The organism is Pseudomonas sp. A25(2017) (assembly GCF_002001065.1).
Taxonomy (GTDB): domain Bacteria; phylum Pseudomonadota; class Gammaproteobacteria; order Pseudomonadales; family Pseudomonadaceae; genus Aquipseudomonas; species Aquipseudomonas kilonensis.
In genome coordinates this window covers 1-57,671 of sequence record NZ_MUOA01000059.1, presented here as the reverse complement: position 1 = coordinate 57,671, position 57,671 = coordinate 1, and the positions used below count along the sequence as shown (strand labels likewise).

The window sequence follows — 57,671 nt, the reverse complement described above, 5'->3', positions numbered from 1 at the left end:
GCGAGGTCGGTTGGCCCCCTGTCGCCAAGGGGCCGGCTGCATCAGTTATGGATGGAAATGAACGGGTCCCACGAGCAGCAGGCGACAATGCTGCAATTGCGGTCGACGATCAGGAAGTTGAAGTGATAGGTCACGCGGCCACAAGCCAGGGTTTCCGAAGACCAATAGTGGTTATCGACCTTTTGGCAGCTGGGTACGGATGGGTTACTGGTGTTGGGTACGGCGACGCAAGCGGTAGCCTTGCGCGGCGAGGGTGGGGAGATCAATTCGTTGCCCGCGTTGCCGATGAACTTGTAGAAGATCACCGCCGTTTCGAAGCTCTGTGACAGGCTGGTTTCACGCCAGCGGATCAGATCGCCGACTTGGGCCTTCAAGTCGAGTTCACCACCGGCCTGGCCACTCACCACGTTGTCCTGGTTCGTCACCATGTAGACATGTTTGAAGTCGATCAGCGTTGGCGAGTTGGGGTTTTTGCTAATGTTCGGGTAGTTTTTCAGGATGGTTTCAGTATCGATTGAAACCAGCACATCCGTGACTCGAGACATTATGAAGCTCCTTGATAGTGGGCCTTTCGGCTCGTGCCAAAAGACAATTACGTTTCACCGCGTCGCGGCCTGCGTGTGCACTATTGGAAGGAATTTTTTTGTCACGGATACGAGCTGGCCTGGCTCCATGCCGACTGGCTGACGATTCAGGTTCCTTCCTGCAGGTCGCGATTCTGACTATAGGTCGGATCAGAAAGCTGTCAAAAAACAAAATCACATTAACGAAAGATGAGGTTGGCGTCCGCAGATCCGCGCGCCAGAGGCGCGGAACGAGAAAACCCAGAAACAACAAAGCCCGCACGGAGCCGAATACGTGAAAGCACAGGTGCGGGCCAAGGTTGAGCATCCGTTTCGCGTGATCAAGCGTCAGTTCGGCTATACGAAAGTGCGCTTTCGTGGCTTGTCGAAAAACATCGCTCAGCAGACGACGACGTTGTTCGCGTTGTCGAACCTGTGGACGGTGCGAAACCGGTTGATGGGTATGAGCGAGGTGCACCTGTAATGCGGACTAATCACCCCTGGAACAGCACGATTAGAGGAAAGATCCATGAGTTAAGGGCATGAAAGGTCTGTTTTTCGACCGACTCACGATTTTTTGAACCTCAAGTAGCGAAAACATGAAAAATCGGTGGGTACTTCAGACGTTCCTTAGGTCAATTTGCTTTTGGGAGAAACGCCTTCCGTACAGTTCGCGTTTTAACATGGTAAAAATACAATAAGCATGGAAAAAGGGTACATCCGATCAAAGCAGTGGCTATCATGAACAGACCAAGATGATGCAGATCACTACCAACCAAAGTTACTACGTAAATAGCCAGTGACCCGCAGGCTAATTGCAGTGCTCCCATCAGACCGGATGCTGCTCCGGCGCTTTTCGGAAAGTTTGTAATGCCGCCAGCATAGGATAAAGGCAACAAAAAACCATTACCTAATGTCATAATCGCCATATTGACTAAGACAGGTACCGGTGAGGTCATGTTATACAAACCACACAGAAATAAACTGCTAGCGCCAATGGTGAATAGAACATAGCCAACTGCTATTAAATGATTGATGGAGTATTTTTGGATTAGATTGCGCGAGATAAGGTTTCCGATAATATAAGCAATTGCAACGCTGATGTAACAATAACTGATTACGGCCGGCGTCATCCCCATCGCGCTAAAAATAACTGGCGATGCGGCCAAGTAGCCAAAGTAAGCGGCATAGGCAACACCTAAATTTACCGTGTAGGCTAAAAACAAAGTATTGATCAGCAACCCCGGATAATTTTTTATGGTTGCCAACAGCGCATGGTGCCGCTGGTCTTTAGGGAAAGTTTCAGGGATTTTCGTAGCGACTAAAATCAGCGTGGCAATTCCGAGCGCAGCAGTAAATAGAAATGGCGCCCGCCAGGAAAAATGCAGAGTCAAATAACCACCAATAATTGGTGACAGCGCTGGCGAGGCGCCAACGATGGGCATAATCGTAGCAAAGACACGGCCAGCGGTTTTTTTGTCAAAGATGTCGGCGACAATCGCGCGGCCAATCACCACACCAGCACCAGCACCTAGAGCTTGCAACAGGCGGCCGATCGCGAATACCGTAACATTCTGCGCAGTCGCACAGGTAATTGACGCCGCCGTAAATAAAAACAGGCCACCAAGTACCAACGAACGACGACCATAAGTATCAGACAACGGGCCATAAATAACCTGCGCCACAGCTAAGCCGATCAAATAAACTCCAAAAGTTCGCTGTATCGCAGAAATGGGTGAGTCTAATGCAATCGCAGCAACTCCCATGCCAGGTAGATTGATATCGGATGCAATCAAGCCGCTAGCACTAAGTAATACTAGCGCTGTGAGTAAAATGCCATAAGGGATCTGAGTAGTGTGTTGACTCATCGCATTACCTCCGCATTAAGTAAAAAGGAGTAATCAGTATTGTGGCTAGTAGCAGAAAGTTAGTTTTTTTCAAAGATGCCTCGCTACAGCGACACGATGTGTCACGCAACTAGTGCACACGCGTGTCGCTTAGACCTAATTCAACATAGTGATTGGATTGGTCCGCGTTATCTCGATAAACCGCTCTGTCGTTAAGCCAAATTCGGTAAACCATTGTTGGCTTTGAAGTAACCAATCTGCAATATCAGGCTGACTGGTTTGCCCCAAATCAGAACTATATACAACGCGCGGCACACGAGTCGCTACTTGTTGAAAATCTTCTTTGCTCTGATAGCCGAGTAGATAAGTAAGAGCTGTCTGCTCTACGTACACCATACTTGACTGGGCCAGATCAAACAGCTCGCTGGCACTTAGCCCGGTTAACGGGTTGGCCGGCTGGTTTAACATCAAACGCGGGACCTGAAACTTCTCCGCCGCATCAATCAACAACAATACCTCTTCACGATTGGCATGGCCGGTAGAGACGACGATGGGATAATCGCGCGCCATACGCAATATATCGCATGTTTGCGACGTCAAATGCCCGTTCCCATCCGATACCTGCAGCGGCTTAATAGGACGATTTTGTAAAATCGGATGACTCAAATTTCGCGTCAGACGACTTTGATGGAAACGACCAGTAACGGTCGGCAAATGCACAATCAAACGTCCTGCTCCCTCCCCATGCTGACAGAGTCCCCGCTCGACGTTGCGCCAATCGATGCCGCCCGCTATTTCATTAAGCACGATGGAGCCAGACACTGGCAAACCGGCACAACGTGCCTCCCACGCTTGTGCGGCACTACAACCCAAATGGTTTTTTAATACCACCCACCCATTTTCGGCTTGATAACGTCGGCCTGCCTCTAATACCGAATGGCGCCGCACATATGAATCTGGTCCCGCATGATAGTGCACATCGATAAACGATACTTGTCGCATATCAAGCGCCGGAATCGGCGCACTCATGCTTTAACCTTTTCGTAGGAGTGACTAGCATCCGAAGAATTTTCTGCGATCCACGGCTGATCGTAGCGAAAGCGCTTGCGCGCTTCGACTAAAGGCATGCCGCCACGAATCGCTTCACGAATCTGTTTCTCAGTGCGCTCCACATTTTCCGCACGTGTCAGTACATCCAATAATCGATCTGCTGGAATAACCAGAACCCCATTGTCATCCCCTATTAACCAATCACCATTTCTCACGGTGACGTCACCCACTTTAACGTCTTGCTTTAATGCTGTGACATGCACTCGGTTTTTACCTGAAACCATATTCACGGCAGTGCTAAAAAGAGGATAAGACATCAGACCGATTTCGCTTATATCACGTGCCGCGCCGTACACGACGCTGCCTGCAATGCCCTTGAGTTGAGCCATTTCCGTCAGAATACCGCCCCAGTTCGTACAATCGCTACGTCCTTGGTTATCCACTAAAATCACATGCTCAGCAGGGACCTCATCAATATAGTTCCCGGCATTGTGAAAGGTGCTTCCATCATGGTCTAGGTTCTGGTATTGAACCGTAAAAACAGGACCCGCTAATATTAAACCCGGCACACGGGTCGTTATTCCACCTAGTGCACCATATAAGCCAAAGCTATCCATCGCATCACTAACTGCCGGAGTGTCGAGCTTTAAAAAACGCAGTCTTAATTCGTTGATGTTCATATTAGTCAGGATCTCATTTGTAAGTGATTAAATTGGCGCGCAACATAGCCCACGCAATAAATTCGCAAAAATAATTAATGATTTCTGGACCGCGCTTGGGAATAGTTAGTGAAAATTCCCGCTCTTCCCCCAAATAGTGAACGTGGCAGCGCAACTCCAGTGTGCCTTTGTAAGGTGGGTGCGTATCGCCCACCAACCAAGCATGCATAGTGGCCGATTTAGTATCACTTAATTGAAGGTGTGGTAACGATTTGGCAAAGGCTCCTTGCGTCATTTCGTCACGCAAATTCAATACTGGAGTAATATTTTCCCGGACAATCTCCAGGGCGGTACGCCCATCAGTACTGATGACATGTGGCGCAAGCAATATCTCTATCTTTTCTACTAATACAGCTTCTTGCTGACAGTCGCAATCAAGTGCGAGTCGCACATCAACATACGGATAACGCCAAAGATAGCTTGCATTAGCCTCTGGAGTCTGCGCGATGAGCTGATCAACTGCGTCGGCGATATCCGACTCAATTACACCCAACAACCGCCATTGGTAGACTTTCTGGTGCTGGATATGGGGCTGTTGCGCCAGAAGTGCGTCGAGCATAGGCAGGCACTCATTTGGAGGGCCGGGTAATACATGAATTATTTTCCCTTGCCACTGCAAGCTAAAACCGCTCGCAGTGCCATGCTCATTAGGCAGTATCACTGCATCTCGCGGAAATAAAGCTTGTTTTCGATTACTTGGATGTACCTTCAATCCAAAATTCTGCAAGCGGTTTTGTATTGCCTGCCAGCTGGCACTATCGAATTCCAGCGGACGCTCGGTGGCGATGGCAATCGCCTCACGTGTTAAATCATCGGACGTCGGCCCCAGCCCCCCACTGATGATCAACGTATCCGACTGGCCAAAGCAGATCCCTAAAGCGTTGTTGATTGCTGCTAACTGATCACCACATGCTATTTGTAAGCCCACTTGATAACCATGGAAATGCAGCTTTTTTGAAAATTCCGCCATATTGCTATTAATAAACTCGCCACGTAATAGCTCATCGCCGATACAAAGAATACTTGCACGATGAATAGCGAGGGGCCGGGCAATCTCGGCTAAAATTGCTTGAGCCATTTCTTGAGTACCCGCATTGCCGCCCAGATCGTATGTGACTGTCTTGCCGCGCTGGATGGTATTCTTTACTGCCTCTTCAATTCTGGCCGCCGGCTCATGAAAGCCAAGGTGGCGCAAGGTTAATCCTATTGTCATAAACATCGCAGCCGGGTTGGCGCGGCCTTTGCCCGCCATTTTGGGTGCGCTGCCATGTACGGGTTCAAAATAGCAGATTTGGTTTCCGATATTGGCGCTTGGGGCAAGGCCCAACCCTCCCATTACGCCTCCCGCCAAATCAGACAAAATGTCACCGAACATATTTTCGGCAACGATCACGCCAAATGCTTGCGGACGACGCTCCAGCCACAAAGCGACTGCATCTACATTATGAATATCGGCTTCGATTTCGGGATAGTCGGCAGCAATAGCATAAAAGATATCTGCTATAAATTGCCCACTTTCGCGCAATACATTAGGTTTGTCTGCTAACGTTACTCGAGCATGCTTGTGCTCAACAGCATAAGAAAAAGCGTAACGAAATAATCTTTCCATACCAAACTTGGTTTGCAGGCGCACACTAAATGCCGCATTCTCCGGTCCACTTTTTTCCAAGTTGGGATGTTTCAGCATTTCTTCCAGTATTATGGGCACGCCGTGTTTATCGAGGCCTGAATACATGCCTTCGGTATTCTCACGGATCACACAACAACGAAACGGCTTCCGATTGCCTAGCATATGTTGTACCGGTCGCACGTTTGCGAACAGATCCAGGCGTTGACGCATTTGAATTACAGGAGAAACATATTTTTGATTTTTGCCTTGCAGTGCGGGTGCAAGTTCGGCTTCGGCTTCTTTTTTTCCTTTGCTCGTGATGGCGCCTAATAAAACAGCGTCACTTTCGGCGATTTGTTTCCACGTTGTTTCGGGTACCGGGTCCCCGTCACGCTTCCAGCACTCCCAGCCAATTTCGCCAAACTGAAGTTCAATTGGCAGATTAAGTAGCTTTAATACCGGTAATGCGGCATCGCATACTTCGCGGCCGATACCATCCCCTGGCAACACAAGTAATTTTTTCATTTGATTGTTTTTAATATCCTGACAGGCTGCCCGCTTGATAAATCAAGCCGGCAACTAAAATGCATACTTATTCAGAAGGCGACCGGCCGTTACTTTTCTTAATCAAGAAAATCTGAAATCAATCTAAGCGCTATCTCCGGAGCTTCAATTACCGGCCGCATGCCGCAACCAGAAATTCCACTGCTGATTTGTCGTCGGTTATCACTACTCACTACAATACTATCAGTATTGACAAGGCGTGATGCCGCACCATAAATCTGTAGCATATGACCAGCATAATTATTAACGTGGCTTCGTGCGTCGGCCTTCATTAATTGCGAAAAACCTATTCGCAAACGTTGACCAATACCGCTTTCTTCCACCTTGGTGGGCGGTAACGGCTGATACTTATCATTACGTTCCGGTTTGACGTAATATTCTAGCAAGTCCAACGCTGCCGTCTCACCTTGCATATCCAAACATGTCAGAATGCTTGCTAAATTGCTTTGTAATTCAGCGCTGCATCGTGTCGGTGCTGATAAGCCCAGAACACGTGGACAAGTTTTCAAAAAACCCGACAACAAAGAATTTACCAACGCTCCGCCATAAGCCTGACCAACAGCCAGATCAATCTGCGGATAATTGGCACGCAGATACGCATCCCAATTTTCGGAGGTCGCATGCAATGTACTGCTTTCCTGGGCAAGGGATAAGCTGTCATAGACGTGCACCTGATAACCGCGCGCAACCAAAAGATCCAATAAAGGCATACAGAACGCGCCTTCATCCCACTCGGCCAAAACGGGTGAAAACACAACAGCGATGAAATCTGATTGGGGGCCAAAGACGGATTTTGTTAAGTCGGGACGACTAGGCAAGTGCATTTGCAAAAACCTCACCAATATTGTTAGCGCTGGCGGTAATGCGCGCTTTATCGTCAATAGATAAATCAAACATGCCAAGTATGAGGTCATCCAGGGGTTGAACCGGACGCGCGCGAGCTTCGATGCCCTCCAAGATTTCGACCTGTTCCAACAGTGATCTACAATTATATTTATCTGCCTGATATGCCAAGCGAAGATAAATAAGCCACGATTCCAATTTCAGATTTCCGGCGCCCTTACCCATGCCACGTAATGAAGCATCGATGAAGGTCGCACCGGCATCAATCGCCGCAATGCTGTTAGCTGTGGCAAGACCAAGATTGTCATGCGCATGAAATCCTAATTCTAAACCGCTGGTTTCGCGGATTAGGCGTACCAGATTCCCCACCCTGGATGGAGTCAGGCTGCCGTTAGAATCAGCCAAATACAGTACATCCGCACCTGCCTCACGAGCTAACGAGGCATGAGCCACTAATTGTTGAAGAGGCTGTTGGCTGAGACGAGTCAAATTTAAGCAGACCGTCATTCCTTGTGCTTTTGCTTCCTTGATATAATCACTTGTTAATTCAGCTCGCTGAATGTCCATGCAAAAGCGGAGCATATTGACACCCAGACGACGTAGATGACCAATATCATTTCTTTCTATATTTTTAGGATGTGCCATTACACATAGGCAAGGCTCCGACACGCTGTCGCGCAAAGCGCTGATATAAGAGTTCTCTGAAAGCCCAGTAATACCGATATCGGCTATGGCTTTAAAAGCTCCGTTCCTATATCCAATCTCAACCCAATCGACTCCACTTTTAACCATTTGTTGAATGTGTTGCTGCGCATATTCAAGCGTGAAGTTGAAGTCATTCCGATAGCCGCCATCGCGCAACGTAACATCCAGGTTTTGTATTTCAGATTTCATATATATCCATATATACTTTCAAGACTCATGCAGCGCTAAGAGTTGGAAATAACTATGCCATTAGTGGAAAATAAAAATTCAAGCGCAGCATCGCTCGCTTGAAATTAAGATTTATTTCAAGGTTGTATAAGTGTTCTATTGTCGCGAGTGTGCAGTCATAAACTATGACTTATTCATTTCGCATCCGGCAACTTTAAATTAGCTTAAATCTTGGTTGTGTTTTCGCACACAATCTGCCGATCCGTCGAACCCGTTGAGTTCCCACTACAGGTATCTCGCTTCGACCTACCCCTCAAATCGAGGGGTGATCGAGTTGCACATACTTTAACGCCCACGCATCAGGACAACTGTGCTTACTCCAGCCTTGTTGCGAATAGCCGTCGCGCGCGTATAAGGGGAGGACTTGTACCATTCCTCCGCAATGTCCAAGGACGGAAACTCAATAATCGCAGCTCTATCCGAGGACGGAGCGCCCTCAATTTGGCGCATATCATTTCGACTAACCGCAGATATCACGCGGCCTTGATATGGTTTTAGAGATGGAACGACTAAGGATGCGTACTCCGCATACGCATCTGGATTGCTTACCTGAATAAAGAACACCGCATATCCAGGCTTGTTGGGGCTGGCCATTTCGGGTTGCGTCTGTCCCGACGCAATGCTAGCTGCGAGAGATGTCAAAGTGACAAACGCTAGAATTCCGCTGGCGATCAGACGACGGGGACTCGACTTAGTCATTTTCATACTGACGTTCCTTTTCTGCTCAGTTGCAATCAACAATCAGCATTGCAGAAAACGGTGATACAATCTAAGACTGATATGGACACATTTAAGACCATACGAGCATCACATGGATTTTAAGTTACTTCGCGCCTTTGTCGTTGTTGCTGAGACCGAAAATATCGGTCAGGCGGCTGAACGATTGCACATCTCACAGTCACCGCTTAGTCGTCAGATTATGCAACTTGAAGCGCAACTTGGCCTCACCCTATTCGAACGATCACGCCAACGGGTCAGGCTGACGGGCGAAGGTCGATTATTTCTTCTTGATGCACAAAATCTGTTGTCGCAAGCAGAGCGCGTCAAAGCTCACGCCCGTCGTCTCGCTCAGGGAGAGTCCGGTACTCTTGCAGTCGGCTACGTCGAGGCCATCATGCACGCTGAAGTTTTGCCTCAAGCCCTCCGGCACCTAAGGGCGCAACGACCAACGTCTAACGTCACGCTTCATGCACTATCTTCCGCCGCACAGGTCGAGGCCTTATACCGCCGTGCGATTGATGTAGGAATGCTTTATTCGCCACCCCATGATCCGGATATTCAGGTAGTAGAAATCATGAGTGAGCCCGTGGTCCTTGCATTGGCGTTGGATCATCCATTGGCAGGTCAGCCCGATATTCGAGCTGATGATCTCGACAGTCTGCACTGGATCGCTCTAGCAGAAGCTCGGAATCCCGATGCCCGACGGCGCTTTATTGAAAACTGCCGATCATCCGGCTTTGTACCGGACATCCAAATGGAGGCAGATGACCTACTAACCGCGCTCCGTCTTGTTGGCGCAGGGCTTGGAGTGACACTCGTTCAATCCAGCCTACGCGATGCGCTTCCAGGGCGACTTACTTTTCGTGATCTCCCTTGGTTCCCCTCGGCGGTCAAGGTATACGCAATGTGGCGTAAAGACGATCCGAGGCCACTCGTTGGAGCCTTCAAAAAGGCCCTTTCTCCATAGAGCGGGGGCTTGGGTGCCGCCACCGAATTGACTCAGTTGCCGGGACGTCACTGACCCGGTCTGTTCCTCGCGAATCATTGCCTTTATTGGATTTGTGCATACTGGGAGTTGGGTCAGTCTTGCGTCAGCAGGTGGGTCAATTCGGCATCGGCGTCAACAATGCGTGCCCAGGCTTGAGCATCGGATTTGGTTTCGAACGTTTTGCGCTGGGCTGGATAGCCCTTGCGGCGGATTTGCGCTTCCCACTGATACTCGCCACGATTCCTGATTGTTGCCATTTCGACCATTCCCGCCACGTTCAAGTGTGGCAAATTTGTGGCAAAAACGACTTTCAGGACTAGGACAGGTTTCTGTCAGGAGCGCTATCCCCTTGTAATACAAGGGAAAGAAGATGGTGCACCAGGCGGGATTCGAACCCACGACCCCTGCCTTCGGAGGGCAGTACTCTATCCAGCTGAGCTACTGGTGCAGTGCGGGCGCCATGATACTCATATGCGTGGCAGGCGTCCATGCTACTGAATCGCCTGCGTTTTCAGGCGGCTCGACGGCTCTTGGCTACGCTGATCAGAAAAAGCGGGCAAATTCGGCTTTTTCGTTCTTTTTTTCGAACAGCCTATTGTCCTTCACCCCTATCGGCCCTAGGATTCGTTTGAGATTTCAAACGCTCTTGTCTGGGTGCTGAACCGCACGTCTGTGCTTTTGTGCGTTATTTCTGTGCTTCAGCCCGGTGAATGATTTCCCTGACGGCAGCCCCCGAGGCGCCTTTCTACAAATCTAATTCGCTCCGCGCGTGCGCGGTGCTGTTAAGGAAAGCCGACATGCAGCTTAAAGACACCCAGTTGTTCCGCCAGCAAGCCTTCATCGATGGCGCTTGGGTTGATGCGGACAATGGTCAGACAATCAAGGTCACCAACCCGGCGACGGGCGAAGTGCTGGGCACTGTGCCGAAGATGGGCGCCGCCGAAACCCGTCGCGCGATTGAAGCCGCCGACAAGGCGCTGCCGGCCTGGCGTGCGCTGACGGCCAAGGAGCGCGCCAACAAGCTGCGCCGCTGGTACGAATTGCTGATCGAGAACCAGGACGACCTCGGTCGCCTGATGACCCTGGAACAAGGCAAGCCGCTGGCCGAAGCCAAGGGCGAAATCGTCTACGCCGCCTCGTTCATCGAATGGTTCGCCGAAGAAGCCAAGCGCATCTACGGTGACGTGATTCCCGGCCACCAGCCCGACAAGCGCCTGATCGTGATCAAGCAGCCGATCGGCGTGACCGCGGCCATTACCCCGTGGAATTTCCCGGCCGCCATGATCACCCGCAAGGCCGGCCCAGCGCTGGCAGCCGGTTGCACCATGGTCATCAAGCCAGCTTCGCAAACCCCGTTCTCGGCCCTGGCCCTGGTGGAACTGGCGCACCGTGCCGGCATTCCGCAAGGCGTGTTGAGCGTCGTTACCGGCAGCGCCGGCGACATCGGTGGCGAGCTGACCAGCAACCCGATTGTGCGTAAGCTGTCCTTCACCGGCTCGACCGAGATCGGTCGCCAGTTGATGGCCGAATGTGCCAAGGACATCAAGAAAGTCTCCTTGGAACTGGGCGGTAACGCGCCGTTCATCGTGTTCGACGACGCGGACCTGGATAAGGCCGTCGAAGGCGCGATCATTTCCAAATACCGCAACAACGGCCAGACCTGCGTCTGCGCCAACCGTCTGTACATCCAGGATTCGGTGTACGACGCGTTCGCCGAAAAACTCAAGGCAGCGGTCGCCAAGCTCAAGATCGGCAACGGTCTGGACGATGGCACCACCACCGGTCCGTTGATCGACGGCAAAGCGGTCGCCAAGGTGCAGGAACATATCGCTGATGCCGTCAGCAAAGGCGCGACCGTGCTGTCGGGCGGCAAGGCGATGGAAGGCAACTTCTTCGAGCCGACCATCCTGACCAACGTACCGAACAACGCCGCCGTGGCGAAGGAAGAAACCTTCGGCCCACTGGCACCGCTGTTCCGTTTCAAAGACGAAGCCGAAGTGATCGCGATGTCCAACGACACCGAGTTCGGCCTGGCCTCGTACTTCTATGCCCGCGACCTGGGCCGTGTGTTCCGTGTGGCCGAAGCCCTGGAATACGGCATGGTCGGCGTCAACACCGGGTTGATTTCCAACGAAGTCGCGCCATTCGGCGGCATCAAGGCCTCGGGCCTGGGCCGTGAAGGCTCCAAGTACGGCATCGAGGATTACCTGGAAATCAAATACCTCTGCCTGGGTATCTGATCTGCTGCAAGCGCAAAGGGCACGAGAGCGCTGTCCCTTTGCGCGTTTCACCCGTTCTGTTTCTTGTGGCCGGAACGCTGCGGCAGTCGATCATCGCATGCTGTCGCAGTTGCCTCCCCGCCATGTATTCCTTGAGCCACGCCGACCGATGAGCGGCGAATGAGGACATTTTAATGAGCAAGACCAACGCAGACCTGATGGCCCGCCGTACCGCCGCTGTTCCACGCGGTGTTGGCCAGATTCACCCGATCTTTGCCGAATCGGCGAAGAACGCCACGGTAACCGACGTTGAAGGTCGTGAATTTATCGACTTCGCCGGCGGCATCGCCGTGCTGAACACCGGTCACGTGCACCCGAAAATCATCGCCGCCGTGACTGCACAGTTGAACAAGCTGACCCACACCTGCTTCCAGGTCCTGGCCTACGAGCCGTACGTGGAACTGTGCGAAAAAATCAACGCCAAGGTGCCGGGTGATTTCGCCAAGAAAACCCTGCTGGTGACCACCGGTTCGGAAGCGGTGGAAAACGCCGTGAAAATCGCCCGCGCCGCCACGGGCCGTGCCGGTGTGATCGCTTTCACCGGCGCCTACCACGGTCGTACCATGATGACCCTGGGCCTGACCGGTAAAGTCGTGCCGTACTCGGCCGGCATGGGCTTGATGCCAGGCGGCATCTTCCGTGCGCTGTACCCGAACGAACTGCACGGCGTGAGCATCGACGACTCCATCGCCAGCATCGAGCGTATCTTCAAGAACGACGCCGAGCCGCGTGACATCGCGGCAATCATCATCGAGCCGGTGCAGGGCGAGGGTGGTTTCTACGTAGCGCCCAAGGAATTCATGAAGCGCCTGCGCGCTTTGTGCGACCAGCACGGCATTCTGCTGATCGCTGACGAAGTGCAGACCGGTGCCGGCCGTACCGGCACCTTCTTCGCCATGGAGCAGATGGGCGTTGCCGCCGACCTGACCACCTTTGCCAAGTCCATCGCGGGTGGCTTCCCGTTGGCCGGTGTCTGCGGCAAGGCCGAATACATGGATGCCATCGCGCCGGGTGGCCTGGGCGGCACCTACGCCGGTAGCCCGATCGCCTGTGCGGCGGCGCTGGCGGTGATGGAAGTGTTCGAAGAAGAACACCTGCTGGACCGCTGCAAGGCTGTGGGCGAGCGTCTGGTGACCGGCCTCAAGGCGATCCAGAAGAAGTACCCGGTCATCGGTGAAGTGCGTGCCCTGGGCGCGATGATCGCCGTGGAGCTGTTCGAAAACGGCGACTCCCACAAGCCGAACGCCGCAGCGGTAGCCCAAGTCGTGGCCAAGGCGCGCGACAAGGGTCTGATCCTGCTGTCCTGCGGCACCTACGGCAACGTACTGCGGGTGCTGGTGCCGCTGACCGCGCCGGACGAGCAACTGGACAAAGGCCTGGCGATCATCGAAGAGTGCTTCTCCGAACTCTGAGTGACGGTTGTGCGCTGATCCACAAAAACCCGCCTTCTGGCGGGTTTTTTCATATAGGCGAAGCTGCCTGGTGGATTTTGAGCTGTCTGGAACGACCACCAACGTCTAAGGTGCAAGTATGGCAAGGGAGCATGCTGCATGACTGCTGTGGATTTACCCGCTGTACCCCGTGTGTTGATCGCCGAGGCCGATCCGGCTTCTCGCGAGCTGCTTGAGCAGGTGTTGTCGGGTGTGCGCTGCGATGCTCGGGTGGACACTTGTGACGACGGCAAAGAGGCTTTGGATTTGCTGGCGAAGCATCCCTACGACCTGGTGATCGCCGATTGGGAGCTGCCGGGGGTTGATGGCCTGGCGATTCTGCGTGGCCTTCGCCAGCAGCATCGCACGCCGCCGTTGCCGTTCATCCTGATGAGTCGGCGCAACGACAGTGCCAGCGTGCGCGAGGTCCTGCCGCTGGCGCCGACCGCGTATCTGACCAAGCCCTTGAACCGGGAAAGCCTGACCCAGCGTTTGCAGGGGTTGTTAGTGGGCGGCGGTGAAGAAACCTCCAACGATGCGCCGGTTCCGGGGCCGGCGTTGACCTTGCTCACCTTCCTGGAACGTCGGCGTGACCTGTCCGAGGGCGCGCCCTTGATGACCGATGTGCAAGTGGCGGTCAAGCGCAGCCTCAACCCCGGCGGCCTGGACTTGAAACTGCTCGAAGAAGAGATCCGTACCGACCCGCAGATCACCGCGGTGCTGATCGCGGCGGCCAACAGCGCTGCCCAGCATCAGGGCGGTAGCCCGGTGCAGACCGTGGCCCAGGCGCTGCACCAGCTTGGTTCCGGACCAAGCATGAACCTGATCCTCGCCCTGACCCTCAAACGCTGCGCCCGGCTCAGCGTTCCGTGCCTGGCGGATTATGCCGAACGTTACTGGGAACTGTCGCTGCACACCGCCGAATACGCCCGGACGATGGCGCGGTTGCTGGACTTGGAGCAGGAGCGTTGTTATTGCGCCGGGTTGTTGCATCGCCTGGGCGACCTGGCGTTGCTGCGCTGCCTGGAAGAGTGGAAACAGGCCGGTGGTGAGCTGGACGAACCGGAGGAAGTCGGCGACTCGCTGGACACGTTCGGCGCCAGTTTCGGCTCAGCGTTACGTGCCCGCTGGCGTCTGCCGTTGGAGCTGCGGGAGTTGATCGCGGCGGTCTATAGCCTGGGGGGCGGGGTGTATTCCCGTGAAGCCTTGGTGATGAACATGGCGGCGCAGATGGCGCACCTGCCCGCCCATGAGGGCCTTGAAGAACTGGCCCGTAGCCGTACGGCGCGGTTGCTGAAGATCGGCTTGCCGGAGTTGACGCGATTGCGCCGTAAGTAGCACCGGCACCTAACCCCTGTGGGAGCGGGCTTTGTGGGAGCAAAGCTTGCTCGCGATGCAGGCAACTCGGGTTCAAGTGGACACCGAGGCGCTGCTATCGCAGGCAAGCCTTGCTCCCACAGTTGATCAGTGGCGGGACAACTCAATCAAGCCGCGATGATACGGTTCTTTCCCTTGCGCTTGGCTTCGTACATGGCCGCGTCGGCGCGGGCGAACAGGCTGTCGAGGGACTGGTCTTCGGGGGTAATGGTGGTCAGGCCCTGGCTCACGGTGATGCCGAAGTTCTGCTCGCCGCAGCGAAAATTCAAGCGCTGGATCTCCCGTTGCAACCGCTCGGCCACTTGCAGCGCCATGTCCGGGGGACAGCCGGGGAACACCGCGGCGAACTCTTCGCCGCCGATCCGCCCGAACAGGTCGCCGCGCCGGAGCACGGACCGCCCGCTTTCGGCGATTCTCTGCAACACGGTATCGCCTTCCTGATGGCCGTAGGTGTCGTTGATCACCTTGAAGTCATCGATGTCCAGCAACAGGAACGCCATGGGCGTCCCTTGCAGCCGTGCCTGCTCGAATTCACGGTGGGCGCATTCGAAAAAGTGCCGGCGATTGCTGCTCTGGGTCAGCACATCGGTGGTCGCCAATCGCTGCAGTTCACTTTCCAACAGCTTCTTTTCGGTGATGTCCTCGGCGATGCCAACCACGATCACCGGTTGCCCTGGCTCGGCCTGGCGGTTGATGAAGCATTTGTCGCTCAGCCAGCGGATCTGGCCGTTGCCGGCGATGATGCGGTATTCACGGTCTTCGACGGCGCCTTTGACCAAAACCTCGGCCAGGCTGCGCTCGGCGTACTCCAGGTCGTCGGGGTAGATTGCGTCGCGCCATTCGTTGAGGTCAGCCAGGACCAGGCCGGCGGGGCGGCCGAAGATCCGCTCGTAGGCGGGGCTGACATACAGCACCTGCCGGGTTTCCCAGTTGAACGCCCACAGCACGGCATTGACGCTGACCAGCAACGAGCTGAACAACTGCTCACGCTCGCTCAGGCGCGCCACCTCACCCTGGGCATGCATCAGCGCCATGAGCGTCTGGGCTGCCTCGGGCCAATGAGGTAGGGAGTAATCCTGTAGGTTCTTGTCGACCATCGGCACAAATCTCAAAGAGCATGCACTGCTGTTGGTTCGCACGCGCTTTCTCCAAAACCCGCCTGGATGGCGAAGTGCTCTTTGAGATAGGGGATTTGGGACGAAGTTCCTTTTCAGGCGACGAAGGGCGGGGGATTTAGCCAGTTGAATTATGGGGGCTGGACCTGTGGCGAGGGAGCTTGCTCCCTCGCCACAGTGGTTTTGTCAGGCCGTGGCAGGCCGTAGCGAGTAGGTCTTGAGCTGGTCGGCAAACTCGCGCAGGGACTGGATGCCGCTGGCCTCGGCTTCGCTGACCCATTCCTTGATGGCGGCGAGCATGTCGTGGCCGTTGCTGCTGGTCTTGACCCAGATCTGCTGCAAGGCCAGGCGTTTCTCGTAGATCACCTTCAGCGCCTGGCTGTGTTCGAGCATGTTCTGGATGCGCACATGGTGACGGTCGTCCAGCAGGCTGGTTTCCCGCGACAGCAGGCGTTTGGCCCGGTGGAACTGGTGACGCACCGAGTGATCGACCTTTTCCAGTTCCTGCTTGACCAGTGGCGCGATGACCAGCCGGCGGTACTGCGCCATGATCTGGAAACGGTTGTTGAGGATCGCCATGGCCGTGTCCATGTCCAGGTGGCCCTTGCCTTCGACCCGGTGGGCGATCGGCGCAACCCGCTGGACCTTGGCCAGGCGCAGGAAACTGAACACCCGGATCCAGGCCCAGCCCAGGTCGAACTCCCATTTGCGTACCGACAGCTTGGCCGAGTTGGGGTAGGTGTGGTGATTGTTGTGCAGCTCTTCGCCGCCGATCAGGATGCCCCAGGGCACCAGGTTGGTCGCCGCGTCGCGGCATTCGAAGTTGCGGTAGCCCACGGCATGGCCCAGGCCATTGACCACGCCGGCGGCCCACACGGGAATCCACATCATCTGGATGGCCCAGATGGTGATGCCGATGGTGCCGAACAACAGCAGGTCGATGATGCCCATGATCGCCACACCCAGCAGCGGGAAGCGGCTGTAGAGGTTGCGCTCGATCCAGTCGTCGGGGCAGTTCTTGCCGTAGATGCGCAGGGTTTCCGGGTTTTCCGCCTCGGCACGATACAGCTCGGCGCCTTTGCGCAGCACGGTGGACAAGCCTTTTATGACCGGGCTGTGAGGGTCGTCCTCGGTTTCGCATTTGGCGTGGTGCTTGCGGTGGATGGCGGTCCACTCGCGGGTGTTCTGCGCCGTGGTCAGCCACAGCCAGAAACGGAAGAAATGCTTGAGACCGGCGTTGAGCTCCAGGGAGCGATGCGCCGAATAACGGTGCAGGTAGACCGTGACGCCAATGATCGTGACGTGGGTCATCAGCAGGGTGACTGCCACCAGTGACCAGGCCGACAAGCCAAGAAAACCTTCGTACCACATAGGCTGTAGGACCCTCGATAAAGATAAAAACCACCGTAGCATTATCACCAGCCCCACAGATAAAACCAGTCGGCCTTTCAGATAAGAGTGGCTGAATGTTTCTTCCTCTATAATCCCCACCTCTCTGTAGGGACATGGATGGCCAAATGCCTGCCCATCAACGCAGTGCCATGCGCGTAGCGCTGCTTTACCTTGTATTGTCAGTCGTCTGGCTGCAGCTGATTGGTTATTTATTGAGCAGTTTCTTCGATCAATTCGCCGACAGACAACGCTGGCTGCTGATCAACGGCTATGCCTGGGTCCTGCTCAGCGCCGGGTTGATCTTCCTGGCGCGGGCGCGGATCTCGCGATTTTTCGCCAAGGGCGAGCACGGCGCCGATCGAGAGCGCCTGCGCCAGGCTGCCGCCGTCTTCGATTGCACCCGCGAAGGGGTGTTGGTGACTGACCGCAACGGCCTGATCGTGCACGTGAACCGGGCCTTCATGGCGATCACCGGTTATGTGCGGGATGAAGTGCTGGGCCAGCGCCCCACCCTGTTCAAGTCCGGTCGCCATGGGCCGGATTTCTATCGCGACATGTTTACCTCCCTGGACAGCCTGGGGGAGTGGAGCGGCGAGATCTGGAATCGACGTAAAAGCGGTGAGATCTACCCGCAATGGCAGACGATCCGCGTCATTCACGACGACAGCGGCGAAGTCAGCCATTATGTCGCGGTGTTTTCCGACATCAGCGCCATCAAGGATTCCGAGCACGAACTGGCCTACCTGGCCCATCACGACCCGCTGACAGGCTTGCCCAACCGCCTGCTGTTTTCCGATCGCACCGAGCAGGCCCTGGCGTCGGCGCAGTTGCACAAGCGTGGCTGTGCCCTGTTGCTGCTGGACCTGGATCACTTCAAGAACATCAATGACAGCCTGGGTCACAACGTGGGCGATGAATTGCTCAAAGGCGTGGCCGAGCGGTTCCGCGGGCTTTTTGCGCCGGGCGTGACCCTGGCCCGGCTCGGGGGCGACGAATTTGCGGTGCTGGTGGAAAACTGCTCGCAGCCAGGCCAGACAGCGGCGCTGGCCCGGCGCATCCTCGATGCCTTGAAAGAGCCCCTGCGGTTCGATGACCACGCATTGTTCATCAATGCCAGCATCGGCATCAGCCTGTTTCCCGGCGATGCCCTGAGCGCCGGGCAGCTGCTGCGCAATGCCGATTCGGCGTTGTTCAAGGCCAAGAGCGCCGGACGCGACGGCTACGCCTTGTACACCGAAGAACTCACGGCCCACGCCCAGCAGCGGGTCGAGATTGCCTTCGAACTGCGGCGCGCGCTGCAGCAACAGGAGTTGCGCGTTCACTACCAGCCGGTCCACGAGCTGGCGACCAGTCGTCTGATCGGTGTCGAGGCGCTGGTGCGATGGGAGCATCCCACGCGTGGATTGGTGTCGCCGGCCGAGTTCATTCCCATCGCTGAGCGTACCGGTCTGATTGCCCAGGTCGATGCCTGGGTCATGGACCAGGCCTGCCGGCAGATGTGCCAGTGGCAGCAGGCCGGCGTGGCGCTGTCGTTTGTCGCCGTCAACGTATCGAGTCGGTTGTTTGCCCGTCGCGAGTTGTATGACCAGGTCGCCCAGGTGTTGCATGACACGGGCCTGGATCCGGGTTGCCTGGAACTGGAAGTGACGGAAAGCGCGGTGATGGAAGACCCGGAGGTGGCGCTGGAGCAGATGCATCGCCTGCGGGAGCTGGGCGTGCGCCTGGCCATCGACGATTTTGGCACGGGGTATTCGTCGCTGCTGCGGCTCAAGCGTTTGCCGGTGCAGAAGCTCAAGATTGATCAGGGTTTTGTCGCGGGGTTGCCGTGGGATGAGGATGATGCGGCGATCGTCCGGGTGATCATCGCCCTGGCCCATAGCATGGGGATGCAGGTGCACGCCGAGGGCATCGAGCAGCGTGAGCAGGCGGTATTTTTGCTTGGACAGGCGTGTGAGTTGGGGCAGGGTTACTGGTTTGGCCGGCCCGTGGCGGCGGCGCAGTTGGATTGGGGGCGGGCGCCGGTTATTGCTTGATCGTCAGGGGGATTGATGTTGGTCGAGTGCATATCCGTTGCTGCGGTAACGGCCGCTTAGGGTTCCGCCCTGACGGCGGCTCACTTTTGAGAAGCGCAAAAGTAAGCAAAACGCTTCTGCCCCACCACTCGGCACCTCGCCTAGGCTCGGTGTGCCCTCACTCCGGCATTGCTCCGTGGGCCCGCCGCGAAGGGCCATCCATGGCCCAGCGCGGCTATCCCGGCATCCATGCCGGGATGCCCACTACGCAATGCCTGCGTTCGGCCATCGTGGTTAACGGGGCGCCCGAGATCAACGTCCACCGCGAGGCGGCCTAACAGCCGGCCTGGCTCTTGCGGTCGTACACCCCTCAGATCTGTTTGAGCAGGGCCTGTGGGAGCAAAGCTTGCTCGCGAGGCGGCCTGACAGCCGACCTGGCTCTCCCGGTCGTACATCCGTCAGATCTGTTTGAGCAGGGCCTGTGGGAGCAAAGCTTGCTCGCGAGGCGGCCTGACAGCCGACCTGGTTCTCCCGGTCGTATACCCGTCAGATCTGTTTGAGCAGGAGCTGTGGGAGCAAAGCTTGCTCGCGAGGCGGCCTGATAGCCGACCTATCTCTCCAGCCGTACCCCAATCCAACTGTGGGAGCGAGCCTGCTCGCGAAGGCGTCGGTTCAGCTTGCATCATTGTTGCCTGACACTGCGCTATCGCGAGCAAGCTCGCTCCCACAGTTGTTTTGGGTTGACTGTGGTATCCGCGACAACCCAATTCCCCCTGTGGGAGCGAGCTTGCTCGCGATGGCGCCGGTTCAGCCTGCATCAATGCAAAGCGCTACCCCTTGGCCCCAGACGCCGCCATCTCCTTGGTTTCCAAATGATCCAACGCCCGCTCGACCAACAACTGCACCCCATCGGCCATGCGACTGATCGCCAGGGCGACGCAGCGGCGTGAATCGTCCACGTCGTCAGCCAGGTCGGCGGCGATGGTGCTGATGGAGAGCAGGTCTTCGGAGGCGTTGGCGAGCAGGGTTTCGGTGTCGATGTGGGGGGAAACGATGAAGAGTTGGTTTTTGTCAGGTTCGGGCGGTGAGGCGGGCTTGGGCTTGAGGTAGTAGTCGAGGGCGCGGGTAGCGGCGTCATCGAGCTTTTTTTCTTCCTGCGCTTGGACGCGGGATTTGTGGCCGCTTTGTGGCGGATTCGGTGAATGCTTGACCATATTTTATGTACCAGAGTTGGGGTCGACATCCTTTCGCTTGCATTCGAAGAGGTGGCAACTGTACGTAGGTGTGCAAGACCGGTCCGGTACCGCCGGCAGGCCCGAAGGCCTCCCACGCACAATTGCCATAACGGACGCGAGCATAAAAAAATGCTCGGTCAATAGCCATAAGCAATTGCGTACCAGTCCGGACTTGCACGTCCGTATCACCGTTTTTTGCGATGACGAACCAAGGTTAGCGGTGCAAAACCAGGGTGCCTAGTTCATGCACACCCCTACGTCTTGAAGGAAATCTCCGAGGATTTGGCAGGTAAAAAGCCCCCAATCACCCCTGCCGTAGGACGTCGGCTACTTTATGTAATTTTGGTTATATAAAAATTCTTAAATAGTCTTTTTAAGAATATCCGCCTTTATCTAGTATTGCTCCCACGCCGCAAGCAGTGCCGCCCACTGCCAGGCATTCATTCAAAGGAGCAGCAGCATGAGCGCATCTCTACGTAGCGTTGACGGCCAGGACGAAGCAACCATCTTGCGCGAGATCCAGAGCGCGTTGCGCGATCTACGCTTTGGGGCAGTGGAGATCACCGTGCACAACGCGCAGGTGGTCCAGATCGAGCGCAAGGAAAAATTCCGGCTGCAACAACCCAGTCATAAGTCGTCTTGAAAAAACAAAAGATCGCAGCCTTCGGCAGCTCCTACGGGGGCTGAGTGTAGGAGCTGCCGAAGGCTGCGATCTTTTCTACCCGTCACTCGATATTCAGAAGCCATAAGAAACCAGAATTCCAGGAGCTTTCACCATGTCGTCCATTCGTCGTTATGCCCTGGCCGCGCTGGCCAGTGCTGTTTTTGCCGGTTCCGCCGTCGCCAAGGATTACGAGCTGCTTAACGTGTCCTACGACCCGACGCGTGAGCTTTATCAGGATTACAACGCCGAATTCGCCAGTTTCTGGAAGAAAGCGCACCCGGACGACAGCGTGAAGATCCAGCAGTCCCACGGTGGTTCGGGCAAGCAAGGTCGGGCGGTGATCGATGGTCTGCGGGCCGACGTGGTGACCCTGGCCCTGGCCGGCGACATCGATGAAATCGCCAAGCTGGGCAAGTCGCTGCCAGCGGACTGGCAAACACGCCTGCCGGAAGCCAGCACGCCCTACACGTCCACCATCGTGTTCCTGGTGCGCAAGGGCAACCCCAAGGGCATCAAGGATTGGGGCGACCTGATCAAGAATGACGTGTCGGTCATCACCCCGAACCCGAAGACTTCCGGCGGTGCGCGCTGGAATTTCCTCGCCGCCTGGGCCTACGGCCTGAAGGCCAACGGGGGTGATGAAGCCAAGGCCAAGGAATACGTGCAGGCGCTGTTCAAGCACGTGCCGATCCTCGACACCGGCGCCCGTGGCTCGACGATTACCTTCGTCAACAACGGTCAGGGTGACGTGTTGCTGGCCTGGGAAAACGAAGCCTTCCTGGCGCTGAAAGAGGACGGTGGCGCGGACAAGTTCGACATTGTCGTGCCGTCGTTGTCGATCCTCGCCGAACCGCCCGTGGCGGTGGTGGACAAGAACGCCGAGAAGAAGGGCAACCTGGAGATTGCCGAAGCCTACCTCAAGCACCTGTACAGCCCGGCCGGCCAGGAAATCGCCGCGAAAAACTACTATCGCCCGCGTGACAAGGACGTGGCCGCCAAGTACGCCCGGCAATTTCCGAAGGTGGAGCTGGTGACCATCGACAAGGACTTCGGCGGCTGGAAAAGCGCCCAACCGAAATTCTTCAACGATGGCGGCGTGTTCGACCAGATCTATCAGGCGCAGTAAGCTGAAACAAAGCTAAAGCCAGACACCGAATTTGTGGTGAGGGGATTTTGTGGGAGCAAGGCTTGCCCGCGATGGATGCGATGCGGTCCTTCAGAAACCGAGTCGCCTCTATCGCGGGCAAGCCTTGCTCCCACCCAGTCTTGCTTCCATGTTTAGTGTTTTTAACCAAGGACCTCTATGTCGCGTCGCATATCCCCCGTCATACCCGGCTTCGGGCTGACGCTGGGCTACACCCTGGTGTACCTCAGTCTGATTGTGCTCATACCCCTGGCGGCGATGTTCGTGCATGCCGCTCAACTCACCTGGGAACAGTTCTGGGCGATCATTTCGGCGCCGCGGGTGCTGGCGGCTTTGAAACTCAGTTTCGGCACCGCGCTGTACGCCGCGATCATCAACGGCGTGATCGGTACGCTGTTGGCCTGGGTGCTGGTGCGCTACACCTTTCCCGGCCGCAAGATCATCGACGCGATGATCGACCTGCCGTTCGCCCTGCCCACCGCCGTGGCCGGTATTGCCCTGACGGCCTTGTATGCGCCGACCGGCCTGGTCGGCCAGTTCGCCACCGACCTGGGCTTCAAGATCGCTTATACGCCGCTGGGCATCACCCTGGCGCTGACCTTCGTGACGCTGCCGTTCGTGGTGCGCACGGTGCAGCCGGTGCTGGCCGATATTCCCCGTGAAGTCGAAGAAGCCGCCGCTTGCCTCGGCGCCAAGCCATGGCAGGTGTTCCGCCACATCCTGGTGCCGGCGTTGTTGCCGGCCTGGTTGACCGGCTTCGCCCTGGCGTTTGCCCGTGGCGTGGGCGAGTACGGTTCGGTGATTTTCATCGCCGGCAACATGCCGATGAAAACCGAGATCCTGCCGCTGCTGATCATGGTCAAGCTCGACCAATACGACTACACCGGCGCCACCTCCATCGGCGTGCTGATGCTGGTGGTTTCCTTCGTCCTGTTGCTGCTGATCAACCTGTTGCAGCGGCGCATCGAAACCCCATAAGGAGGCGCGAACATGTCCCAATCGTCTATTTCCGCGGCCTCCACCAACGCCGCCCGCCGCGGCAGTGCGACGTCGCGGCGCGTGTTGATCGGTCTTGGTTGGCTGATTTTTGCGCTGTTTCTGCTGTTGCCGCTGTTCATCGTGGTATCCCAGGGCCTGAAGCTCGGGCTGGGGGCGTTCTTCACGGCGATCTTTGAACCCGACGCACTGTCGGCGTTGAAACTCACGGTGGTTGCGGTGCTGATCTCGGTGCCGCTGAACCTGGTGTTCGGCGTCAGTGCCGCGTGGTGCGTGAGCAAATATTCATTCCGTGGCAAGAGCATGCTGGTGACGCTGATCGACCTGCCGTTCTCGGTGTCGCCGGTGATCGCCGGTCTTGTCTACGTGCTGATGTTCGGCGCCCAGGGCCTGTTCGGGCCGTGGCTGTCGGATCACGACATCCAGATCGTGTTCGCGCTGCCGGGCATCGTCCTGGCGACCATCTTCGTCACCGTACCGTTCGTGGCCCGTGAGCTGATCCCGCTGATGCAGGAACAAGGCACCCAGGAAGAAGAGGCCGCGCGCCTGCTGGGCGCCAATGGCTGGCAGATGTTCTGGCATGTCACTGTGCCGAACATCAAGTGGGGCCTGATCTATGGCGTGGTGCTGTGTACCGCCCGGGCCATGGGTGAGTTCGGCGCGGTGTCGGTGGTGTCCGGGCACATTCGCGGGGTGACCAACACCCTGCCGCTGCACGTCGAGATCCTCTACAACGAATACAACCACGTGGCCGCGTTCGCTGTGGCGAGCCTGTTGCTGATCCTGGCGCTCTTCATCCTGCTGCTCAAGCAGTGGAGCGAAAACCGAATCAACCGCCTGCGCGCCAGCGCCGCGGAGGAATAAGTCATGTCGATCGAAGTCCGTAACGTCAGCAAGAATTTCAACGCGTTCAGGGCCCTGGACGAGATCAGCCTGGATATCCAGAGCGGCGAGCTGGTGGCGCTGCTGGGCCCGTCGGGCTGCGGCAAGACCACTCTGCTGCGGATCATCGCCGGCCTCGAGACCCCGGACCAAGGCAGCATCGTGTTCCACGGCGAGGACGTGTCCGGCCACGACGTGCGCGATCGCAACGTCGGTTTCGTGTTCCAGCACTACGCCTTGTTCCGACACATGACGGTGTTCGACAACGTGGCCTTCGGCTTGCGCATGAAGCCCAAGCACCAGCGTCCGAACGAAAGCCAGATCGCGACCAAGGTTCATGAGCTGTTGAACATGGTGCAACTGGACTGGCTCGCCGACCGCTACCCGGAGCAGCTGTCCGGCGGCCAGCGCCAGCGCATCGCCCTGGCCCGCGCCCTGGCGGTGGAGCCCAAGGTGCTGCTGCTGGATGAGCCGTTCGGTGCCCTCGACGCCAAGGTCCGCAAGGAACTGCGCCGCTGGCTGGCGCGGCTGCACGAGGACATCAACCTGACCTCGGTGTTCGTGACTCACGACCAGGAAGAGGCCATGGAAGTCGCCGATCGGATCGTGGTGATGAACAAAGGCGTGATCGAGCAGATCGGCTCACCCGGCGACGTCTACGAGAACCCGGCCAGCGACTTTGTGTACCACTTCCTCGGCGACTCGAACCGCCTGCATTTGGGTGAGGACCGGCATGTACTGTTCCGTCCTCACGAAGTCTCGCTGTCGCGCTCGGAGCTGGAAGACCACCACGCCGCCGAAGTGCGCGACATCCGTCCGCTCGGCGCCACCACTCGGGTGACCCTGAAGGTGGAAGGCCAGAGCGAGCTGATCGAAGCGGAAGTGGTGAAGGACCATGACAGCCTGGTGGGGTTGGCGAAGGGCGAGACGCTGTTCTTCAAGCCGAAGGTCTGGCAGAAAGTCTCAAACCTTTAAAAGCAAAAGCATCGCGAGCAGGCTCGCTCCCACAGTAGAACTTCAGTGAACACTCTATCTGTGTACATATGGAGGTCCATTGTGGGAGCGAGCTTGCTCGCGATGGCGTCCTCACTGACACCCCGATCCGAATCTGAATAACCCCGCCCACCCTTGTTTCGATTGGTTCTACGCCAACACCTTTTCCCCGCCCAAACCCTACCTAGACTCTGACAGGCCAGGAGGCAAGTGAGAGTCCATGACGGACCGGTGTTATCTCTCCTGGTGCCCTGATGCCAAGGAGAGAAAACATGAGAGTGGAAGTCAGTCGGCATGGCCCGCTTGGCTGTGCATTGTTAGGCGTCTTGCTGGCTCCGGCCGCCAGCGCCGCCCCTTCGTTGTCCCCCCAGATACCCTTCGATGTCACCGTGACCACCCCGGTTTCACTGGTCAGCCTGCAAGCCAATTTCGATGAGCTGTCGTGGCAGACCTTCATTGCCCTGAACTGGCCAGCGCTGGATAACGGCGATCCCAATACCGGCACCTCCATCGGCAAGCAGGATGGCGCCACGGTGTGGGAAAGCTGGAAAGAGAGCTACCAGATTTTCCGCGCCAAGGGCCAGGCCCCGCTGCCCTGGAACGCCCCGGCGACCCTGCCTGAAGCGTGCAAGTCGCTCAAGCCCGGTCGCTTGTTGCAGCAAATGGGCAAGGTGCCCGATGTGCTGGATGAATTTATCCAGCCCTTCGAGAGCGGCCCGTTGGTGGACCAGAACGGCACCTACACGCGCAACGAAATCGTGGTCAACCAATCGATGTTCAACGGGATCGTCGATAACGGCCTGTACAGCATCGAAGGCCAGCAGAAATTTTTTGCCGCCAATGCGAACAACACCGTGGCGTTCAGTTGTGGCTCCACCAAAACCCAACAGGTCGGTGCGGTGATGGTGAAGGCGTCGTGGAAAGTGCTGGGCCCCAACGACAAGCGGCAGGATTTTCACACCGTCGACGCGCTGGTCTACACCCCGGGGAACAACGACCCCAGCCATGGGCCGATTGTCGCGGAGTCGTGCGTGTCCGAGCCGGTCGGGTTGGTGGGATTGCACATGGTCCATAAGACCACCAGCGCGGCGCAATGGGTCTGGTCAACGTTTGAGCATGTAAAAAACGTGCCGGAAAAAACCACGCCCGTTGCCCAGCGGACGGGGCCTTATCTGTTCTACAACGCAGCCAGCACAAGCGACATCAACCAGCCGCCGCCACGGCCATGGAACCCAGCGGTCAAGGCTACTCCCTCGCAGATCGTGCGCGACGTGCCGCTCACCGAGGCCACCAGAAAACTGAACGCTACGTATCAAGAGCTGTTGCGTAAGGTGAACCCGCAGAGCGTCTGGGCGAACTATCAACTGATCAGTACCCAGTGGCCCTCGGACCCACCCAAGAACTGCCAGATATCGGCCGCCAACCCGCTGGGCAGTCCGGCGCCGTTGTTCCTGGCCAACGCCACGCTGGAGACCTACATCCAGGGCACTGTGCCCCAGGCGTCTTCCAGTTGCATGGCGTGCCACGGCAATGCGGCCACCCATGTCACCGAATCGGCACGCACCAGCTTTGCGGATTTCACCTATTTGCTCGAACGCGCACAGTCCACCAGTGGACAAGGAGCCAAGCAATGAGCAGCAATCTGGATAATTTCGTAGGCCTGTCATCGGCCCTGATTGGCATCTCGGCCGATCGTCTGGCACCGCAGATCGACCAGGTCGGTTTGCCGCCGATCTTTCTCGATTACGTCACTGCGCGAGTTCCTTCCGACGTGCTCAACGCGCTCTTGACTCAATACGCCACGCTGGCGGCGGACCATGTACCGTCCGACCAGATCGCCCAGCAGATACTGAAGTTCAACATGCAACCGACGATTCCACACACCGTGCTACTTGCGCGCTCGATCATGAAATTGTGGTTGTTGGGCGTCTGGTATCAACCGTTCGATATGGCGCCTTTCAAGAAAGATGATTCGGCGGTGGTGTCCGATCAGGCCTACGTCAACAGCTGGGCCTGGAAGATCGCCCAGGCCCACCCGATGGGCTACAGCGAATCGTTTTTTGGGTATTGGAACAGCGCGCCCTCCAGCCTTGAAGATTTGACCGGCGTATCCGCTAACGGACAGCAAGGAGCGTTGTCATGAGTACCGAAAAAGCCGAAGTGGTGATCGTTGGCGCAGGCCTGGCCGGTAGCATCATTGCCTATCAGTTGGGCATGGCCGGTATTGATGTGCTGGTACTCGAGTCGGGGCCGGAGATACCGGTCAATCGTGCCCAGTATCTGGAGCGTTTTTATACCGCGACACTGAAAACCCCTGAGTCCCCTTATCCCCCAAGCACGACACTGGACCCACATCTCAAGGGGCCGGCCGAACTGAACGCGCCACGGGCGACCATTGCCGATCTGCTCAATGGTAATTGGAACAATCCGGCGGTCAGCTACTTGGTACAAAAAGGCCCGCTGCCCTTTACGAGCACTTACGAACGGGTGGGTGGCGGCACGACATGGCATTGGGTCGGAACCTGCCTGCGCATGGTGCCGAACGATTTTCGCCTGCGGTCCAAGTATGGCGTCGGGGTGGATTGGCCGATCGGTTATGACGATCTGCAAAGCGCCTATTGCCGGGCGGAAGCGGAAATCGGCGTGTCGGCCAACGTCGCCGACCAAGCCTATCTGGGCATGACCTTTCCTGAGGGTTATGCATTCCCGATGCGCAGCATTCCGTTGTCGCTGGTCGATGGCAGCTTTGTCACGGCTGTCACGGGGAAGACGTTCGATAGCTTGCCGCTGGTGGTCAGCCCGACGCCGGCCGGGCGCAACTCTCAACCTTATGCCGGTCGCCGGGTATGCGCCGGCAATACCAACTGCACGCCGATCTGCCCAATCCAGGCCAAGTACGACGCCACCGTGACCATGAACAAAGCGTTGAACACTGGCAAGGTCCGAGTGCTTTATCGAACCGTGGCCAGCAAAGTAACCGTGGGCACTGACAGCAATATGAATGGCATCGAGTTCAAGCAGTATCAATTGGAAGATGGCCCCGTTACTGGGACCGGTGTGGCAATAGGACAACGTTATGTGATCGCCGCCCATGCGATCGAAACACCGAAGCTGCTACTGCACTCCGGCGTGGCCAACAGCAGCGGGCAAGTGGGTCGCGGCCTGGCTGACCATCCCATTTATCTGGCGTGGGGGTTGATGCCCGAGGGCAAGGCGATTTTCCCCTACCGGGGACCGCTATCGACGGCCGGCATCGAAAGCCTGCGCGACGGTGCCTTTCGCAGCGATCGTGCGGCGTGGCGTATCGAGATTGGCAACGAAGGTTGGAACTGGCCGGCCGGTGATCCCTACACCACGGTCGCCGACTTTATCGACGGGAAGAACAATGGCGGCGCCAACCCGAGCAATAAATTGCTATCCGGAACGGCGTTGGTACATAAGCTCAACGACGTCTTCACCCGCCAGTTCCGGATCGGTTTCCTGGTCGAGCAGGTCGAGGACGACCCCGACCACGCGAAATGCTACATCGTGCCCTCGACCGAATACACGGACCGGCTCGGTATCCCTCGGCCGGAAATCCACTACGACCTGTCCAAGTACACCATGAAGGGTTTCCAGCAGGCGAAAATACTGGCGACGCACATCATCGAGGACCTGCTCGGTGCCCAGGAGTTGACGGACATCATCGCACCTGGATGTTTTACTTACGACAAGGTGCCCTACAGCTTCCAGGGCGCCGGTCACCTGATGGGGACTTACCGCATGGGCGATGACCCCAAAAAGTCGGTCGTGGATAAATACCAGCGCAGTTGGGACCACAAGAACCTGTTCCTGGTGGGCGACGGTGTCTTCCCCAGCACCGGCACCTCGAACCCGAGCCTGACGATTGCGGCGCTGTCGTTCCAGGCCGGGGATACGCTGGCCAATGACCTGCGGGCGGTGACGATGCAGGTCCAATCCAACATCGCCTGGCAGGGCACCGGCGTGCAGGTCAACGGGTTGGTACCGCGCCTGGTGCGCTACGTCAGTGGGCTATGGTGTGCCAGTCCACAGGGCGGCAATGTCGATGGAAATGGCGGTTCGAGGCACATCGACTACAGCAGCTATGCCTTGCCCGGTGCCGCCGAAGGTGCCTTGATCGGTCGCGTGGGCGATGGTGGCAAGCCGTTCCTGGTGGGGGATCTGGGGCAGGTTCCGGGCGACCAGCAAGGCGAACTGCAACTGTGCATCAACGATGACCTGACCGGGCAGTACGGGTCTGGCTTGAAAGATAACACCGGCGCGCTGACGATACGGGTCGAGTTTGGTGCGCTGTAACTTGAGCGCTAAGGCCTAACTTTTGTGGGAGCGGGCTTGTGGGAGCAAGGCTTGCCCGCGATGCAAACACCTCGGTGTAGCTGATCGACCGAGGCGATGCCATCGCGGGCAAGCCTTGCTCCCACAGGTCCGCTCCAACAAGGGGGGCAGGCGGGGTATTGCGTTGTTTTCAGGCGGCCGAGCGCTGGTTGCGCAAGGCTACCGGACCGGCGCGCTCTTCGATGGCCCGTTTCAGTTCGCCGCGAAGCCCCAGCAGGAAGCCCGCTTCCACCACCACAAACAGCGGCCCGACAATCAGCCCGGTGAGGTCGTCGACGAACGCCGGCTTGCGGCCTTCGTAGTAGTGGCCGACAAACTGGATCACCCAGCCCACCACGAACATCCCCAGGCCACTGCCCAGCCACACCAGGGTGCTTTGCGCGGCGAGCACCTGGCCCAGCCAGACCGCCAGGCCCAGCAGCACCGTCATCAGCGCCCCCAGGCGCAACTCCAGGCGCAGGTAGAACCAGGCACTGGCCACCGCTACCAGCAGCGCTGGCGACACCAGGACCGCGCCCACTGGCCAACCTGGGCGTGACAGCAGCACGGCGACGGCAACGAAGATCAGCGGGATACCGATGAAATGACTGGCGATGTTGCGCGGGTCGCGGTGATAGGCAGCGTATTGACTGAGATGATCGACGAGGCTTTTCATTGTTGTTCCTCCTGAGGTGATGCCTGCATGATGCCCAGGTACCACAAGGCGTTCTGTCAGTTAGCCGACACTTGTCCCGGAGTTTCCATGAATTCGCATCCTTGGCACTCGCACCTGATGGCCAGCCACTGGTACAGCCATCTGCCTGCTGAGTTACAGAATAGTCTGCTGGGCATGGCGCGGGTGCGCCGCCTGCCGCCGGGGCATCGGCTGTTCCAGCGCGGCGACCCACCGTGTGGGCTGTATGCCGTGCTGGAAGGCGCGGTGCGCGTCGGTGCGGTGAACGAACAGGGCAAGGAGGCATTGCTGAGCGTGGTGGAGGCGCCCCACTGGTTCGGTGAAATCTGCCTGTTCGATGGCCAGCCGCGCACTCATGATGCGGTGGTTGTCGGTCAATGTACGCTGCTGCATGTGCCCCAGGCGCCGTTGCTGGCATTGCTGCAAGAGCAGCCGATCTACTGGCGGCACCTGGCATTGTTGATGAGCCACAAACTGCGCCTGACCTTCATCAACCTCGAACACCTGAGCCTGATGCCCGCCCCGGCCCGCGTGGCCCACCGCCTGCTGCTGATCGCCGAAGGCTACGGCGAAATCGAACCGCCGCGGCGGGTCCTGCAACTGCCCCAGGAACAACTGGCGCTGATGCTCGCGCTGTCACGCCAGACCACCAACCAGATCCTCAAGGACCTGCAGGCCCAGGGCATCCTGCACCTGGGTTACGGCGAGATCGAAATCCTCGACATCGAGCGGTTGCGGGCCCTGACCACAACCTGAACCCGATCTGAACCTTGTGGGAGCGAGCTTGCTCGCGATAGGGCCAGTGCAGCCAACCCAAAGCCCTAGCGCAACCCATCCCGAAACTGCCCCGGCGTCATCCCGGTCCAGCGCTTGAAGGCGCGGCTGAAGCTGCTGGCATCGGCAAAACCCAACAGATAGCTGACTTCGCTCAGCGAGCAGTTTGGATCCCGCAGGTGCAGCAGCGCCAGATTCTCCCGGCACTCGTTGAGCAGTGTGTCGAAGCGGCAGCCTTCGTCGGCCAGGTGCCGTTGCAGGCTGCGCAGGCTCAGGTGCATGGCCTGGGCGATGCGTTCGGCGCTGGGCTCGCCTTCGGGCAGTTGGGCCTCGATGGCCGCGCGTACCTTGCGTTCCCAGGTCAGTGGCTTGAGCTGGGCGAGGGTGCGTTCGAGCACCGTTTCGTTGTGTTCGGCCAGTTCCGGGTTGGCGTCGTCCAGGTGGCTGTCGAAGTCGCTGAGGTTGAACTCCAGGCAATCCTGGTCGGCGCCGAAATGCACCGGCGAGCGGAACACCTTGTGCCAGGGGCTGGGGTCCGCCGGTTCCGGGCGCCGCAGGTACACCGCCAGCGGTGCGTAATCACGGCCGAGGCGGTTGCGACAGGTGCGCACGTAAATTGCCGTGAACGCGTCGATGGCTTCGAAGGCTGGCGCCGGTCGGCCCGGCGGCACCTCGAGACTGAAGCGGTAGCGGTCTTCGCCCCGGTTCAATTGCAGGGTCAGCGCATCGCTGACCACCGGGTGATAGCGCACGATCCGCTCGAACACTTCCCGCAGGCTGCCGCTGGCCACCAAGGCATAACCCAGCGCGTGAAACGTGGTGGGGCTGACAAAGCGCGACACCCGCAGGCCAATGGCCGGGTCGCCGCTGGCCTGTACGGCCAATGCCCACAAACGCGTGGTGGCCGACAGCGGGTAACGGGCGTTCGGGTCGTCCATCCATTGCGGGTCGAGGCCGGCTTCTACGCACAAGGCATGGCTGTCCAGGCCCAGCGCATCGAGCTGTTTGCGCAGGGCGCGGGTCCAGCTGGCGAGGGAGGTCGGTTCAGTCATGACGATTGGCGCTTGCGGTCAACAGGTTGGCGTTTACGGCTACCACCCCAGGGGACAACGCCCGGCAGGATGAGCACATCTCTAACAGAGGATGTAAGCCATGCACGGCACTTGCGCAAGCCCCGAGCGATTGAATGCACAACAACGATCGGCCCAGATTCGCCAGGTGGTCCTGGCCCGGGGCGAAGAATTGCGCCAGCGCTATCCGATCCTGCGTCACCAGGACGCGTTGGGCGCGGGCATCCTGGCGGTCGCCCTGGTCGGGATGATCGGTTCGGCGCTGCTCTACATCAACGGTTACCTGGCCGGGTGGGCGTGCCTGTTGCTCAACGCGTTTTTCGCGTCCCTGACCCACGAGCTGGAACACGACCTGATCCACAGCATGTATTTTCGCAAGCAGCGCCTGCCCCACAACCTGATGATGGGTTTGGTCTGGCTGGCGCGGCCGAGCACCATCAACCCGTGGATCCGCCGCCACCTGCACCTCAACCATCACAAGGTGTCCGGCAGCGAAGCCGACATGGAGGAGCGGGCCATCACCAACGGCGAACCCTGGGGGCTGGCGCGGTTGCTGATGGTCGGCGATAACGTGATGTCGGCCTTCATCCGCCTGCTGCGGGCCAAGACCTGGACGCACAAGCGCAGCATTCTCAAGCGCACGCTGAAGGTGTATTTCCCGCTGGCGTTGCTGCATTGGGGCGCCTGGTATGTGTTTCTCGGTTTTCATGGGGCCAACGGCATCGCCAGTCTGCTGGGGACTTCAATTGACTGGTCGGCCAGCACACTGGCGACGATGCAGGTAATCGACATCGCCGCGGTGGTGATCATCGGGCCGAACGTGTTGCGCACCTTTTGCCTGCATTTTGTCAGCTCGAACATGCACTACTACGGCGACATCGAGCCGGGCAATGTGATCCAGCAGACCCAGGTGCTCAACCCTTGGTGGTTGTGGCCGTTGCAGGCGTTCTGCTTCAACTTCGGCAGCAGCCATGGCATTCATCATTTCGTGGTGAAGGAGCCGTTCTACATTCGCCAACTGACGGTGCCGGTGGCCCACCAAGTGATGCGGGAGATGGGTGTGCGGTTCAATGATTTCGGTACGTTTGGCCGGGCGAATCGGTTTGTGCGGGAAGAGGGTGTGGTGCGGGAGGAAACTCCCGCCGGGCCTGCAGGAGCTGTGTAGGAGCTGTGTAGGAGCTGACGAGTGCAACGAGGCTGCGATCTTTCCCCAGCCAATTGAGTCCAGAGCGAAAGATCAAGATCAAAAGATCGCAGGCTTCGCCAGCTCCTACAGAGCCCAGCGGGAGCAAGCTCCCTCGCCACAGAGAATGAGTTAAGGCCGGGAACAGGTTAGAACTGATAGCTCACCGTCACCGAGGCATCGGCCCAGCTGTAGCCGACATATAGTCGGCCCCCATCAGTACGGTGTGCTTGGTCGCGCCGGTAAAAAATTCGGCTTGCAGCATGTTGTCGACGATGAAGGCATGGAGCTTTTCTTCGGCACCAGGGGTTTCGGCGTCCGGCAGGTGAGCTATGGTTTTGAGGTAGGCGCGTTCGATTTCTTCTCGCCACTAATGGTCGATGGTCCGCGGCATCGGCGGCGTTGCCCAGGCGGGTGCGCAGCCAAGTATTGAGCCAGCCGTGATGACGGCTGTAGAGCGCCTGTACTGCAAACTCGGGAGATGACATGGACGCAACGGCCTGGATGTCACAAATGATCATGGGTCGCACTGTCATCAGCCGTCGGCGAATTTGCAACCACCGTTCGCCCGCTGTGTCCTCTCGTCGGCTATTTCTTCTATTCCCTAATTATTTGTACAGGTTTGCCGACAGACTTGTACGTGTGCACCAAAGTGGAGCGAATTGATAACCGCTCGCACTGTTACATAGAACGTTGCAAACCTGGAATGCACTCCCCACTCCTTGCATAAGAAGCCTCAACAATGAATCTAAAGTTCAGCCACAAAATCCTTCTTGCCGCCTCTGGTGTGGTGGTCCTGGCTTTTGCCCTGTTCACGCTCTACAACGATTATTTGCAGCGCAACACCATCGGCAGCAGCCTTGAGTCGTCCATCGAGCAATCCGGTGACCTGACGGCCAGCAGCATCCAGAACTGGATGAGTGGCCGGATACTGGTGCTGGAAAACCTGGCACAAAACATCGCGCACCAGGGTGCTGCTGCCGATCTGCCAGGGCTGGTCGATCAGCCAGCGCTGACGTCGAACTTCCAGTTCACTTATGTGGGCCAGGCCAACGGTGTCTTCACCCAACGTCCGGACGCCAAAATGCCTGACGGCTACGACCCGCGTCAGCGCCCTTGGTACAAACAGGCGGTGACCGCCGATAAAGCCATGCTGACCCCGCCTTATCTGGCGGCGGTGGGTGGCCTGGTGGTGACCGTTGCCCTGCCGGTGAAGCATAAGGGCGAACTGCTCGGCGTGGTGGGCGGCGACCTGAGCCTGGAAACCCTGGTGAAAATCATCAACTCCGTGGACTTCGGTGGTATCGGCCATGCGTTCCTGGTCAGCGGCGACGGTCAGGTGATCGTCAGCCCGGATAAAGACCAGGTGATGAAGAACCTCAAGGACATCTACCCCGGTACCCCGGTGCGTATTGGCAAGGGTATCCAGGACGTTGAGCTGAACGGGCAGGACCGTATCCTTTCGTTCACTCCAGTGACTGGCTTGCCGAACGCCGAGTGGTACATCGGCCTGTCGATCGACAAGGCCAAGGCCTACGCGCCGTTGAGCCAGTTCCGTACGTCTGCGCTGATTGCGATGTTTGTCGCGGTGGCGGCCATTGCGTTGCTGCTGAGCCTGCTGATCCAGGTACTGATGCGTCCGTTGACCACCATGGGCCGCGCCATGCAGGACATCGCCCAGGGCGAAGGCGACCTGACCCGGCGCCTGGTGGTGCAGGGCAAGGATGAGTTTGCGGTGCTGGGTGGTTCGTTCAACCAGTTCGTGGAGCGGATTCACGCGTCGATCTCGGAAGTGTCTTCCGCCACTCGCCAGGTGCATGACCTGTCGCAGCGGGTGATGACCTCGTCCAATGCGTCGCTCGTCGGCTCGGACGAGCAGAGCGCCCGCACCAACAGCGTGGCTGCGGCCATCAACGAGTTGGGCGCCGCGACCCAGGAAATCGCCCGCAATGCCGCCGATGCCTCGCAGCATGCCAGCGGTGCCAGCGAACAGGCCGATGACGGTCGCCAAGTGGTGGAAAAAACCATCCAGGCCATGACTGAGTTGTCGCAGAAGATCAGCCTTTCGTGCACCCAGATCGAAACCCTGAACGCCAGCACCGACAACATCGGCCACATCCTGGACGTGATCAAGGGCATCTCCCAGCAAACCAACCTGCTGGCGCTGAACGCGGCCATCGAAGCGGCTCGTGCCGGTGAGGCCGGCCGTGGTTTTGCGGTGGTGGCCGATGAAGTGCGCAACCTGGCGCACCGCACCCAGGAGTCGGCGGAAGAAATCCACAAGATGATCACCTCGCTGCAGGTCGGCTCCCGTGAAGCGGTGACCACGATGAACGCCAGCCAGACCTCCAGCGAAGAAAGCGTGGAAGTGGCCAACCAGGCCGGCCTGCGACTGGTCAGCGTGACGCAGCGTATCGGTGAGATCGACGGCATGAACCAGTCGGTGGCCGCTGCGACCGAAGAACAGACCGCGGTGGTTGAAACCCTCAACATGGACGTCAGCCACATCAACCTGCTGAACCAGCAAAGCGTCGCCAACCTCAATGAAACCTTGAAGGATTGCGATGCCTTGTCGCAACAGGCCAACCGGTTGAAGCAACTGGTGGACAGCTTCAAGATCTGACCCAGTCCCCTGTGGCGGGGGAGCTTGCTCCCGCTGGCCTGCGCAGCAGGCCCCAGCATTCGATCGTTCCCACGCTCCTGCGTGGGAATGTCGCCAGGGACGCTCCGCGTTCCGCTTCTGGAAGGTGACGCAGAGCGTCACGGGATGCATCCCCACGCAGAGCGTGGGGACGATCAGCTTCAAGCCAATCCATGGGTTGTCTGGACTGCCGCTCTCGCGAGCAAGCTCGCTCCCACAAGGGGTGGCGCTTACTTGAACATCCCTTGCACATTCCCCATCGCCTCATCGGCGAAGCCCTGGAGGAAATCCCTGAAGCCCGACGGCGTGTGGGCGTCGGTGTGGTCGGCGATGATGGTCCAGGTGGCGCGGCAGCGGTTGTCCGCCAGGGGGTCGACGCGCATGGCCGCCCACAGGTTATCGATGCCCAGGGTGTTGTAGATCAGCGTCCAGGTCATGTGCATGGCCTGGTCGTCACGGCTGTTGAGCTGTTCCACCACCAGGTTCTGCCCATCGCGGAAGAATTTCTTGCGCAGGGACCTCACGCCCTCGCCGGTCATTTCGATGTGTTCCAGCGCCGGGATGAAACGGTTGAAGCCGCCAAAATCACCCACCACGTCCCAGACGCGCGCCGCGTCGGCCGCGACCTCCACCGAGGTTTCGACCTGGCAGGCTTGGGGGTTTTTGATCAGGGTGTCGGGTTGAAATGCACTCATGGTCTTGCTCCTTGCTTTGGGTTGAGGGTGTTTCAGATGAAGTCGATGGCCTTGAGGTACTCGGCGCCGCGACGCAGCAAGGCCGGGGACTTTTCCGGGTAGCTGGCGCCCATCTGCCGCACGCCGGCGCGGGCGTTGTCATGGCTGATCAGTGAGATATCGCCGATGTCTTCTTCGAAGCCGTTGAGGTAGAAACCCAGCACGCCAAACAACGCGTTGTCGGCATCGACCCGAGCCAATTGCCGTTGCCACTCGGCGACGCTGACCAGCGAAAATTCCCGGCCGCTGTCGCGGAACGACGCGACATAAGCATCCCAGCTCAAAGGCTGTGGGTTGTGCAGGTTGAACACCGCTTGCGTCGGCTGGTAACGGCTGGCGTGGAAGGCGATGAAACGGGCCAGGAAATCCACCGGCATCAGGTCGAAATTGAGGGACAGCTCCGGCACCTGACCGAGCTGGATCGAGCCTTTGAGCATCAACATCAAGCGATTTTTGTGGGGCTGGCAGACCCCGGTCAGGCTGTTGAAACTGATGTTGCCGGGACGGAACAGATTGACCCACACCCCGCGATCCCGGGCGCGTTGCAGGATCCGTTCGCCGACCCATTTGGACAGGTTGTAGCCGTTCTTGATGTAGATCGGCGGCGTCTCGGCGGCAGGCTGTTCCAGCACCTGGCCGTCGGCGTCCAGGGCACTGGAGGCGGAAAGCGTGGAGACGAAGTTGAAGATCTTCTTGCTGCGCCCTTCACACAGGCGCAGGCATTCGAAGATCGGCTCCACGTTGTCCCGCGCCAGGGACTCGTAGTCGAGCACATGGTTGACGTGGGCAGCGTTGTGCACCAGCGCGCCGAAGGTGCGGTCGATGCGGGCGTAGACGTCGTCTGGCAGACCCAATTGGGGTTGGGTGATGTCGGCGGCGTACACACTGACGCGGTCCAGGTCCAGGTGGGTCAGGTGATTGTCCTGAAGGGCCTGGGAGAAGCGCTCGGCCGCGCTGTGTTCAGCGCTCGCACGCACCAGGCACGCGACTTCGGTGGCGCCCCAGGCCAGCAGTGCTTCGACAATGTGCACCCCGAGAAAGCTGTTGGCACCAGTCACCACCACCTTGTGCACATCGCCGCATTGGCTGATGGGCAGCGGATCGAGGTTGAGTTCGGCCTCGGCATCGATGAAGGCCTGGGGGCTGAGGACCGATGCACTGTTTTGATCAGGATCGTCCAGCAACTTGGCCAAGGTCATCAGCGTCGGCGCTTCGATAAAGCGGTTGATCGACAGGCTGCGACCGAACGTCTGGCGGATGCTCAACAACAGTCGCGACAGCAGGATCGAATGCCCGCCGAGGTTGAAGAAGCTTTCGTCGGTGGCGATGTCTTCGACCGGCAGTTCAAGCAGCTCGGCCCACAGTTGCTGCAATTGTGTCTCGAGGGCGTTCTGCGGCTGCCGGCGCTGGCCGTCGACCTGTACCTGCACCGCCATGGCGAGCAAGGCCCGGCGATCGACCTTGCCGTTGCTGGTGTACGGCAGGCTCGGCAACTCGACGTAAGCGGCCGGGTGCATGTAGCTGGGCAAGCTGTTCTGCACATGTTCGCGCAACGCCTGGAGGGCGTCACCGGAGTGCTCGGGATGAACCAGGAACGCCAGGATTCGCCGCCGCTCATCGACCCCCACTGCCACTTGGCGAAACAACTGGCTATCGCGCAGGCAGTGCTCGATTTCCTCGGGCTCGACCCGAAAACCGCGGATTTTCACCTGGTTATCGCGCCGGCCACACAGTTCGATGCCGTTGTCGGTCCACTGGCCGATATCACCCGTGCGATAAACCCGCAGCGTTTGCCCGGTGGGCAGCGCCAGGTCGAGGTAGCGCGTCGCGGTCAGCGTCGGGTCGTTCAGATAACCCAGGCCGACGCCCGGGCCGGCGATGTACAGCTCGCCGGGGACACCTTGGGGAACCGGTTGCAACTGTTCGTCCAGGATCAGCACCCGGCCATTGGCGATGGGCATGCCAAGGTTGCGGTTGTTGTCGCCGACGCCGAACTGTCGTGTGGTCGCCAGCACCGTGGTTTCGGTGGGGCCGTAGATGTTGTGGAACCGGCATTGTGGCGCGAGCTGTTCGATCACGAACGGCTCGCAGACGTCGCCCCCGGTGATCAGGTGCGCCAGGCCCAGCGGCGCATCCAGGGGCATGACGCTCAGCAGCGCAGGCGGCAGAAAGGCGTGGCTGATGTGCTGCTGGTGAATCAACGCGACCAGTTGCTGCGGATCGCGGCGCTGGTCTTCGCTGGGCACCACCAGCAGGGCGCCGTGGATGAAGGTCGGGAGGATATCCAGCAGCGACGCATCAAAGTTGATGGTGGAAAACTGCAACGCCCGGCTGTCGCGCTGCAACCCGACGTAGTCGCCGTACCAGGCACAGAAGTGACTGAGGTTGCGGTGGCTGAGCAACACGCCCTTGGGCTGGCCGGTGGTGCCAGAGGTGTAGATCGCCACGGCCGGTGCGTCGCTGTCCACCGTGCGGCGGATCAACGAAGCCGGGATGCCTGGCGTGGGCGCTGGCAGTTGCTGGACATTGAGCGTTGGCAATGCCAGGTCGCCCAGGTCGCTGTCGCCGTCGTGCAGCAGCAGGTCCGCCTGGGCATTTTCCAGGATGAAGCGCCGACGTTGCGCCGGATGCTGCGGGTCCAACGGCAGGTACACCGCCCCGCAGCCCAGCACCGCCAGGATCGCCGCATACAGGTGCGCGGACTTGGGCAGGCAGACACCGATCACCTTGGGGGAGGAAGGCCTGTGGGAGGAAGGCTTGCCCCCGATGAACGATGACGCGGTTTGCTTGAGAGCGTCGGTGTCTTCATCGCGGGCAAGCCTTGCTCCCACAGGTTCTCCAGCAGCTCCTTTCTCATGTTCTGCGCGGTGCAGTATTTCCAGCATCGGTTGCTGCAACCTCAGCACCAGGCGGCGCAAGGATTTGTAGTCGATGAGTTGTCCATCGACCCACAGGGCCGGTTGCGTCGCGTCGTCGAGCATGCGCTGTTCGATGCTGTGCATCACCGGCACGTTGGCGGCGGCCAGCAGCCAGGGCACCGACGGCCGATTGAGGCCGTGCTCGAACGCCAGCGGCTCCAGCGCATCGAGCCCGAGCAGGGGCTGCTCGACAGCGTCAGCGCGCACGGTCGGCCAGTGATCGAAGCAAGTGTCATCCCGGGATAACTGGCTGACCAGCCGTGCCCCGGTCTCGACCACCGTCGCCAGGGTGCGCAACCGCAGGGACTGACCGTTGCCATCGCCTTGCGGCGCAATCACCTCCTGGCACAGCAGCCGCTGCGCGCCGTCGCGGAACATCACCACCGGTTGCGGCAATACTTCGCCGGGTAGCGTGCGCAGCACCACGCGCACTTGGAGGCATGAGCGGGCTTCAACGGCAGGCGGTGTCGTACCGTCGTCGATCAACAGATCGACCGCGTCGTGGTTGGCCGGCGATTGCCGATCCACGATGCCGTGGCCGTGCAGCTCCAGTTCCCGGGCCAGTTCGGCCATGGCCTGGCTGGTGCCAGGCACTGCAATTTCGAGGCGTTTCATCGAAAGGTCCTCATGGAGTCAGGTAATCAGCGAGGGCGTCGCGTACGCAGGGGGACGCGAGCATCGAGCTGCTGCGGAAAAAGCGCGTGATGTTGCCCACCAACGGGTGAAAACGATTGATGGGGTAGGCCAGCGCACTGGCGTCTTCACGCAGCGACTGGCGTACCGATTCGTCGACGGGCAGGTGCGCGATCAGCTCGAAATCGAACGCTTGCTGCAGGTCGCTTGTCAGGTACTGGACGATGAACCCGGGCATCAAGCGTGCAATCGCCGCGCGGTCCTCTTCGGGCGCGGTGCGCCAGTAGATCTGTACCAGTCGCGTCCAGAAACCGGAGTGCCGGCCCTCATCGAGCAAGTGATCGGCCATCAGCCCCTTGATCGAGGCCTTGACCGAGTCGTCCCGGGCGAAGGCCGCCACTTCGTTGGTCACGGTGTTCTCGGCGATGGCGATGCAGATCAGCTCCACGGCGCTGAGCAGATGTTCCGGCGCCTGGGCCAGGGTTGCCGGTATCGCGCGGCTGAGTTCGATCTGCCCCGGCAACGCGATCGGTGCGATGCCGGTCATGTCGATGGTCTGCTGCATGAAGTCCATCGCCACCAGCGCGTGATAATCCTCGTCCACCACCACGGTCATCGCGTCGTAGCGGCAGGCGAACGGGAATTCGATGCCGAAGCGGTTCTTGGCGATGCGCCGGGCGGTGTGGTCCACCAGTTCGGTCTCGAAAATCACCACGTCGTTGATGAACTTGTAGAGGCTCTGCACCAGCACAAAATCGCGCAATTGCGGACAGTGGCTGAGGAAGGTCTGGCTGTGCACCAGCGGCTGGCGGCTCATGGGAAAGATCAGCTTGTCGTCGTCCTCGACCCGGCGCCGTGGCCGGGTACGGATCGTCGCGCGGCTTTCCCAGGCGTCGGCGAAGGATTGGTATTCGACGGCGTTCATGGCGTCACCTGTGCAACCGGCTGGGCCATGCTCTGGCGCAAGCCGTCCCACAAGGCTGCGCGGCTGTGGACAGCGGCGAGCGCGGCGGCCAGTACCTCGGTTTCGCGCTGCGGGTCGCCATCGATCAGCCGGGCCAACAACTTTTCTGCCGCCGGGCCATGGTCTTCGGAATCGACTTCGATGTGCCGCTGCAGGTAATAACGAAAGGTCGGCGCCTGGTCCAGGCCAATGCCCCAAGCGTCGAGCATGCGCTGGAACATCTGCGGGATGACACTCTCGCGACCGTGCACGAAGGCGGCGGCCACGCTGTGGGCCGGGGCGTGCAGGGCGGTGTGCAAGGTCTGGCGGACGAACCGTGCCGCCGCCGGTTCGACATCGACGCTGTCCAGCGCCGTCTCGGGGCTGACGCCTTCCTGTTGCAGGGTGATGAATTGCTCGATCGCGCGGGTATCGGCACCGATTTCCCGCATGGCGTCCAGGTACAGTTCGAAATGGCTGCAATAGCCTGCGCCGGGGCGGTCATCCGACTCTTCCCCCAGCACGATTTCATTGATCAAGCGTGCCGCGTGCGGGTCGGCCGGCGGCAGCCAGGGCAGGTGGACACAAGTGAGCTCGCGTTGCAGCCGCTTGGTCAGCGACATGAAGTCCCAGACGGCAAAGACATGGCTTTCCATAAAGCGGCGTAACAGATCGATTGATGTAATCTCGGAAAAAACAGGGTGTTGGCCAAGTTCGTGTTTTTTCAAAGATAGTTGTTCTTTGGATGGCTGCATCGGAACGTCCTCATCAATGATGTTTTGTCCGGAAGGCTGCTCGTTATTTAATTAAGGCGAGCGGGTGCCTGAACCGGAGTCCATGAATTGCCCAAGGGGCTTAAGCATTCTCTTTTAATCGTTGTTTCGGCTTTAGATGCCTGTATTTGCTGGGCTTATCGCAAGTCGAAAGGGCCGCAAGTAACGCGGCGAATAAAAACTAATACATGTAACAAGTGAGCGGCAAGTGTTTTTTTAATTATTTAAAGTTGGCTTTTTATTGGGCGCGAAGAGAGCTTTTAAAACTTATTAAATAGGTTTTATTGGGGCGAAGAAGCTCCTTCCGATTTAGGGGGGTCAGAATCGAATAGTTCGAGTGAATGCCTCACTCGGAGCACTTCAGGGATCGGGAAGTTAAGAAGTTTTATGTTATGGGCGGGACGTCGGTCGGACATCCGATCATCCCGCCGGTTGGACGACGCTCCTTGCGTATTGGCTTCGATTCGTCTGGCCTCAGCCAGGCGTTGACTTCTTCAGGTCTGTTTTGAATCGACAAGCGCAAGAGTGAGCCCAAATCGATGGCAGTGCCATTGAACTGATGGGGCGACAAGTCGCGGCCACGGCCAGGCCGCGCCGCGCAGGCGACAAGTGAGTCGGAAGGATATGTAAGAAGTTTTTACGCCGGCCGGACCGCCGAGGAGGGATCAAAGCTTCGACGACTGTTCCAGATAGCGGCGCATGGTGACAGAGGCTTTTTCCAGGTGCCGCTCCAGCAATACGACGGCTTTATCGATGTCCTTGGCACGCGCGGCCTCGAGCAGCGCGCGATGATCGTCCTGGCTCAACTTGCCCAGCCCCATGGATGACAGATGAAAGCGCAGGAAGCGCTCTTCTTCATTGAGCTCGCGCTCGATCAGGTCCAGCAGCTTGCTGTTGGGTGCCTTGTGATAAAGCGACATGTGGAACAGCCGGTTGAGCTTGCCGATCTGGGCGTGTTCGGTTTCCGTTTCCAGCTGTTCGATGTACTGGGCGGCCATTGTCAGGTCGTTGTCATCGAGCAGCGGGATGGACAGGCGCAAGGCGAACGATTCCAGGACCGAGCGCAGGGCGTAGGTTTCTACCGCATTGTTGGTGATCAACGGCGCCACCACGGCGCCCTTGTGCTGAACCACATTGAGCAGTGACTGCGCTTCGAGCTGGCGCAGTGCCTCGCGCACCGGCATGCGGCTCACGCCGAACAGGTCGGCCAGTTCCTGCTGGCGCAGGGCGGTGCCGCAAGGCAGACGTCCATCAAGGATGGCCTCGCGCAGAGACTCTTCGATAATCGAGCGTGCCTGGTCAGCCGGGATGGGCCCGTTGACCTGGATAGTGCTAAGCGGTTTGGGCTTCTGTGTCACGACAACACCTGACTGGTAGTAACGAAAATTGGATCCAAGCCAACGTTAGTTACAGATTGCCAAGCCGTCAAAATCTCGCGGCCCCAGTTCCTGAACTAAAGTTTAGTCTGCTTATGGTGATTGCAACCTGCCATTGTCTTTTACCGGGCCAGGCTTCACCATCCAACGAATTTCCAACGGCCCTTTTCGGACGTATTCCCTTGGCTGCACCTTTCCCTGTCCTCAGGTCCTTGCGCTGGCTGTGTTCGGCATTGTTGCTGGCCGGCCTGATGCTGGGTGGCTTGCACGCCGACTGGGACTTTGCGCAGATCAGCCGGCGGGCGCAAGCGTTATATGGGCCGCTGGGCGAAGGACAGCAACGGATCGACGCATGGCAGCAATTGCTGGCGACCCAGAAACAGATCCCGGAACTGGAACAGCTCAAGGTGGTGAACCTGTTTTTCAACAAACAGGTGCGCTACGTGGAAGACATCGACCTGTGGCGCGAGGTCGACTACTGGGAGACCCCGATCCAGGCCCTGTGGAAGGGCGCTGGCGATTGTGAAGACTACGCCATCGCCAAGTATTTCAGCCTGCGTCATCTCGGGGTCTCCAGTGACAAGCTGCGCATCACTTACGTCAAGGCCTTGCGGCAGAACCGTGCGCACATGGTGCTCACCTATTACGCCACGCCCGAGGCGATGCCGCTGGTACTCGACAGCCTGATCGACGGCATCCTGCCGGCCAGCCAGCGAACCGACTTGCTCCCGGTCTACTCTTTCAATGCCGAAGGGCTGTGGCTGCCGGGCGCCAAGGGCAACAAGAAAGTGGGTGACACCAAGCGCCTGTCCCGGTGGCAGGATGTGTTGAAGAAAATGCAGGCCGAAGGTTTTCCGGTCGAGACGACTAACTAGGAGCGCGCGCTCAGATGTCCTTGTTCAAACAGCTGTTGATCGCTATCTGTCTGTTCCTGGTGGTTGCCTTCAGCGGCAGCTTCATGGTCAGCCTGGAGAGCTCGCGGGCCCAGTACGTCAACCAGTTGCGCTCCCATGCCCAGGACGCGGCCACGGCGCTGGCGCTGTCGTTGACGCCGAACATCGACGACCCGGCGATGGTGGAGCTGATGGTCAGCTCGATCTTCGACAGTGGCTACTACGCAACCATCCGCGTGGTCGACGTGGCCACCGACAAGACCCTGGTCGAGCGCACCGGCACGCCGGACGCCGGCAGCGTGCCGCAATGGTTCGTCAAGCTGATCGGCCTGGAACCGGCCGGAGGCGATGCCATCGTCAGCCGCGGCTGGGAACAGGCGGCGCGGGTTGAAGTGGTCAGCCACCCGATGTTCGCCCTCGCCAAGCTGTGGCAGAGCGCGTTGGGCAGCCTGGGTTGGCTTTTGCTGTGTGGCGCCGTGAGCGCGGTGCTGGGGGCCTTGCTGCTGCGTCGCCAGCTCAAGCCGCTGGACTACATGGTGCATCAGTCCCATGCCATCGCCCGTCGCGAGTTCCTGAGCCTGCCGGAGCTGCCGCGCACGCCTGAACTGCGCCGCGTGGTACAGGCGATGAACCAGATGGTCGAGAAGCTCAAGGCGCTGTTCCAGGAACAGGCCGAGCGCAGCGAGAAACTGCGGGTCGAATCCTACCAGGACAACCTCACGGGCCTGGCCAACCGGCGCTATTTCGAAATGCAGCTCAATGCCCGGGTGAGCAACCCGGAGCAGGCCAGCTCCGGTTATCTGCTGTTGTTGCGGGTCAAGGACCTGGCCGGTTTGAACCAGCGGTTGGGCGGGCAGCGCACCGACCAGTTGCTCCAGGCGGTGGGTGAGCAATTGCTGCGTGAATGCGCGCGGTATCCGGAAACCCACAACCTGGTCACGCGCATTCGCGGCGGGGAATTCGCGGTGCTGGCACCTGGGCTGGTGCGCGAGGAAGCGCTGCAACTGGCGCAGAATCTTGAGGCTGCATTGGCGAGCCTGCATGCGACCGGCGCGACGGATGTGGCGTCGGTGGCCTCCATCGGGCTGGCGCCGTTCGCCCATGGCGACTCGCCGCAAGCGGTGCTCCAGCTCGGCGACCAGGCCCTGGCCCAGGCCGAAAGCCAGGGCGAACCGGGTTGGGCCTGCCTGGACCACAGCGCGTCGGCCAGTGTCGGTGATGATCACCATGCCTGGCACAATTTGCTTGATCAGGCGCTGAGTCATCAGCGTTTCGAGTTGTATTTCCAGCCGGTGGTGGCTGCCCAGGACACCCAGGTGGTGCTGCATTACAAAGTGCTGTCGCGGCTGTTGGACGAGCAGGGCCAGACGATCCCCGCCGGGCGTTTCCTGCCTTGGTTGGAGCGCTTTGGCTGGACCGCGCGCCTGGACCGCTTGATGCTTGAACAGGTGCTCAAGCAAATGGCCGGGCATGAGCAGTCCCTGGCGTTGAACCTGTCTTCGGCGACCTTGGCCGATCCGCAGGCGCTGAACAAGATCTTTGAGATCCTGCGGGCGCATTCCAACCTTGGGTCGCGCCTGACCCTGGAGATTGGTGAAGAGCAACTGCCGGAGCAAGCGGTGCTGGAGCAGTTGACCCGGCGTCTGCGTGAGTTGGGCTTCTCCTTGAGCCTGCAGCGTTTTGGTGGGCGATTCAGCATGATTGGCAACTTGTCGCGGTTGGGGTTGGCTTACCTGAAGATCGATGGCAGCTATATTCGTGCGATTGATCAGGAGAGCGATAAGCGCTTGTTCATCGAGGCGATTCAGCGGGCGGCTCACAGTATTGACCTGCCGTTGATTGCTGAGCGGGTTGAGACGGAGGGGGAGTTGGCGGTGATTCGGGAGATGGGGTTGTTTGGGGTTCAGGGGCAGTTGGTGGGTGAGCCTAAGCGTTGGGATTGAGACTTCTGAGTGAGTACATATCCATTTCTGCGGTAACGGCTACTTAGGGTTCCGCCCTTACGGCGGGTCACTTTTGGAAGAGCGCCAAAAGTAACCAAAAGCGCTTTGCCCCACCACTCGGTGCCTCGCCTAGGCTCGGCATGCCCGAACGAAGGAATTGCTCCGTGGGCCCGCCGCGAAGGGCCATCCATGGCCCAGCGCGGCTATCCCGGCATCCATGCCGGGATGCCCACTGCGCAATGCCTACGTTCGGCCAGCGTGGTTAACGGGGCGCCGAGATCAACGTCCACCGCGAGGCGGCCTTCCAGCCGACCTGGCTCTCCCGGTCGTACACCCGTCAGATCTGTTTGAGCAGGACCTGTGGGAGCAAAGCTTGCTCGCGAGGCGGCCTTACAGCCGGCCTGATTCTCCCGGTCGTACATCCATCAGGACTATTTGAGCAGGATCTGTGGGAGCAAAGCTTGCTCGCGAGGCGGCCTGACAGCCGACCTGGTTCTTTCGGCCGTACTTCGATCCTATTGTGGGAGCGAGCCTGCTCGCGAAGGCGGCGGCACATTCAGCATTAGTGCAAGCAGACCCACCGCCATCGCGAGCAAGCTTGGCTCCCACAGGGACCGGCGGTGGACACTGATCTTATAAACGACCAAAAACCTATGTGGGAGCGAGCTTGCTCGCGATAGCGGTGGTTCAGTCACATGGATGCTGGGCTTGCCGGCCTCTTCGCGAGCAAGCCCGCTCCCACAGGGGAAACGCAGTCCCTCCAAGAACCAGGTCGGCTACTAGGCCGCCTCGTGGTGGACGTTGATCTCGGGCGCCCCATTAACCACGCTGGCCGAACGCAGGCATTGCGCAGTGGGCACCTCGGCATGGATGCCGAGGTAGCCGCGCTGGGCCATGGATGGCCCTTCGCGGCGGCCCACGGAGCAATGCCGGAGTGAGGGCACACCGAGCCTAGGCGAGGTGCCAAGTGGTGGGGCATGAGCGCTTTGGTTACTTTCGCGCTTTTCGAAAGTGACCCGCCGTCAGGGCGGAACCCTAAGTGGCCGTTACCGCAGAAACGGATATACACCCCCCTCTAAAAGTAAGGTCCTAGGAGATTTCCTTCGAGTTGTAGCGAACTTGGTGAACTTGTCCGGCGTCTGCCTCGTGGCTAGTCTGGGTTTGTCACTGAAAAAAACGGTGACACTGGCGTGCAAGCCGGTTAAAAGACGACGCGCAAGCGCTTTATGGCGGTTGTGCGTGGGAGATTTCTTCGTGAGAAGGATTCTGCCGGGGTTCCGTCTGCCCGGTCTTGCACACCTGCGTACAACTGCCACCTCATTTGCGTGCAAGCGAAGGGTGTCGGTTCCACTTCTACAGATGGAGCTTCACGACATGTTCAAAGTAACTCCGAATCCGCCAGAAAACTCTGGCAACAACTCCAGCAAATCCTCTAAATCAAAAAAACTCGACGAAGCCGCCGAACGCGCCCTCGACTACTACCTCAACCCCAAACCCACCGATGAAGCCTCGGGAAAAACCCAAACCGCCCAACTCTTCATGGTCTCCCCAGACATCGACACCGAAACCCTCCTGGCCAATGCCTCCGAAGACCTGCTGTCCATCAGCGCCATCGCCGCCGACCTGGCTGACGACGTCGATGGCTCACGCCGCAGTGTGATCCTGGCGATCAGCCGAATGGCCGATGGGGTGCATTTGTTGGTAGAGCGGGCGATGGATCGGCTTGAAGCGCAAGCATCAGTCTGAAAGACCGGTGGTGAATTGAAGACCGCTTTCGCGAGCAGGCTCGCTCCCACACTGGATCTGTGTCGAACCGAAATATCGAGATCAACACTAATCAACTGTGGGAGCGAGCTTGCTCGCGATGAGGGCCGTCCCGACACCGATGAAACCAGGCCTAGATCAACCCTTTCTCATCATCATCGATCAATCGGCTCAACCCACCCAAGGCTTCCCGGGCCTGGTTGCGGTCCATCAGCTTGGCCTGGGCCGCCGGTGGCAGGTCGGTGACGCGGATGACGCCTTTGCTGGTCAGCACCTGGATCAAGTCATCGAGTACCCGGATCATCTCCAGGTCGCTTTGCTTGAGCTGCTTGAGGCTGTTTTCCACCGCCTGGTTGGCGAACCAGTCCTGGATCTCGTGGTTGTCGGCCGGCAAGGTTTCGGTGGCCTCGGCGTAAGCGGTGGCTTCTACGCGCACCAGCAGGCCTTGTGCATCGCGTTGCACATAAAACATCGGGCATCCCTCATGTATGAAGCGGCGTCATGCTGGGCAGCATAGGCCAACTGTGGGGGAGTATGGAGGGTGGAGACGAAATCGTCATCCTGGGAGCAGCCATGCACGACCGCCCTGTGAAGGGCGGCCGTGAGGGCCCGGTCAGCTGTTGTTGTGATCGACCTTGATGGTCGGGTCGCTGCCGGCGATCAACGAGTTCAGGTTCACGTTCGACCAGTTGTTGCCTTCGAGCTTGATCGTCACATCCGGCGTTGCTGCGGCACCGTTGGCCGCATTGAACTGGCCGGAAGTGCTGACCTGCAGTGACGACACGCCATCGACCGTGCTGATTTTCAGGAAGTGGTCGATGGTGCTGCCGGTTTCGCCCTGCAATAGATCCCGCAGGTCGATCCGGTCACCTTCGCTGGCCTTGAAGTCCTTGATCACGTCGGTGCCGGTGTCGCCGGACTTCCAGACAAAGGTATCGCCGCCCAGGCCACCGATCAGGGTGTCATTGCCCTGGCCGCCGATCAGTGTGTCGTTACCCGTGCCACCGAGCAGGATGTCATTGCCCTTGCCACCGTTGAGCGTGTCGTTGCCGCCCTGGCCGAAAATGATGTCGTTGCCGGCACCGCCCAGCAGGGTGTCATTGCCATCGTGGGCACCGGACACATCGAACGCGGTGTAGTGTTCGGTGATGTACTGGTGCACGTTGCTGGTGGTCACCTTGCTGACGTCCACGCCGTTCTGTTGAGCAACGAAGGCCTGGATGGCCTGGTAGCCCTCGCCAGCAACGCCGTTGAAGCTCACCAGGTCGCCGAACAGGATGTCGTTGCCGTTGCCGCCATTGACCGTGTCGGAACCCGGCAGGGTCGCTTCGGTGTGGCCGATGATCGAGTTGGCCAGGTTGTTCGGGTCGATGTTGGTCTGCGGCGTCGAGTCCGAATCGTAGGGCTTGAGGTCGTTCAGGGTCACATCGCTGTTCAGGCCGATGGCTTCGACGGTGCTCAAGCCTTTGAGCAGTGTGAAGCTGTCGGTCGAGCCCGTCGCCGAATCGACATAGTTCCAGTAATCGCCATAACCGGTGCCGCCCTGGTTCGACAATTCAAAGGTGCCATTGCCCTCGGCGTGCACCGTGCCGACATAACTGTCGTTCCAGTTCTTTCCGCTTTTGGTCGACAGGTACATCTGGCCGTTTTCGTAGATGGTGTACTTGTGCGTGCCGTCGATCGTCTGGGTGTAGTACTTACCGACGGTGTAATTGGATGCGCTCAGTACGTCATCGAGTTTGACGCTGCCGTACAGCGTTGGGTTGGGCTGTTCGCCGGTCTGGTAGTAAGTAGGCTTACCGTCGGTAATGAAATACGTCAGGTTCTTCGCCCCGGTATTGTTCAGGGCGTCGGTACTCTTGAAGAAGTTCGCCGTGGTCTTGAACACGTCTTCGTAGTTGGTACCGCCACCGGACACCATCGAGTCGAGCACACCCTTGAGCAGGGTCAAGGCGTCCGGGTTGTTGAGGTTGACCGAGATCGACTTGTTCACCTGGCTATCGAAGTCTGCCAGGAAAATATTCACCGTCCCGGAGTTGCTGCCCAGGCTCTGCTTGAGGGTGTTGAACACCGAGGTCAGCGAGGCCTTGGCCGCGGCGATGGACGAGTCGCTCATGCTGCCGGAGCTGTCGACCATGAAGGCGATGTTGTAGTTGACGCCCGGCACTACGGTCAGCCCGCCAATGTCGGCGACGACGATGTCGTTGCCGTCGGTGCCGGTGACGTTGTCACTGCCCGCCGTGGCGGTGATGGCGTTGTAGGTCGCCGGGTACACGGTGACTGGGATCTGCGCCGTGGTAGTCGCCGATCCTCCGAGGGCTTCGGTGGAGGTGGAGGTCACGGTCAGATTGAGCTGGCCGTTGTAATAGGCCGGCGGCGTCAGGGTCAGGCTGCCCAGGTTCCAGCCACTGACCGATGCTTCGCCGTTGCTGCCCACGGTCGCGAAGTGGCCCACGCCGTCGCTCAGCACACTCCCTTCCGGCATGCCGCCAATCTTCACGCTCAGGCTTTCGGAGCCGTCGGTGTCGGTCAGGGCGGTGGTGATTTTCGACAGGTGCACGCTGGTGCCTTCGGCGCCTTCGTTGAGCTTGAAGCCGTCGTAGTAGCCTTCGCCGTTGGTGCCGTGCAGGTCGGAGACGGTCACGCCAGCATTCGCCAGGTCGGTCACGCCGGTGTAGAGCGGTACGCCGGCACTGCTCAGGTCTACAGGCGTGCTGCCGTTGACCGACAGGTTCACGTCATAGCTACCGATACCGTGCTGATTGTGGTGGTAGATGTCCAGGGTGTAGTAGCCGCTGGTGGTTGGTGTGAACGAACCGTTCAACTGGCCGCCCGCACCCCACGTGGTTGCCGCGGCGGTTTTGCCGCCGATGGTCACCAGCAGGCTGTCATCGCCCGTGCCGCTGAAGGTGTAGGTCTTGCCGGCTTCGAGGAAAATCAGGCCCGAGGTTTTCGACGCGGTGCCCACGTTCACGTTACCGTCGGACTGCACGTTGGTCACGTTGGTGCTGCTGTTCGGCGTGCCGGCGGCATCGATCACCGACTTGAGCGTGCCGGACGGCGCGCCGCTGCCATCGGTGCCCAGGCCCGACAGGCCGGTCCAGACTTCCTTGATCAAACCGGTGGAGGTCACGTTGTTGCCGGCCACGTTGAGGGTCGGTGCGTCGGCGACTGGGGTGATGTCGATCTTCACGGTGCCGGTATTGCCCAGCACCTGGCCGTCGGTTGGCTGGAATTTGACCTGTGCGTAGTCGGCCTGGTTGTTGCCCATGCTGCTGCCAACATAACCATTGGCGCCGGATTCGTTGGCGTCCGGAGTGAAGCGCAGCTTGCCGGCGTCGATGTCAGCCTTGGTGAAGGTCTGGTTGTTGGCCACGTCTTTCCAAGTTGCGCCGTCCAGATACTGCAACTTGCCATCGGCCGGCAGCTCGGTGATTTTCACACCCAGGCTGGTGGCGGAATTGTCCACGTCGCTGACGCCGAACGTCGACCAGCCGAGGACCAGTGACGTGTCTTCGATACCGGTCACCGCGCCACCGGTGGCCACTGGCGCATCGTTGATCCCGACCACGTTCACGGTGGTGGTGGCGGTGTTGGAGTAGCTCGCGCCGTCGGTCACCGTCACGGTGATGATGCGCGGTACGGTGCTCGGATCTTCGCTGTTGTTGATGAAGCTGATGTTCTTGATCTGCTGCATGTAGTCGGCCAGCGTTGCATTGCCTGTCAGCGTCAGGACGACTTTGCCGTCGGTGCTGTTGGCGTTGATGCTGATGCCGTTGACGCTATTGCCTAGGTTCAGATGATCGCCAGGCTGACGGTTGGTCAGCACGATGGTCGCGCCGGTCAGCATGGTGCTGTCCGGGTCAGTGATGCTCAGGTCGGTGTCGGCGATGGACACGCCCGGGCCGGTGGTGCCTTCGGTGAAGGTCACCTGGTAATCGGCACCGGTCTTGCCGCTGGAGTTGTTGGCGTCCAGGTCGAGTACCGGTGGCGCATCGTTGTCGATGATCGAGGTGCTGACGCTGCCGTTGGTGCCGCTGACCGCCAGGTGCTCGAAGTTGCCACCGGTGGCCGAGTCGATCTTGACCACGAAGTTTTCGGTGCCTTCGGTGATCTTGTCGTCCAGCGTTGCCACGTTGAAGGTGGCGCTGGTGGCGTTGGCCGGGATCTTCACGGTGTAGACACCGGTGAAGTCCGTGCCGTCGGCGGCGGTGCCGCTGTAGACGATCTTGAGCGTCACTTCGGTTTGTGCCGGGTTCGTCAGGCTGACGGTATAGGTGGCCGCCTGGCCTTCGGTGACCGACGTGCTGCCGGTGATGCTGACGGTGGTGTTGTCGATGGTGTCGGTGACGTCGGTCGCTGCTGGGGTAGTGCTCGGAACCAGGTTCTCGAAGTTGCCACCGGTGGCGTTGTCGATGCTGACTTCGACTTTGCCAGCGTCCTTGTAGACGTCGTCTGTTGGCGCATCGACCGTCACGGTGCCGGTGGTGGCGCCTGCGGCGATGTTGATGACGGCGCCGTTGCTCAGGGTCACGGTCACTGGCGAGCCGGCGGCGTTGGTCAATGTTGCGGTGTAAACGATGGAACCGCCCTCAGCAACGGTATCGGTCGCACTCAAGGTCAGGCCGGTAGTGTCTTGCACATCGGTAACGGTGGTGTCGGCCGGGGTGGCGTCGATGTCCAGTTTTTCGTAGTTACCGCCCTGTGCGTCGTCGATCTTCACGCTCAGGTTATCGCCGCCGGCGAGGGCGTCGTTTGGTGTAGCGAAGTTCACCGAAGCGGAGCTGGCGCCGACTGGGATGGTGATGGTTTGGCCGTTCGACAGGGTGATGACCAACGGAGCTTCGGTCACGGGTGCATTGACCGACGCGGTGTAAACCACAGTCCCGCCCTCAGCGACGGTGGACGTTGCGGTCAGGCTGACAGTCGAGGTGTCGATAGTGTCGGTAACGTCAGTCACCGCCGGCGTGGTGCTCGGAACCAGGTTCTCGAAGTTACCGCCAGTCGCTTGATCGATGCTGACTTCAACTTTGCCGGCGTCTTTGTAGACGTCGTCTGTTGGCGCATCGACCGTCACGGTGCCGGTGGTGGCGCCTGCAGCGATGTTGATGACGGCACCGTTGCTCAGAGTCACGGTCACTGGCGAGCCAGCGGCGTTGGTCAGGGTAGCGGTGTAAACGATGGAACCGCCTTCGGCGACAGTGTCAGTTGCCGAGAGCGTCAGGCCAGTGGTGTCCTGCACGTCGGTAACGGTGGTGTCGGCAGGCGTGCCATCGATGTCCAGTTTTTCGTAGTTACCGCCCTGGGCATCGTCGATCTTGACGCTCAGGTTATCGCCGCCGGCGAGGGCGTCGTTTGGCGTAACGAAGTTCACGCTGCCACTGCTGGCGCCGACCGCGATGGTGATGGTCTGGCCGTTCGACAGGGTGATAACCAACGGAGCTTCGGTCACGGGTGCATTGACCGAGGCGGTGTAAACCACGGTGCCGCCTTCGGCCACAGTCGAAGTCGCTGTGAGCGAAACGGTGCTGGTGTCGATGGTGTCGGTGACGTCAGTCACCGCCGGCGTGGTGCTCGGAACCAGGTTCTCGAAGTTACCGCCAGTCGCTTGATCGATGCTGACTTCGACTTTGCCAGCGTCTTTGTAGACGTCGTCTGTTGGCGCATCGACCGTCACGGTGCCGGTGGTGGCGCCTGCAGCGATGTTGATGACGGCGCCGTTGCTCAAGGTCACGGTCACTGGCGAGCCGGCAGCGTTGGTCAGGGTAGCGGTGTAAACAATCGAGCCGCCTTCAGCAACAGTGTCGGTTGCCGAGAGCGTCAGGCCAGTGGTGTCCTGCACGTCGGTAACGGTGGTGTCGGCCGGAGTGGCGTCGATGTCCAGTTTTTCGTAGTTACCGCCCTGGGCGTCGTCGATCTTGACGCTCAGGTTGTCGCCGCCGGCGAGGGCGTCGTTTGGTGTAACGAAGTTCACGCTGCCACTGCTGGCGCCGACTGGGATGGTGATGGTTTGGCCGTTGCTCAACGTCACGACGAGCGGGGCATCAGTTACCGGAGCGTTGACCGACGCGGTGTAAACCACAGTCCCGCCTTCAGCGACGGTGGACGTTGCGGTCAGGCTGACAGTCGAGGTGTCGATAGTGTCGGTGACGTCAGTCACCGCCGGCGTAGTGCTCGGAACCAGGTTCTCGAAGTTACCACCGGTGGCGTTGTCGATGCTGACTTCAACTTTTCCGGCGTCTTTGTAGACGTCGTCTGTTGGGGCATCGACGGTCACGGTACCGGTGGTAGCACCAGCGGCAATGTTGATCACCGCACCGTTGCTCAGGGTCACGGTCACTGGCGAGCCAGCGGCGTTGGTCAGGGTAGCGGTGTAAACGATGGAGCCGCCTTCAGCAACGGTATCGGTCGCACTCAAGGTCAGGCCGGTAGTGTCTTGCACATCGGTAACGGTGGTGTCGGCCGGGGTGGCGTCGATGTCCAGTTTTTCGTAGTTACCGCCCTGGGCGTCGTCGATTTTCACGCTCAGGTTGTCGCCGCCAGCGAGGGCGTCGTTTGGTGTAACGAAGTTCACCGAGGCGGAGCTGGCGCCGACTGGGATAGTAATGGTCTGGCCGTTGCTCAACGTCACGACGAGCGGGGCATCAGTTACCGGAGCGTTGACCGACGCGGTGTAAACCACAGTCCCGCCCTCAGCGACGGTGGACGTTGCGGTCAGGCTGACAGTCGAGGTGTCGATAGTGTCGGTGACGTCAGTCACCGCCGGCGTGGTGCTCGGAACCAGGTTCTCGAAGTTACCGCCAGTCGCTTGATCGATGCTGACTTCAACTTTGCCAGCGTCTTTGTAGACGTCGTCTGTTGGCGCATCGACCGTCACGGTGCCGGTGGTAGCACCAGCGGCGATGTTGATCACCGCGCCGTTGCTCAGGGTCACGGTCACTGGCGAGCCGGCGGCGTTGGTCAATGTTGCGGTGTAAACGATGGAACCGCCCTCAGCAACGGTATCGGTCGCACTCAAGGTCAGGCCGGTAGTGTCCTGCACATCGGTAACGGCGGTGTCCGCCGGAGTGGCGTCGATGTCCAGTTTTTCGTAGTTGCCGCCCTGGGCGTCGTCGATCTTGACGCTCAGGTTATCGCCGCCGGTGAGGGCGTCGTTTGGTGTAACGAAGTTCACGCTGCCAATGCTGGCGCCGACCGCGATGGTGATGGTCTGGCCGTTCGACAGGGTGATAACCAACGGAGCTTCGGTCACGGGTGCATTGACCGAGGCGGTGTAAACCACAGTCCCGCCTTCGGCCACAGTCGAAGTCGCTGTGAGCGAAACGGTGCTGGTGTCGATGGTGTCGGTGACGTCAGTCACCGCTGGGGTAGTGCTCGGAACCAGGTTCTCGAAGTTACCGCCAGTCGCTTGATCGATGCTGACTTCAACTTTGCCCGCGTCTTTATAGACGTCGTCTGTTGGCGCATCGACGGTCACGGTGCCGGTGGTAGCACCGGCGGCGATGTTGATCACCGCACCATTGCTCAGGGTCACGGTCACTGGCGAGCCGGCGGCGTTGGTCAATGTAGCGGTGTAAACGATGGAACCGCCCTCAGCAACGGTATCGGTCGCACTCAAGGTCAGGCCGGTAGTGTCTTGCACATCGGTAACGGTGGTGTCCGCCGGGGTGGCGTCGATGTCCAGTTTTTCGTAGTTGCCGCCCTGGGCGTCGTCGATCTTGACGCTCAGGTTGTCGCCGCCGGCGAGGGCTTCGTTTGGTGTAACGAAGTTCACCGAAGCGGAACTGGCGCCGACTGGGATGGTGATGGTCTGGCCGTTCGACAGGGTGATAACCAACGGAGCTTCGGTCACGGGTGCATTGACCGAGGCGGTGTAAACCACGGTCCCGCCTTCGGCCACAGTCGAAGTCGCTGTGAGCGAAACGGTGCTGGTGTCGATGGTGTCAGTGACGTCGGTCACCGCTGGGGTAGTGCTCGGAACCAGGTTCTCGAAGTTACCACCAGTGGCGTTGTCGATGCTGACTTCGACTTTGCCCGCGTCCTTGTAGACGTCGTCTGTTGGGGCGTCGACGGTCACGGTGCCGGTGGTGGCACCGGCGGCGATGTTGATGACGGCGCCGTTGCTCAGGGTCACGGTCACTGGCGAGCCAGCGGCGTTGGTCAGGGTTGCGGTGTAAACAATCGAGCCGCCTTCAGCGACAGTGTCAGTTGCCGAGAGCGTCAGGCCAGTGGTGTCCTGCACGTCGGTAACGGTGGTGTCGGCAGGCGTGCCATCGATGTCCAGTTTTTCGTAGTTACCGCCCTGTGCGTCGTCGATCTTCACGCTCAGGTTATCGCCGCCCGCGAGGGCGTCGTTTGGTGTAACGAAGTTCACGCTGCCACTGCTGGCGCCGACCGCGATGGTGATGGTCTGGCCGTTCGACAGGGTGATAACCAACGGAGCTTCGGTCACGGGTGCATTGACCGAGGCGGTGTAAACCACGGTGCCGCCCTCAGCGACGGTGGACGTTGCGGTCAGGCTGACAGTCGAGGTGTCGATGGTGTCGGTAACGTCAGTCACCGCCGGCGTGGTGCTCGGAACCAGGTTCTCGAAGTTACCGCCAGTGGCGTTGTCGATGCTGACTTCAACTTTGCCAGCGTCCTTGTAGACGTCGTCTGTTGGCGCATCGACCGTCACTGTGCCGGTGGTGGCGCCGGCGGCGATGTTGATGACGGCGCCGTTGCTCAGGGTCACGGTCACTGGCGAGCCGGCGGCGTTGGTCAGGGTGGCGGTGTAAACAATCGAGCCACCTTCGGCGACAGTGTCGGTTGCCGAGAGGGTCAGGCCGGTAGTGTCCTGCACATCGGTAACGGCGGTGTCCGCCGGAGTGGCGTCGATGTCCAGTTTTTCGTAGTTGCCGCCCTGTGCGTCGTCAATCTTCACGCTCAGGTTATCGCCGCCGGCGAGGGCGTCGTTTGGTGTAACGAAGTTCACGCTGCCACTGCTGGCGCCGACCGCGATGGTGATGGTCTGGCCGTTCGACAGGGTGATAACCAACGGAGCTTCGGTCACGGGTGCATTGACCGAGGCGGTGTAAACCACGGTGCCGCCTTCGGCCACAGCCGAAGTCGCTGTGAGCGAAACGGTGCTGGTGTCGATGGTGTCGGTGACGTCAGTCACCGCCGGCGTGGTGCTCGGAACCAGGTTCTCGAAGTTACCGCCAGTGGCGTTGTCGATGCTGACTTCGACTTTGCCCGCGTCCTTGTAGACGTCGTCTGTTGGCGCATCGACCGTCACGGTGCCGGTGGTGGCGCCTGCAGCGATGTTGATGACCGCGCCGTTGCTCAGGGTCACGGTCACTGGCGAGCCGGCGGCGTTGGTCAATGTTGCGGTGTAAACGATGGAACCGCCCTCGGCAACGGTATCGGTCGCACTCAAGGTCAGGCCGGTAGTGTCCTGCACATCGGTAACGGCGGTGTCCGCCGGAGTGGCGTCGATGTCCAGTTTTTCGTAGTTGCCGCCCTGGGCGTCGTCGATCTTCACGCTCAGGTTGTCGCCGCCGGCGAGGGCGTCGTTTGGTGTAACGAAGTTCACGCTGCCACTGCTGGCGCCGACCGGGATGGTGATGGTCTGGCCGTTCGACAGGGTGATAACCAACGGAG

41 protein-coding genes, 1 tRNA gene and 4 pseudogenes are annotated in these 57,671 nt (G+C 59.2%); 21 read left to right on the top strand and 25 right to left on the bottom strand.

All coding sequences use genetic code 11. The annotated features are described in order from the left end of the window. Positions 1-41: 41 nt before the first annotated feature. Positions 42-545: an inclusion body family protein gene (locus tag B0E42_RS12415; RefSeq protein ID WP_018606623.1), complete on the bottom strand. Its 504-nt coding sequence runs from the start codon at positions 543-545 to the stop codon at positions 42-44. A 274-nt stretch (positions 546-819) separates the two neighbouring features. On the opposite strand from B0E42_RS12415, the pseudogene B0E42_RS12410 reads away from it, so the two are divergent. Beyond that, a pseudogene (locus tag B0E42_RS12410) lies at positions 820-1,047 on the top strand (transposase); the annotation flags it as partial. A gap of 151 nt (positions 1,048-1,198) precedes the next feature. Here B0E42_RS12410 and B0E42_RS12405 read toward each other — a convergent pair. From B0E42_RS12405 to B0E42_RS12380, 7 genes are all read right to left on the bottom strand, one after another. Next, on the bottom strand, positions 1,199-2,431 hold the full coding sequence (locus B0E42_RS12405; RefSeq protein WP_077506505.1) for a multidrug effflux MFS transporter: 1,233 nt from the start codon (positions 2,429-2,431) through the stop codon (positions 1,199-1,201). Between the two features lie 135 nt (positions 2,432-2,566). Continuing rightward, positions 2,567-3,439 (bottom strand): DUF6282 family protein, encoded by an 873-nt coding sequence (locus B0E42_RS12400; RefSeq protein WP_074849402.1) that lies wholly within the window; start codon positions 3,437-3,439, stop codon positions 2,567-2,569. Next, the gene (locus B0E42_RS12395; protein ID WP_077506504.1) at positions 3,436-4,140 is read right to left on the bottom strand and encodes an RraA family protein; all 705 of its coding nucleotides are present in this window, start codon (positions 4,138-4,140) and stop codon (positions 3,436-3,438) included. Before B0E42_RS12395 ends, B0E42_RS12400 begins: the two co-directional genes overlap by 4 nt. A 13-nt stretch (positions 4,141-4,153) precedes the next feature. Then, positions 4,154-6,313 (bottom strand): isocitrate/isopropylmalate dehydrogenase family protein, encoded by a 2,160-nt coding sequence (locus B0E42_RS12390; protein WP_077506503.1) that lies wholly within the window; start codon positions 6,311-6,313, stop codon positions 4,154-4,156. A 98-nt stretch (positions 6,314-6,411) separates the two neighbouring features. Next, positions 6,412-7,176, bottom strand: coding sequence for a hypothetical protein (locus B0E42_RS30130; protein ID WP_139212974.1), 765 nt, complete (start codon positions 7,174-7,176; stop codon positions 6,412-6,414). Then, positions 7,163-8,089, bottom strand: a complete 927-nt coding sequence (locus B0E42_RS12385; RefSeq protein ID WP_018606635.1) for a hypothetical protein — start codon at positions 8,087-8,089, stop codon at positions 7,163-7,165. The genes B0E42_RS30130 and B0E42_RS12385 overlap by 14 nt, the downstream gene beginning before the upstream one ends. Positions 8,090-8,413: 324 nt before the next feature. Next, positions 8,414-8,833: a DUF1330 domain-containing protein gene (locus B0E42_RS12380; protein ID WP_018606637.1), complete on the bottom strand. Its 420-nt coding sequence runs from the start codon at positions 8,831-8,833 to the stop codon at positions 8,414-8,416. A gap of 106 nt (positions 8,834-8,939) precedes the next feature. On the opposite strand from B0E42_RS12380, the gene B0E42_RS12375 reads away from it, so the two are divergent. After that, on the top strand, positions 8,940-9,815 hold the full coding sequence (locus B0E42_RS12375; protein ID WP_018606639.1) for a LysR family transcriptional regulator: 876 nt from the start codon (positions 8,940-8,942) through the stop codon (positions 9,813-9,815). Between the two features lie 113 nt (positions 9,816-9,928). Here B0E42_RS12375 and B0E42_RS31105 read toward each other — a convergent pair whose 3' ends face one another. Further along, entirely contained in the window at positions 9,929-10,093 is a 165-nt protein-coding gene (locus tag B0E42_RS31105) for a hypothetical protein (protein WP_156334879.1), read from the bottom strand. Positions 10,094-10,207: 114 nt separating this feature from the next. Continuing rightward, a tRNA-Arg gene (locus tag B0E42_RS12370) sits at positions 10,208-10,284 on the bottom strand. 349 nt (positions 10,285-10,633) lie between these two features. On the opposite strand from B0E42_RS12370, the gene gabD reads away from it, so the two are divergent. The 3 genes from gabD to B0E42_RS12355 all read left to right on the top strand — a co-directional run bounded on the left by gabD (position 10,634) and on the right by B0E42_RS12355 (position 14,883). Continuing rightward, a complete protein-coding gene (gene gabD / locus B0E42_RS12365) occupies positions 10,634-12,076 on the top strand; it encodes an NADP-dependent succinate-semialdehyde dehydrogenase (RefSeq protein ID WP_024616535.1) in 1,443 nt (480 codons plus the stop codon). A 173-nt stretch (positions 12,077-12,249) separates the two neighbouring features. Beyond that, positions 12,250-13,527 (top strand): 4-aminobutyrate--2-oxoglutarate transaminase, encoded by a 1,278-nt coding sequence (gene gabT, locus B0E42_RS12360; RefSeq protein WP_018606645.1) that lies wholly within the window; start codon positions 12,250-12,252, stop codon positions 13,525-13,527. Between the two features lie 138 nt (positions 13,528-13,665). Then, on the top strand, positions 13,666-14,883 hold the full coding sequence (locus B0E42_RS12355) for an HDOD domain-containing protein (RefSeq protein WP_077506502.1): 1,218 nt from the start codon (positions 13,666-13,668) through the stop codon (positions 14,881-14,883). 146 nt (positions 14,884-15,029) lie between these two features. On the opposite strand, the gene B0E42_RS12350 is transcribed toward B0E42_RS12355, so the two are convergent. Further along, positions 15,030-16,019: a sensor domain-containing diguanylate cyclase gene (locus B0E42_RS12350; protein ID WP_018606648.1), complete on the bottom strand. Its 990-nt coding sequence runs from the start codon at positions 16,017-16,019 to the stop codon at positions 15,030-15,032. A gap of 204 nt (positions 16,020-16,223) precedes the next feature. Further along, the gene (gene desA / locus B0E42_RS12345) at positions 16,224-17,408 is read right to left on the bottom strand and encodes a delta-9 fatty acid desaturase DesA (protein WP_024616539.1); all 1,185 of its coding nucleotides are present in this window, start codon (positions 17,406-17,408) and stop codon (positions 16,224-16,226) included. Between the two features lie 146 nt (positions 17,409-17,554). Between desA and dibA the strand changes: the two genes are divergently transcribed. Together dibA and B0E42_RS31100 are read left to right on the top strand one after the other, a co-directional pair. Beyond that, a complete protein-coding gene (dibA, locus tag B0E42_RS12340; protein ID WP_077506501.1) occupies positions 17,555-19,462 on the top strand; it encodes a phosphodiesterase DibA in 1,908 nt (635 codons plus the stop codon). Between the two features lie 149 nt (positions 19,463-19,611). Further along, positions 19,612-19,779, top strand: a complete 168-nt coding sequence (locus tag B0E42_RS31100) for a nucleoid-structuring protein H-NS (RefSeq protein ID WP_168188513.1) — start codon at positions 19,612-19,614, stop codon at positions 19,777-19,779. Between the two features lie 492 nt (positions 19,780-20,271). Here B0E42_RS31100 and B0E42_RS12325 read toward each other — a convergent pair whose 3' ends face one another. Then, positions 20,272-20,655 carry a DUF6124 family protein gene (locus tag B0E42_RS12325; RefSeq protein WP_053177532.1) on the bottom strand — a complete coding sequence of 128 codons (384 nt, stop codon included), beginning with the start codon at positions 20,653-20,655 and terminating at the stop codon, positions 20,272-20,274. 481 nt (positions 20,656-21,136) lie between these two features. Here B0E42_RS12325 and oscA point away from each other — a divergent pair, with 481 nt between their 5' ends. From oscA to B0E42_RS12280, 8 genes are all read left to right on the top strand, one after another. Further along, positions 21,137-21,319, top strand: coding sequence for a sulfur starvation response protein OscA (oscA, locus tag B0E42_RS12320; protein WP_018613250.1), 183 nt, complete (start codon positions 21,137-21,139; stop codon positions 21,317-21,319). A gap of 133 nt (positions 21,320-21,452) precedes the next feature. Then, entirely contained in the window at positions 21,453-22,466 is a 1,014-nt protein-coding gene (locus tag B0E42_RS12315) for a sulfate ABC transporter substrate-binding protein (protein WP_018613248.1), read from the top strand. A 177-nt stretch (positions 22,467-22,643) separates the two neighbouring features. Continuing rightward, on the top strand, positions 22,644-23,462 hold the full coding sequence (gene cysT, locus B0E42_RS12305; protein ID WP_013692011.1) for a sulfate ABC transporter permease subunit CysT: 819 nt from the start codon (positions 22,644-22,646) through the stop codon (positions 23,460-23,462). A 12-nt stretch (positions 23,463-23,474) separates the two neighbouring features. Further along, positions 23,475-24,344 carry a sulfate ABC transporter permease subunit CysW gene (gene cysW / locus B0E42_RS12300; RefSeq protein WP_003196505.1) on the top strand — a complete coding sequence of 290 codons (870 nt, stop codon included), beginning with the start codon at positions 23,475-23,477 and terminating at the stop codon, positions 24,342-24,344. A gap of 3 nt (positions 24,345-24,347) precedes the next feature. Then, positions 24,348-25,337: a sulfate/molybdate ABC transporter ATP-binding protein gene (locus B0E42_RS12295; RefSeq protein WP_053177534.1), complete on the top strand. Its 990-nt coding sequence runs from the start codon at positions 24,348-24,350 to the stop codon at positions 25,335-25,337. A 290-nt stretch (positions 25,338-25,627) separates the two neighbouring features. Beyond that, positions 25,628-26,989 (top strand): cytochrome C, encoded by a 1,362-nt coding sequence (locus tag B0E42_RS12290; protein ID WP_077506499.1) that lies wholly within the window; start codon positions 25,628-25,630, stop codon positions 26,987-26,989. Continuing rightward, on the top strand, positions 26,986-27,498 hold the full coding sequence (locus tag B0E42_RS12285) for a hypothetical protein (protein WP_018613240.1): 513 nt from the start codon (positions 26,986-26,988) through the stop codon (positions 27,496-27,498). Before B0E42_RS12290 ends, B0E42_RS12285 begins: the two co-directional genes overlap by 4 nt. Further along, a complete protein-coding gene (locus tag B0E42_RS12280; protein WP_077506498.1) occupies positions 27,495-29,672 on the top strand; it encodes a GMC family oxidoreductase in 2,178 nt (725 codons plus the stop codon). Before B0E42_RS12285 ends, B0E42_RS12280 begins: the two co-directional genes overlap by 4 nt. 169 nt (positions 29,673-29,841) lie before the next feature. Here B0E42_RS12280 and B0E42_RS12275 read toward each other — a convergent pair whose 3' ends face one another. Continuing rightward, on the bottom strand, positions 29,842-30,366 hold the full coding sequence (locus B0E42_RS12275; protein ID WP_053184956.1) for a DUF962 domain-containing protein: 525 nt from the start codon (positions 30,364-30,366) through the stop codon (positions 29,842-29,844). An 87-nt stretch (positions 30,367-30,453) separates the two neighbouring features. Between B0E42_RS12275 and B0E42_RS12270 the strand changes: the two genes are divergently transcribed. Next, the gene (locus B0E42_RS12270; RefSeq protein ID WP_018613235.1) at positions 30,454-31,140 is read left to right on the top strand and encodes a Crp/Fnr family transcriptional regulator; all 687 of its coding nucleotides are present in this window, start codon (positions 30,454-30,456) and stop codon (positions 31,138-31,140) included. A gap of 65 nt (positions 31,141-31,205) precedes the next feature. Here B0E42_RS12270 and B0E42_RS12265 read toward each other — a convergent pair whose 3' ends face one another. Continuing rightward, positions 31,206-32,210 carry an AraC family transcriptional regulator gene (locus B0E42_RS12265; RefSeq protein ID WP_018613233.1) on the bottom strand — a complete coding sequence of 335 codons (1,005 nt, stop codon included), beginning with the start codon at positions 32,208-32,210 and terminating at the stop codon, positions 31,206-31,208. Positions 32,211-32,310: 100 nt separating this feature from the next. On the opposite strand from B0E42_RS12265, the gene B0E42_RS12260 reads away from it, so the two are divergent. Then, entirely contained in the window at positions 32,311-33,393 is a 1,083-nt protein-coding gene (locus B0E42_RS12260) for a fatty acid desaturase (protein WP_077506497.1), read from the top strand. Positions 33,394-33,613: 220 nt separating this feature from the next. On the opposite strand, the pseudogene B0E42_RS31740 reads toward B0E42_RS12260, so the two are convergent. Beyond that, a pseudogene (locus tag B0E42_RS31740) lies at positions 33,614-33,715 on the bottom strand (hypothetical protein); the annotation flags it as partial. Further along, a pseudogene (locus B0E42_RS12255) lies at positions 33,701-33,899 on the bottom strand (RNA polymerase subunit sigma); the annotation flags it as partial. The pseudogenes B0E42_RS31740 and B0E42_RS12255, both read right to left, overlap by 15 nt. Positions 33,900-34,153: 254 nt before the next feature. On the opposite strand from B0E42_RS12255, the gene B0E42_RS12250 reads away from it, so the two are divergent. Further along, positions 34,154-36,034 carry a methyl-accepting chemotaxis protein gene (locus B0E42_RS12250; RefSeq protein WP_053184960.1) on the top strand — a complete coding sequence of 627 codons (1,881 nt, stop codon included), beginning with the start codon at positions 34,154-34,156 and terminating at the stop codon, positions 36,032-36,034. A 248-nt stretch (positions 36,035-36,282) separates the two neighbouring features. Here B0E42_RS12250 and B0E42_RS12245 read toward each other — a convergent pair whose 3' ends face one another. From B0E42_RS12245 to B0E42_RS12225, 5 genes are all read right to left on the bottom strand, one after another. After that, positions 36,283-36,747 carry an SRPBCC family protein gene (locus tag B0E42_RS12245; protein ID WP_077506496.1) on the bottom strand — a complete coding sequence of 155 codons (465 nt, stop codon included), beginning with the start codon at positions 36,745-36,747 and terminating at the stop codon, positions 36,283-36,285. 32 nt (positions 36,748-36,779) lie between these two features. Continuing rightward, positions 36,780-40,319 (bottom strand): non-ribosomal peptide synthetase, encoded by a 3,540-nt coding sequence (locus tag B0E42_RS12240; protein WP_077506495.1) that lies wholly within the window; start codon positions 40,317-40,319, stop codon positions 36,780-36,782. A gap of 10 nt (positions 40,320-40,329) precedes the next feature. Next, a complete protein-coding gene (locus tag B0E42_RS12235) occupies positions 40,330-41,262 on the bottom strand; it encodes a diiron oxygenase (protein ID WP_046065607.1) in 933 nt (310 codons plus the stop codon). Beyond that, positions 41,259-42,035, bottom strand: a complete 777-nt coding sequence (locus B0E42_RS12230; RefSeq protein ID WP_033062914.1) for a DUF3050 domain-containing protein — start codon at positions 42,033-42,035, stop codon at positions 41,259-41,261. Before B0E42_RS12230 ends, B0E42_RS12235 begins: the two co-directional genes overlap by 4 nt. Positions 42,036-42,718: 683 nt before the next feature. Beyond that, positions 42,719-43,411, bottom strand: a complete 693-nt coding sequence (locus B0E42_RS12225) for a GntR family transcriptional regulator (RefSeq protein ID WP_018613216.1) — start codon at positions 43,409-43,411, stop codon at positions 42,719-42,721. Between the two features lie 269 nt (positions 43,412-43,680). On the opposite strand from B0E42_RS12225, the gene lapG reads away from it, so the two are divergent. Beyond that, complete coding sequence (gene lapG / locus B0E42_RS12220) at positions 43,681-44,304, top strand: cysteine protease LapG (protein WP_371915893.1); 624 nt, start codon at positions 43,681-43,683, stop codon at positions 44,302-44,304. 14 nt (positions 44,305-44,318) lie between these two features. Further along, positions 44,319-46,265 (top strand): cyclic di-GMP receptor LapD, encoded by a 1,947-nt coding sequence (lapD, locus tag B0E42_RS12215; RefSeq protein WP_077506493.1) that lies wholly within the window; start codon positions 44,319-44,321, stop codon positions 46,263-46,265. Between the two features lie 779 nt (positions 46,266-47,044). Here the strand turns inward: lapD and B0E42_RS31095 are convergent. Then, positions 47,045-47,209, bottom strand: coding sequence for a hypothetical protein (locus B0E42_RS31095; RefSeq protein ID WP_218191455.1), 165 nt, complete (start codon positions 47,207-47,209; stop codon positions 47,045-47,047). A gap of 430 nt (positions 47,210-47,639) precedes the next feature. Here B0E42_RS31095 and B0E42_RS12195 point away from each other — a divergent pair, with 430 nt between their 5' ends. Continuing rightward, positions 47,640-48,011 carry a DUF6124 family protein gene (locus B0E42_RS12195; protein WP_077506490.1) on the top strand — a complete coding sequence of 124 codons (372 nt, stop codon included), beginning with the start codon at positions 47,640-47,642 and terminating at the stop codon, positions 48,009-48,011. Between the two features lie 151 nt (positions 48,012-48,162). Here B0E42_RS12195 and B0E42_RS12190 read toward each other — a convergent pair whose 3' ends face one another. Together B0E42_RS12190 and B0E42_RS31265 are read right to left on the bottom strand one after the other, a co-directional pair. After that, complete coding sequence (locus B0E42_RS12190) at positions 48,163-48,501, bottom strand: hypothetical protein (protein ID WP_014335964.1); 339 nt, start codon at positions 48,499-48,501, stop codon at positions 48,163-48,165. Positions 48,502-48,642: 141 nt separating this feature from the next. Beyond that, positions 48,643-57,671 (bottom strand): annotated as a pseudogene (locus tag B0E42_RS31265) (LapA family giant adhesin); the annotation flags it as partial.

Bases quoted from the DNA above. Each gene is read 5' to 3' on its own strand.
- B0E42_RS12240 (WP_077506495.1), bottom strand. From the start codon at position 40,319: ATGAAACGCCTCGAAATTGCAGTGCCTGGCACCAGCCAGGCCATGGCC.
- B0E42_RS12385 (WP_018606635.1), bottom strand. From the start codon at position 8,089: ATGAAATCTGAAATACAAAACCTGGATGTTACGTTGCGCGATGGCGGC.
- B0E42_RS31105 (WP_156334879.1), bottom strand. From the start codon at position 10,093: ATGGCAACAATCAGGAATCGTGGCGAGTATCAGTGGGAAGCGCAAATC.
- B0E42_RS12275 (WP_053184956.1), bottom strand. From the start codon at position 30,366: ATGAAAAGCCTCGTCGATCATCTCAGTCAATACGCTGCCTATCACCGC.
- B0E42_RS12230 (WP_033062914.1), bottom strand. From the start codon at position 42,035: ATGCAGCCATCCAAAGAACAACTATCTTTGAAAAAACACGAACTTGGC.
- B0E42_RS12350 (WP_018606648.1), bottom strand. From the start codon at position 16,019: ATGGTCGACAAGAACCTACAGGATTACTCCCTACCTCATTGGCCCGAG.
- B0E42_RS12245 (WP_077506496.1), bottom strand. From the start codon at position 36,747: ATGAGTGCATTTCAACCCGACACCCTGATCAAAAACCCCCAAGCCTGC.
- B0E42_RS12390 (WP_077506503.1), bottom strand. From the start codon at position 6,313: ATGAAAAAATTACTTGTGTTGCCAGGGGATGGTATCGGCCGCGAAGTA.
- lapG (WP_371915893.1), top strand. From the start codon at position 43,681: ATGCTGGGTGGCTTGCACGCCGACTGGGACTTTGCGCAGATCAGCCGG.
- dibA (WP_077506501.1), top strand. From the start codon at position 17,555: ATGCCTGCCCATCAACGCAGTGCCATGCGCGTAGCGCTGCTTTACCTT.
- B0E42_RS12290 (WP_077506499.1), top strand. From the start codon at position 25,628: ATGAGAGTGGAAGTCAGTCGGCATGGCCCGCTTGGCTGTGCATTGTTA.
- B0E42_RS12280 (WP_077506498.1), top strand. From the start codon at position 27,495: ATGAGTACCGAAAAAGCCGAAGTGGTGATCGTTGGCGCAGGCCTGGCC.
- B0E42_RS12415 (WP_018606623.1), bottom strand. From the start codon at position 545: ATGTCTCGAGTCACGGATGTGCTGGTTTCAATCGATACTGAAACCATC.
- B0E42_RS12395 (WP_077506504.1), bottom strand. From the start codon at position 4,140: ATGAACATCAACGAATTAAGACTGCGTTTTTTAAAGCTCGACACTCCG.
- B0E42_RS12195 (WP_077506490.1), top strand. From the start codon at position 47,640: ATGTTCAAAGTAACTCCGAATCCGCCAGAAAACTCTGGCAACAACTCC.
- B0E42_RS12285 (WP_018613240.1), top strand. From the start codon at position 26,986: ATGAGCAGCAATCTGGATAATTTCGTAGGCCTGTCATCGGCCCTGATT.
- B0E42_RS30130 (WP_139212974.1), bottom strand. From the start codon at position 7,176: ATGCACTTGCCTAGTCGTCCCGACTTAACAAAATCCGTCTTTGGCCCC.
- B0E42_RS12190 (WP_014335964.1), bottom strand. From the start codon at position 48,501: ATGTTTTATGTGCAACGCGATGCACAAGGCCTGCTGGTGCGCGTAGAA.
- cysW (WP_003196505.1), top strand. From the start codon at position 23,475: ATGTCCCAATCGTCTATTTCCGCGGCCTCCACCAACGCCGCCCGCCGC.
- B0E42_RS12405 (WP_077506505.1), bottom strand. From the start codon at position 2,431: ATGAGTCAACACACTACTCAGATCCCTTATGGCATTTTACTCACAGCG.
- B0E42_RS12315 (WP_018613248.1), top strand. From the start codon at position 21,453: ATGTCGTCCATTCGTCGTTATGCCCTGGCCGCGCTGGCCAGTGCTGTT.
- B0E42_RS12235 (WP_046065607.1), bottom strand. From the start codon at position 41,262: ATGAACGCCGTCGAATACCAATCCTTCGCCGACGCCTGGGAAAGCCGC.
- B0E42_RS12270 (WP_018613235.1), top strand. From the start codon at position 30,454: ATGAATTCGCATCCTTGGCACTCGCACCTGATGGCCAGCCACTGGTAC.
- B0E42_RS12260 (WP_077506497.1), top strand. From the start codon at position 32,311: ATGCACGGCACTTGCGCAAGCCCCGAGCGATTGAATGCACAACAACGA.
- B0E42_RS12325 (WP_053177532.1), bottom strand. From the start codon at position 20,655: ATGGTCAAGCATTCACCGAATCCGCCACAAAGCGGCCACAAATCCCGC.
- B0E42_RS12355 (WP_077506502.1), top strand. From the start codon at position 13,666: ATGACTGCTGTGGATTTACCCGCTGTACCCCGTGTGTTGATCGCCGAG.
- B0E42_RS12250 (WP_053184960.1), top strand. From the start codon at position 34,154: ATGAATCTAAAGTTCAGCCACAAAATCCTTCTTGCCGCCTCTGGTGTG.
- B0E42_RS12400 (WP_074849402.1), bottom strand. From the start codon at position 3,439: ATGAGTGCGCCGATTCCGGCGCTTGATATGCGACAAGTATCGTTTATC.
- B0E42_RS12295 (WP_053177534.1), top strand. From the start codon at position 24,348: ATGTCGATCGAAGTCCGTAACGTCAGCAAGAATTTCAACGCGTTCAGG.
- gabT (WP_018606645.1), top strand. From the start codon at position 12,250: ATGAGCAAGACCAACGCAGACCTGATGGCCCGCCGTACCGCCGCTGTT.
- B0E42_RS12380 (WP_018606637.1), bottom strand. From the start codon at position 8,833: ATGAAAATGACTAAGTCGAGTCCCCGTCGTCTGATCGCCAGCGGAATT.
- lapD (WP_077506493.1), top strand. From the start codon at position 44,319: ATGTCCTTGTTCAAACAGCTGTTGATCGCTATCTGTCTGTTCCTGGTG.
- gabD (WP_024616535.1), top strand. From the start codon at position 10,634: ATGCAGCTTAAAGACACCCAGTTGTTCCGCCAGCAAGCCTTCATCGAT.
- desA (WP_024616539.1), bottom strand. From the start codon at position 17,408: ATGTGGTACGAAGGTTTTCTTGGCTTGTCGGCCTGGTCACTGGTGGCA.
- oscA (WP_018613250.1), top strand. From the start codon at position 21,137: ATGAGCGCATCTCTACGTAGCGTTGACGGCCAGGACGAAGCAACCATC.
- cysT (WP_013692011.1), top strand. From the start codon at position 22,644: ATGTCGCGTCGCATATCCCCCGTCATACCCGGCTTCGGGCTGACGCTG.
- B0E42_RS12265 (WP_018613233.1), bottom strand. From the start codon at position 32,210: ATGACTGAACCGACCTCCCTCGCCAGCTGGACCCGCGCCCTGCGCAAA.
- B0E42_RS12375 (WP_018606639.1), top strand. From the start codon at position 8,940: ATGGATTTTAAGTTACTTCGCGCCTTTGTCGTTGTTGCTGAGACCGAA.